Origin of the sequence: Piscibacillus halophilus (assembly GCF_900110685.1) — a bacterium.
GTDB classification, from domain to species: Bacteria; Bacillota; Bacilli; order Bacillales; family Alkalibacillaceae; genus Piscibacillus; species Piscibacillus halophilus.
This window is the reverse complement of record NZ_FOES01000001.1, coordinates 1-57671: the sequence shown is the minus strand read 5'-3', so window position 1 is coordinate 57671 and position 57671 is coordinate 1. Positions and strand designations below refer to the sequence as shown.

Here is a 57671-nt window from a genome sequence, read left to right as displayed (position 1 = left end):
AATTACGACGGTTTCTCCATCACAGATCGCATCTACTTCTAATTCAATCCCTGTTAAGTAACGATCAATTAACACTGGTTTATCTTGGTGAACTTCAACAGCATATTTCATATAGTGTTTTAAATCACTTTCGTCATAAACAATTTCCATTGCTCGACCACCAAGAACATAAGAAGGTCGGACTAATACTGGAAAGCCCAATTCTTTTGCTTGCTCAATAGCTTCTTGTTCGCTTGTCGCGATTCGAGCATTTGGTCTTGGGACATTTAACTTTTCAAGCATTTGCTCAAATTGGTCTCGGTCTTCAGCTATGTCAATCGATTGTTTAGTGGTACCTAAAATCGGAACCCCATACTTCTCTAATCCATCGACTAATGAAATGGGCGTTTGCCCACCGAATTGAACAATGACACCTTCTGGTTTTTCTAAGTCAATCACATTGAGGACATCTTCCAATGTTAACGGTTCGAAATATAGTTTATCTGAGATTTGAAAATCAGTTGATACTGTCTCTGGATTATTGTTCATAATAATCGCTTCATAACCCGCTTCTCTAAGTGCTAGCACTGAGTGGACAGTAGCATAGTCAAACTCAATTCCTTGACCAATTCGGATTGGACCAGATCCGATGACTAATATTTTCCTTCTATTGGTAACTTGTGACTCATTTTCTTCTTCATAGGTGCTGTAAAAGTATGGTGTTTCCGATGTGAATTCAGCTGCACACGTATCTACCATTTTGTAAACTGGACATAAATCGTTCATAACTCTAAATGACCGAACATCTTCTTCTGCTGTGTTCCATAACCTTGCGATTGTCTCATCCATGAACCCTTTTTGTTTTGCTTCTTTCATTAGTTCTAAATCCCAATGATTTTTTTCTAATTGATGTTCTAACTGAATTAAACCTTGTAATTTATATAAGAAAAATAAATCAATTTCGGTGTAATGATGAATGTCTTCGAGTGTAAATCCTCTTCTAAAGGCTTCAGCTATTAGGAAAAGTCGTTCATCATCTGCAACTTTCAATCGTTTCATCAGGTTTTCCATTGATAACTTTTCAACTTTAGGTAAGTACAAGTCATTCGTACAAATTTCTAATGAACGTACAGATTTAAGTAATGATTCTTCTAACGTTCTTCCTATTCCCATCACTTCTCCTGTTGCCTTCATTTGAGTCCCTAATGTTCGATTTGCTGCGTGAAATTTATCAAATGGCCAGCGTGGAATTTTAGTGACCACATAATCAAGAGCTGGTTCAAAATGAGAATAAGTGGAACCTGTTACAGGGTTAATCATTTCATCTAACGTTAATCCGACAGCTATTTTGGCTGCAATCCGTGCAATCGGATACCCAGTAGCTTTAGATGCAAGGGCTGACGAACGACTCACTCTTGGGTTAACTTCAATCACATAATAATTAAAGCTGTTAGGATCTAGTGCTAGTTGGACATTACATCCACCTTCGATTTTAAGCGCACGGATAATGTTAAGGGATACATTTCTTAACATTTGATATTCATAATCACTTAATGTTTGCGAAGGGGCTACAACCATTGAATCGCCTGTATGAATACCGACTGGATCAATATTTTCCATGTTACAAACCACAATGGCATGGTCTTCTCCATCTCGCATAACTTCATATTCAATTTCTTTATATCCTGCAATGCTTTTTTCGATTAAGCATTGGTTTACTGGTGACGCGTCTAATCCATTACGAACAATTTCTACTAATTCCTCTTCCGTCTCGCAGATTCCTCCTCCAGTCCCCCCCATAGTGTAAGCAGGACGCACAATGACTGGATAGCCTGTCGCATGAGCAAATTGCTTTGCTTCATCAACTGTTTGAACAATATCACTTTCCGGGACGGGTTCTCCTAATTCATACATGAGACTTCTAAACGATTCACGGTCTTCAGCTTGTTGAATTGCACTTAATTTCGTGCCAAGCAATTCAACACCATATTGTTCTAAAATGCCTCTTCGGTCTAATTCCATTGCCATATTCAAACCTGTTTGACCACCTAATGTTGGTAAGATAGCATCTGGCTTTTCTTTTCGTATTATTTTAGTTAAAAATTCAGGTGTTAATGGTTCCATATAAATTTGATCAGCCATGGTTTCATCCGTCATAATTGTGGCTGGGTTAGAGTTAGCTAAGATGACTTGATAGCCTTCATCTTTCAAAGCTTGACATGCTTGAGTACCAGCATAATCAAATTCCGCAGCCTGACCTATAATGATTGGACCTGAACCGATCACAAGAATTTTTTCGATGTCTGTACGTTTAGGCATGAGTAACCCCTCCTGTTACTTTCTGTAAAAATTGATCAAATAATTGGTTCGAGTCTTGTGGACCTGGTGAGCTTTCAGGGTGATACTGAACTGAAAAAACATCATAAAGTTCATGCTCCAACCCTTCTACAGTGTCATCATTTAATGCAATTTGAGTCATTTTTAAACTCGTTTGAGCTAATGATTCTTGAGTAACGGCATATCCATGATTTTGAGATGTCATCCAAACTTCACCTGTTCGCAAATCTTTGACTGGATGATTATTCCCTCTATGACCGAACTTCATCTTATGTGTATCAGCACCACAAGCAAGAGCTATAAGCTGGTGGCCAAGACATATTCCAAAAATAGGTACTTTCCCGATTAAACCTTTAACTAATTCAATACCTACTGTCACATCTTTCGGGTCTCCTGGACCATTCGATAACATGACGCCATCAGGTTTTAACTGTAGGACTTCTTCAGCTGAAGTATTATAAGGTACGACTGTGATATGACAATGTCTTTGAGTAAACTCTCTTAAAATTCCATGTTTCATACCAAAATCAACTAGTACAATTCGTTCGCTTTTTCCTGGAACAACGTATGGCTTAACCGTTGAAACCCTTTGGACTTGATCACGCTTAAACGTAAAATCGTTTAAACGTGCTTTAATTGCTTCTAAGTCCTCAATTGATTCCACCATGACACCTTTCATCGTTCCTTGTTCACGTATCTTTTTTACAAGTCGTCTCGTATCAATATTCGCTATTCCAGGAATTTCTTTCTGTTTTAAAAAACTGTCTAAAGACCATTCTTTTCGGAAGTTTGATGGAAATTCTGCATACTCTTTTACAATAAAACCTGAGATGGATGGTTGAATAGTTTCAAAGTCATCTCGGTTAATGCCGTAATTTCCGATTAACGGATAGGTCATGACCACAAACTGATCACAATAGGATGGATCAGAAATGGTTTCCTGATAACCTGTCATGCCAGTATTGAACACGACTTCACCGAATTTTTCAGTTATAGGTGCTCCAAATGCTTTACCTTCAAACCAAGAACCATCTTCTAGGATTAAATAGCGTTTAGACATGAGCCTCTTCCTTTCTCCAAATTATTTTTCCTTCAACTAATGTCATCGTTGGAATCCCCTGAACATTCCATTGGTTAAACGGTGTGTTACGACCTTTTGAGGCAAACTCAGACGAATCAATAGTTTGCTGTTGATCTAAATCGACTAATACTAAGTCAGCAACTGAACCGACCTTCATCGTTCCATAAGGTAAATTAAAGATTTGTGAAGGTTTAATGGTGATCCAATCAACTAATTGCTGTAATGTAAATGTGTTGTTTTTAACAAAATGTGTATACAGTAAAGGAAATGCCGTTTCTAAGCCAACGATTCCAAATGGAGAGTTTAGAAACCCATTGGATTTTTCTTGTTCCGTATGAGGAGCATGATCGGTAGCGATACAATCAAGCGTACCGTCTAATAATCCTTCAATAAGAGCTTGACGATCGTCTTTTGAACGTAACGGAGGATTCATTTTATAATTCGCATCATCAGATGGAATATCATCTTCACATAATAATAAATGGTGAGGAGAGACCTCAGCTGTAACAGGAATGCCAGCACGTTTTGCATCTCGAATCACGCGAACGGATTCTTTTGTACTCACATGACATACGTGATAATGACAACCTGTTGCTTCAGCAAGTAGAACGTCACGAGCAATATGTACAGACTCGCTAACAGAAGGGATACCTGGAAGGTTTAACTCAATACTTTTCTGACCATCGTGCATCACACCATCATAGACTAGTGTGTTTTCTTCACAATGCGCTACAATTGAAGCACCTGCTTTCTTAGCTCGCTTCATAGCGTCTAACATCATATTCGCAGATTGAACACCTACTCCATCATCTGTAAAAGCAAAAGCTCCTTGATCTTTTAATGTGTCAATATCAACTAATGCATAACCCTCTTGGGATTTAGTAATCGCAACATAAGGAAGAACTCTAACGTGAGCTGTTTCTTCAATACGATTTAAAACTTCCTTTAAAGATTCTTCTGAATCAGGAACAGGATTAGTATTAGGCATTGAACAAACTGTTGTAAAACCACCTCTTGCCGCAGCTAATGTTCCAGTTTCTATTGTTTCTTTTGCCTCCCCACCTGGCTCGCGAAGATGAATGTGAACATCTACAAAACCAGGAAATAGGTATTGGCCTTTTGCTTCAACAACTTTAACATTAGGTTTGCTGAGGTTAGTTCCAATTGCTTTAATTTTTCCACATTCAATTAAAACATCGACTAATCCTTGTTCTAGTACATGGGCATTTTTAATAAGTAAGTTCATAGGATTTTCCTCCTTTAGTTGTGTATGTGTTAATAATGGCTTGCCTAATCGCAACCCCATTAGTCATTTGCTTAAAAATACGAGAGCGATCACACTCAATTAATGAGGAATCAATTTCAACGCCACGATTAACTGGTGCTGGATGCATAATGATACTATCTTTTTTCATCCGTTTTTCTCGATCTACGGTAAGACCATATTTTGTTAAATAGTCGTTGACATCTGCTTGTTGTTTATGACGTTCTTTTTGAACTCTTAAAAGCATTAACACATCAGCCTCTTCAACCGCTTCATCCATATGGATATAATCAACTGATAGACTTGGGTCTTGCCATTCCGATTGAGAAACCATTTTCACATGAGCGCCTAGTCTCATTAGGGCTTGAGCGTTCGACCGGGCTACTCGGCTGTGTAAAATATCTCCACAGATGACCACGTTTAACCCTTCAAATCGGTTAAACTCCTGCCTGATTGTAAACAAGTCTAGTAAACTTTGCGTAGGGTGCTCTCCTGTTCCATCACCTGCATTAATAATAGGGATTGATATATTAGAAAGTTCTTCGTAATAGCGTTCCTGACCATGTCTGATGACTACCAAATCAGCCCCGATTGCTTCGATCGTTTTAACTGTGTCATACAGTGATTCGCCCTTCGTGACACTTGATGTTTCAGGTGTGAATGATAAGAGACTCACACCTGAATTAATACAAGCCTTCTCGAAGCTCAACTTTGTGCGCGTCGATGGTTCATAAAACAACAAAGCTGCTGTTTTATTTAGCGATCGGATAGTTCTTTGTTCTTGAATGTGCTGCGCATCGTCTAGAATTCTATAAATCTCATCTTTCGATAAATCATTAATAGAGAAAAAATGATTCACAAATATTCCTCCTTATTAGCTTGCTTGTCGATTCTTTTTATCTACTTCAAACATGCGATCATCACCTTTAGAAGCCTCTTCTCTACCAGGTAGAATTAAGTTTAAGATGACCCCGACAATGGCTGATAAAGCCATTCCAGAAACTTGTAGATCAAAATCCGGAAGTTGAACCTCAATGTACATCCCGCCAATCCCAATGACTAAAATAACGGAGGCAATGATTAAATTGCGGTTTTTCCCAAGGTCAACGTGATTGTCTATTAACATTCTTAATCCACTTGAAGCAATAATCCCGAATAGTAGGATGGACACTCCACCCATAACGGGTGTTGGAATTGACTCAATGATGACCGCAATGATATCAATAAAACCGAAGAAGATCGCTAATACTGCTGCTCCTCCGATGACAAACACACTAAACACTCTTGTAATTGCAAGAACCCCTATGTTCTCGCCATAAGTCGTATTTGGTGGCCCACCTAACATAGAAGCAATCACAGTTGCAATTCCATCCCCTAAGATAGACCTGTGTAAACCTGGTTTTTTAATGAAGTTTTGGCTCGTAACTTTTGATAAAACCATCTGATCACCAATATGTTCTGTAATCGTCACTAAGGCGATTGGAACCATAATTCCGACAATGGACCAGCTTATTACGCTAAATGGTGAAAAATCTACAAATGGTATTAAGAAATCTGGTTTCGTGAAAACAGCTGCGAAAAACTCTCCCATGCTACTAGCGTTCATCAGTTCATTCCAGCTAGCTTTAATCGATGAAGTGTCGACAATGCCAGCAAATAAGGCAATTAGGTATCCACCAACAATACCTAGTAAAATCGGGATGATTTTCCAAAATCCTTTAAAGAAAATGGATGCGATGATGGTAATCGATAATGTTATTAGTGCAACTCCGATAAACGTTAAACTGTAGTTCCCATCTGCATCATTCATCGCCATGTCAATAGCTGTTGGTGCTAACCCTAAACCAATGACCATAATAACGGGCCCCACAACAACTGGAGGTAAAATGTTAAGCAACCAATTCACTCCAACTAATCGGATCAATAAAGCCACGATTCCGTATACAACACCGACTAAAAATGCCCCTACCATGGCTCCTGCTAAACTCTCAACCTGAGTTGCCACGACTATCGGTGTAATGAAGGCAAAGCTTGATCCCAAGTAAGCCGGTATTTGACCTCTAGTGATTAACAAGTAGGCTAATGTTCCGAGTCCACTCGTAATCAACGCTACACTCGGAGACATTTCCGTTAAAAATGGTACTAATATCGTCGCACCGAACATCGCAAATAAATGCTGTAAACTTAAAATTATCCACTTATTCCATTTCGGTACATCTCTAACATCTAAAACTTTATCAGTTGAATTCATTTGATCTCCCCCTAAATGGTTTTTCGTCCATAAAAAAACCTCTTTACGAAAGGTCGCAAAGAGGTACACCTGTACATACTACTCTCGGTAATATCATACAAGTCACGTTCACAACCTTCCTAGCCTCTCTGGACTATACTTAAAGGTTTTCTATATTTAGTTATTCATAAATACTCACTTGATCAACTTCGTCGGATTCCTCTAGCTGGACTTTGATGACTTCGTCCTGTGAGGTTGGAATGTTTTTGCCGACATAATCGGCTCGTATCGGTAATTCACGGTGGCCACGATCCACTAACACAACTAACTGGATTATCTTTGGTCTCCCGATATCCATTATCGCATCCATCGCTGCTCGAACTGTTCGTCCCGTGTATAGCACGTCATCGACTAGAATGACATTTTTTCCAGCGATGTTTTGTGGAATGTTACGTTGGTTTACCGTTGCCTCATTTACCGTTTCGCGATTAGATAAATCGTCTCGATATAGCGAGATATCCAATTCCCCAGTTTCAATCGTGACATTTTCGATTTGTTCAATATTTTTTTGAATTCGTTTGGCAAGTGGCAAGCCACGAGTTTTAATCCCAACTAGTATTAAATCGTCTGTTCCTTTGTTTCGTTCAATAATTTCGTGGGATATCCGCTTTATGGCTCGTGCTATAGCTGCTTCATCTAGAAGTTGTGTTTTTTCCTTCATGACATCCCTTCCCTCCTCATTCATACAAAAAGCCCTCTTTTGCACACAAGGTGACAAAAGAGGGCTTTGGATATACGAATCCCTACTAACCGTTCAAATCGTCACCTTGTTAGCCTCTCTGGACTATGCTTAAAGGTTTTTATTCTAATTATTCATTTTAAAGCTTTCATGAAAAATGTCAATAGATTTTTGCCACATTCTCTAGTGTTTCTTGAAAAATTTCTGGTGGTTCAGAGGTAAATGTCATTTGTTCTCCTGTCATCGGATGAGTGAATGACAACTTTCTAGCGTGTAAGGCTTGTCCTTGAACATTTAATGTTTTACGTCGCCCATACTTTGGATCTCCTACTAAGGGATGGTCAATATATTGAAAATGTACCCTAATTTGATGTGTACGGCCCGTTTCTAAATCGCAATAGACATGAGTAAATTTCTCAAACCGATCTACGACCGAAAAGTGAGTGATAGCTGGTTTTCCACTTTCAACAATTGCCATCTTTTGACGATCATTTGGGTCCCGACCAATAGGGGCATCGATGGTTGCTTTATCATGTTCAATAACACCATGAACAATGGCTTCATACTGACGGTTGACCTCTTTATTCGCTAATTGTTCTGAAAGTAGTTCGTGGGCTTTATCGTGCTTAGCCACTAGAAGTAAACCACTCGTATCTTTATCAATTCGATGAACAATCCCTGGGCGATGAACGCCATTAATTCCCGATAAATCATTACAATGATAAAGTAGAGCATGGACTAGCGTACCTGTACGGTGTCCATGTGACGGGTGTACTACCATTCCCTTCTCCTTATTAACAACAAGTAAATGTTCATCTTCATATTTAATGTCTAAAGGAATATTCTCAGGCTCAATTTCAAGCTCCTGAACTTCTGGTTCTTCCCATTCGATTTGGTCTTCAAGTTGACACTTATAGTTACTCTTAACTGATTCTCCGTTAACGTATACATAGCCATCCTTGATCCAAGACTGAACCTGGTTTCTCGAAGCTTCTTTGTTTAAGTCTGTTAACACTTTATCAATTCGCTTATTTTGATATTCTTTTGTTACAACAAAATGCTGTTTACTCATTGACTTTCTTTCCTTTATTCTTCATTTCATCAATTAACATGATGATAATGACTAAAATCACACCTACCGTTAGGGCTGAATCGGCAATATTAAAAATTGGGAAATCATATCCAAAAATATTTAGATCAATAAAATCAATCACTTCTTGTAAAAAGATTCGGTCTATAAAGTTACCGATTGCTCCTCCTAAAATAAAAGCAAAGCCAACCATTAGCCATGGATAACTATCTTTATATAGTTGCATGTAATAAATAATGACTCCTATCACGATCAACGTGACAAGATAAAATAACCACATCTGCCCTTCTAAAATACCCCAAGCTGCACCTGAGTTACGATGAGAAGTAATCCAAAAAAAGCCTGGAATCACTTGTACAGATTCAAATAACTGCATTGAATTGGCGACTGTCCATTTAGTTACTTGGTCAAAAATAATTATAAGTAGTGTTATGATATAGTATTTCACTTTGCTACCTCCATTAATAGCTATCCTATAGAATTTTACCATAAAATCTTAAATTAGACGATTAACAAGAAAAAACGTTTCCGGTCTAAAGTCGGAAACGTCCATTTTCTATTTGAGCATAAAAACATTATGTTTTAAGGGTTTGTTTATTAATATTGAAAATTTGATCGGAAATGTTTTAAAGGTCTTAGAATTAATTTTTGATAGGTTTTTCTATTATAAGTGTTTTTTGGGAAACTTCTTCTAACCTACCATCATCCATTTCAAATATACGATCCCCATATTCAATAACATCATAATCATGAGTCACAAATAAGATTGTTCGCCCTTCTTCTTGCAATTGCTTTAATATTTGTAACACTTCATCCCTTGTGGATCGATCTAAATTCCCTGTTGGTTCATCACAAACGAAAATATCAGGATTGTTAAGTAATGCTCTTGCAATTGCTACACGTTGTTGTTCACCACCTGACAATTGATTAGGTAATGCATCTTGTCGATGTTCTATATTCAGCTGTTCCATTAATTCTTCTGCGCGTTTTAACAATATCGATTCATTTTGATATGGTAATTCCGGCAACATCACATTTTGCTTAGCTGTATAAGCAGGAAATAGCTGATAATCTTGATAAATATACCCAATGTGTTGTCTACGGAATTCACGTCGGTCTTCTTCAGATTTTGAATGAATGGGTAAATCACCTATGTTTATTATTGAACCACGATCAGCGGACATTATTCCACTTAAACATTTAAGGAGTGTTGTTTTTCCTGAACCTGAACGTCCAATAATATTAACCCATTCTCCCTTATTCACTTTAAATGTCACTTGATCTAATACTTTCTTTTGTTCCACGTTTGATTCATAAGTTTTGGATAGATTCATTACATTAATATCCATCAAGATACCCCTCTCATCAAAATTTGTCTTAATCCCACTTTCAAAACAATTGTCAAGGCAAACAATATACTTAAGGTAACAATCAAATTAATACCTACGACTGTTAAATTCACTGGGAAAAAAACTACGACTGCTATGATCCCAATTATATTCCCCATAACTACAGAAGGACTCACCCATGATAAAGTTTCTTTTGTATAGGACCTTCTAATATCTTTATTTTGCCATCCCATTACCTTTAGAAATTCAATCTGTTCTTCACGTTCCTTCCACATTCGGTAAATGGATTCACTTAATGTGTATACTGTTAATAACACGACACTTAATAAAAGAATGATTTGTAGTTCATTAATTTGAAAATGAATATATTGCCCTAAATCTGTGACACTGATACGATTTGAAACAACTTGTTGTACGGTAAGCAAAAATGCAATAACTGAAGTGGAAAATAAAAGCTGTAAACTCGCTGCTTGTATATGTCTACGGTAATAATAAATATTCGCTATTAAAAATGATTGTCTAGGTTTATGTGTTTTATTATTTTTTTGCTTATACAAAACTGTAAAACTGGCATGTATGATCATAACTATAAAAATAGTGATACTCCATCCTATTAACATTAAAATATCAATTCCAAACGAAAGAAGTAATATTACTAATGATAGAACAACACTTAACACTATTTGAATTCCCCACTGTGCTCTATAAAATGTTTGAATCGTTGATGGTTTCCATCCTATTAATCCTAATCTAATTTTATCTTCATATAACTCATGTTCCATTGTGCGAATTCGCGCTACGAATGATAATAGTGCTACTAGTATAAAAGATATTGAAATAACAATTGAGAATACATTCCAACTATTAATTATTGATTCTGCTGCTCCCAATGTTGTCCAAGGCATCACAACCATGCCAATTCCTTCAACTTGAACATCAATATTTTGGTGTGAAGCCCCAGCCACAATATCAACATGAAGTCCCATCTCTTCAATTTCTTCAGCTACGTGCTGAATTTTCTGAGAGGCTTCTTCCGTATAACCAGATAATCCAGCTACTTTGACACGAATAGCATCTATTGGTGCTTCACCCTTAAACTCGTCCGCCCAGTCGATTGAAATCAGCCCATTGGCTGGTAAAGATAAAAAACTTCCTGGGTGATGAGTCGGTTTCAGTTGTTCTCCTGTTTCTTTTAGGTGTCCATATTGATAGTGATAAATACCCATCGGACTAGCAGCTAAGGAATCAACATACTCTCCCACAGTAACAGTGTCAACTTGAAATAGATTCAATAAATCACTATTATCACCATTCACATCATATTCTTGAAACTGAACTTGTTCCAAGTCACGATGAATAGGTATTTCCCCTTCATAGTCCAATAGTTCTATAGATAAACCATTCTGCGTCTTTTGATATTTAGGTGATAATGATTTGTATATAACATTTTGAGATAAGTATCCAGAAGACCTTCCCGCTTCTCCATGCTCGTCTATGTCATACTCAGATTCCATAACAATATTATAATCATCATCAATCATATACCATTCTTGTTCAAAAGGACTAAGATGCTCAAAAAAATTAATGATATGTACTTGCTCATCGGTTTCTTCAATGGTGTCTAAAGCTTCCTTGACTTCATCTCGCTCTTCAACATGTTCCCCTCTAAGTTCAGCATAATACTCTAAATCACTTAAGCTTTGATTTGGTGACAAATCAACAGCCTGTTTCAAATCGTTAATTTCTTGATGAGTAATGTCTAATCTCTCTATTAAAACTTCAGTTGTAATAGGTGTCGACGATTCTGCTATATCAATGAGTGGTATTAACTGACTTTCTTCAGGGAATGTCTGAACGTTGTTAATGTTTTTATTTAATATAGAAAAATCTATTCCTGTTAATTCCTTCTCTTCTTGTGGATCAATAGCTATTACTGGATGATATGAGGAGGGAATTTCGAAGTTTGCATTATCAAATTCTCCAAATATATTCATTAATTCTATAGGATAAAAATAATCATAAACTACCTCATTATCCTTGAACAAATAAGCAGTCTGTTGATTAATCAAATAAGTATTAACACCATCTGTTGTTTTGTAACTAACGGTATACCGATTGGACCCTTCTTCCTTTGGTAATTGATACATCTGATCAATCTTAGTAAAAAATCCTAAAGATGCAACGGGTGCAGCGGTTTCAATTCGTGGGTCTTTTTTGATGTTTTCCCATTGTTCATATGTAATTCCACCATTACCAACACCTAGATAATTCTCCTCAACCACACCGAGTTCTCTTTCAATTTCTGATTGACTTGCACGAACAAGTAAATCGTAATCACCTCTGGAAAAATCGGTTATATCAGCATTAACCTGCTCATGACCTTCCCATACCATCTTAAAAGCCGTTGGACTTAAAGTGAAGATCACAATTAACATGAGAATCATGACAATTATTGACTTTTTATTATTTATAATATGTTGTACGTGAAGTGAAAACATTTTATCCCACCTTGTTATAAAACAAAGGTTACACCTAGTGCAACCTTTGTTTTATTCTTATTAACGAACCCATGTAACTGTTGCGTAATCATGATCCATGCCATAATCGTAAATAGCCCTAGCTGTTACATTAAAGTTTTTTAAACTTCCACTAGGGTTATAACGATGACTAAAACTGTGTGAACTACTGTATGAAGTATATTCCAGAGACTTAGAGCCGTCACCTGGATTTAAAGTATAAGTGATAGGCATACTCCCATTATTATGTGATGCATAAACAGTCCAATTAGCTCGTTCCGCTCCTTGGACTCTCTGACTAGTAGGTGTTACAGATACCACTATTGAATTTATGTGATTTTCTTCTATTTCCTCACCACTTACTTGAGAATTACTTTCCTCAGCAATAATAATGACTGAAAAAGTAACCATAAATGTAATAACTAAAACAGTAATTAGACTAACTTTTTTTATTTAATAGCCTCCTATTCTTATTTTTTGTTTGTGTCTCACTTAGATGAATAGTTTACGCCTCCTCTCTCTAAATTTTTTTAATATTCAAATTTTAACATTTTATTTATTTTTGTAAAATATTTACTTGGGATTTTCTGAAAAATATGTTGATATGTACTTGGTAATGGAATGAACACGATGTGATACTTACAAAATTCCGTCTCACACGACTTTTTAAATAATTTGACCATATAAAAACACCCCAAAGGTTAGACTTTTACTCTAACTTTGGGGTGAACTGAACTACTTAATTATATTCTAGGACTCCATCTTTTTATCTACCACATCTGCGCAACGTTCACATAAATCAGGGTGTTTTTCATCTTTTCCAACGGTATGTGATGCCACCCAGCAACGTTGACACTTTTCACCATCATGTTTTTCTACAGCTACTGAAACTCTGTCATATGATTTTGCTAAATCGTGACTCTGAGCTAAATTAACCTCTGATACGATTAAATACTGATGTAAATGTTTCATGGATTCTAATAAGTCCATGGTTGCTTCATCTTTTGGTACGATTGTTAATTTTGCTTCCAATGACTTACCAATGATTTTATCCGCACGTGCTTCTTCTAATGCTTTTAACACATCTTCACGGACTTCCATAAAGTCTTCCCATTTTCCTTTAATCGTTGCTTCATTTTTAACTTCTCTAGCTTCAGGCATATCTGTTAGTTGAACACTTTCTTCTTCAACCCCTGGGATATACTGCCAAACTTCCTCTGAAGTATGAGACAGAATTGGTGATAGTAGTTTGCTTAAACTTACAATCATGTCGTAATAAACCGTTTGAATACTACGACGACGGTGATCGTCTGCTTTTTCAATATATAGAATATCTTTTGCGAAATCTAAATAGAATGAACTTAAATCAACCGTACAGAAGTTGTTGATAGTATGATAAATCGTTGAATACTCATAATCATCATATGCTTTTCGTACCTTACAAATGGTTTCTTGTAAACGAATTAACATATACTGATCGACTTCTTCTAAATCTGCTTCTGGAACGGCATCTTTAGTCGGATCAAAATCGTGTAAGTTGCCAAGTAAGAAACGGAATGTGTTACGAATCTTACGGTAGACCTCTGCCACTTGTTTTAAAATATTGTCTGATACACGTACGTCAGCTGAGTAATCTGTACTTGCTACCCAAAGACGTAAAATGTCGGCTCCTAATTGCTTCATAATCTTAGAAGGAACCATCACATTGCCAAGAGATTTACTCATCTTACGACCTTCACCATCTAAAGTAAATCCGTGACTTAAAATACCTTTATAAGGTGCTTTACCTGTTACAGCCACTGAAGTTGTTAACGAAGAGTTAAACCAACCACGATACTGATCTGACCCTTCTAAATATAAATCGGCTGGACGGTCTAAATCATCACGTTCAACTAATACTCCTTGATGTGTCGAACCTGAGTCAAACCAAACATCCATGATATCCGTTTCTTTTGTAAACTTTCCATTCGGGCTTGATGGATGAGTGAATCCTTCTGGTAATAAATCTTTAGCCTCGCGTTCAAACCAAACATTTGAACCGTGTTCTCTAAATAAGTTGGCTACGTGTTCGATCGTTTCTTCATTGATAATTGGCTCACCGTTTTCTCCATAGAATACTGGAATTGGTACACCCCACACACGTTGACGTGAAATACACCAATCTTCACGATCCTTCACCATGTTGTGCATGCGGATTTCACCCCAATGAGGGTGCCAATTCACGTTTTTGATGGCTTCAAGCAAGTCTTCACGGAAATCTTTAACAGAAGCAAACCACTGTGATGTAGCACGGAAAATCGTTGGCTTTTTCGTACGCCAGTCATGTGGGTAAGAGTGAGTGATGAATTCAAGCTTTAATAATGCTCCTACTTCATCTAATTTTTGCGTGATTTCTTTGTTTGCTTTGTCATAAAACTGGCCTTCAAATCCTGGTGCTTCTTCTGTAAAGACACCTTTTTCATCTACAGGGCAAAGAACATCTAAATCATATTGTTTTCCAATCCAGAAGTCATCTTCACCATGACCTGGTGCCGTGTGAACACAACCCGTACCAGATTCAGTTGTAACGTGTTCACCTAGAATGACTAGTGAATCACGATCGTAGAATGGGTGTTTTGCAACGACGCGCTCTAAATCTTGACCTTTTAGAGATTTAACAACTGTTGGGTTTTCCCATTCAAGCTTCTGAGTGACTTCTTCTAATAAGTCATGTGCAATGACATATTTAGAACCACTTGCTTCTACTACTGCATATTCCAATTCAGGATGAACAGCAATAGCTAAGTTAGCAGGAATCGTCCAAGGAGTTGTCGTCCAGATTACGATTTTTTCATCGCCATCTAATACACCATTTCCATCCGTTACATCAAAAGCGACATAAATAGAAGGTGAACGTTTATCCTGATATTCAATTTCCGCTTCAGCTAACGCTGATTCAGAAGATGGCGACCAATAAACCGGCTTCTTACCTTTATAGATATAGCCACGTTTTGCCATCTCACCAAATACTTTAATTTGCTGAGCCTCAAATTCAGGTTTTAAAGTAATATATGGGTTATCCCAGTCACCACGAACACCTAATTGTTTAAATTGTTCACGCTGACGATCGATTTGATCAAGTGCATATTCTTCACATAGTTTTCTGAATTCAGTAATACTTAGTTCTTTACGTTTAATTTTTTTCTTCTTTGTAAGGGCGACTTCAATTGGAAGCCCGTGTGTATCCCATCCAGGTACGTATGGAGCATGGTAACCGGACATCGATTTATAACGTACAATAAAATCTTTTAGAATTTTATTGAGCGCATGCCCCATGTGTAGGTCACCATTTGCATATGGAGGACCATCGTGTAGCACAAATAATGGTCGACCTTTAGTGCGTTCTTGTACTTTTTCATAAATATTTTCTTCTTCCCAACGTTTCTGCATTTCAGGTTCGCGCTTCGGTAAGTTACCACGCATTGGGAAGTCTGTTTGCGGCATTAAGAGCGTTTCTTTATAACTCATGCAAATCCTCCTTAATATTGATAAGATCGTAAATAGTCCAATATCATTCTTGACGAAAAAATGAAGAGATAAAAAAAGAGTTTTCTCATCCCACATAGGGACGAGAAAACTCGCGGTACCACCCTGATTGAATAACCGATATTGATTATTCCACTCAACATTCTTAACGTGAATGAACCGTCCTTTTCTACTTCGTTCAAAAAGGAACTCCGGGATGATCTTCCTTAAGGTATCGTTACTAGGCTCGCACCAACCCTAGCTCGCTTAAACGCATAACTCTTAAGTACTGTTCCCATCTACGTTTTTAAATCATTTTTAATATTATTATACGATATGAAATTATATGGAAAAATGCGAATTTCGTCAAGAAAAATTATTCAGAAGTTGAATATTCATCAATTCGCTGTTCATCATCTTCTTCCGACTCTAACTGAAATAAGTCTTCCCAGTCATCATTATCAATGATATCTAATTGAGCTTCGACTAACATTTTCAATCTTGTACGGAACACTTTAGCTTGTTTCTTAAGCTCTTCAATTTCCATCGAAACTGTACGTGATTTTGCTAATGCTTCATTCACGATGCGATCTGCGTTCTTCTCAGCTTCTTTAATGATTAATTTTGCTTCCTTATTAGCGTTGTTTTTCACTTCATCAGCTGTTTCCTGAGCGACTAATATCGAACGATTTAACGTTTCTTCAATGTTGTTAAAATGACTATTCTTTTCCTCTAGTTCCTTTACTCTATCTTCTAATGACTTTTTCTCACGAATGACCTTTTCAAAATCTTTAATCACTTGATCTAAAAACTCATTTACTTCGTCTTCATCATAACCACGAAAACCTCTAGTAAATTCCTTGTTATGGATATCTAATGGCGTTAATCCCATTCTTATTGCCCCCTTATTGTACTCATACGTCGGTAGATTACTGTTCTATATTCGACAACAACTATTTAATTCCTTCAATATTTTACTTTAATTTTGCTATACGAATAAGATACTTTTGTTTTTTAGTTTCGCCCAAAATATCGATGACTTTACTTCTTCCCTTTTTCCTTAGTGAAATTAAATCTCCAGGCTCAACAGTAAAAGCAGGATCTTGGACAACACGGTAATTGACCTTCACAGCTTCTTTGTTTATAAAATCTTGAGCTTTTTGTCGGGACATCTGATAAATTTCTTTTAATACAACATCTAGTCTAGTAGATGATACCGTAGTATCTTTTTCGTCCCATTTATGTTTCGGCTCAATAATTTGCGTAAAGGGAACTTCTTTTAACGAAATCGATGTATGTTTGATTTTCGTTAACTGCATCTGTACGAAAACTGCAATGTCTCGATCTAAAATAATCTGAAATATACCATCCTCGACTATTAAATCTCCAATTTTCTTGCGTTGAATCCCTAAAGACATTAACGTCCCTAATACATCTCTGTGACTTAATGATACAAATTTTTGATGATAAGACCCTTCTAATACAGTTAAATCAAATTGATCTTGTCCAACCTCTTCGTAAAAAGGAGCTAAAATGGCTTGTTTACGTTCAGCTTGGTCATAACCGCCAAAAAAACGAAGTTGAAGATCACTTTGCTTACCAATAATAGACTGAAATATCGTTTGTTCGCGAGGGTCTAAGAAGTCTGTTACCACTCTTTTATATTGTACTTCAACTTGCTCTTTCCAATCTAAGGCTTGATCGATAAAAGCTTGTTCTTCTTGTCTAAAATGTTGATAGATGTCCATAATTACCCTCACTACTTATATCGGTTATAATAATTGAATTTAAAATAAAATATTATAGAACAATACTCGAGCGCCTTGTGCTGCAAGGTTTAATACAATAATAGCTACAATTGGGGAAATATCGATCATACCTAATGGCGGTATTATTTTTCTAAATGGTTCTAAAAAAGGTTCACAAATTTTGCCTAACATTTGGCCAATTGACGAATCTCTCGCGCCTGGGAACCAAGACATTAAAATATAAGCAATTAACGCAAATGAATAAATTTCTAAACCAAGAATAATAATATTGGCTAAGTACATCATCATACTATTTACCTACTTTCCATTAAATTGTTCTTCTTCATCAAATAGTTGGCTAATATTTCCTGATATATTAACGTGTTCTGGTGTACATAGAAAAGTTTGTTGACCTAATTTCTGAATATTTCCGTTTAGTGCATAGACGGTGCCGCTTAAGAAATCTACGACTCTACGCCCTGTTTGAGGATCTAAACGTTGTAGATTCACCACAATAGATTGACGCTTCTTTAAATGGTTAGCCAACTCCTGAGCTTCATTATATTCGGTTGGTTCACATAATACCATTTTGGCGTCTTGCTGGATCGATTTAAGACTAACAATGTTGTCTTTTTGCTTCTGTGAAGTATGTTCTTGCTCATTACTCGGCTCTTGTTCTCTTTGTTGACGAACAGGTTCTTCCGTTTCATCATACTCCTCAAATTCAAAAAATGATTTAATTTTATCTTTCAAACTCATGGTTGAACCTCCTCTTATTTACTCTTGTTGCCTACTAAACTTGAACCAATTCTTATATGAGTCGCCCCTTCTTCAATCGCGATCTCAAAATCATGACTCATTCCCATTGATAAATATGTACAAGGTGCGTATTCAAGTTGTCGATCACGCACTTCATCTCTTAAATGACGCAGCTTCTTAAAGCAAGAACGAATTGTATCTTGATCCTCTATTAAAGGGGCCATGGTCATCAAACCAACAACCTCAACATTTTCATACTGACTTAATTGGTCTATAAAAGACTGTAATTCATCAGGATCTAAACCATGTTTTGATTCTTCACCACTCGTATTAACTTGTACAAAACATGGAATCTTTCGTTTAGATCGTTTATTAATTTCCTTAGCTAAGGAAAGACGATCCAAGGAATGAATGTAATCGACTTCTTCTATAATATTTTTTACTTTTCTTGACTGTAATGTACCAATAAAATGCCACTTTACTTGATTTCCAATAGCATGATATTTTTTTTGAAAGCCCTCAAGGCGATTTTCTCCAAGATTTTTAATTCCTGTATCAACAGCTTTTTGGGCTGTTTCAATTGAAACATATTTCGTTATTGCAATCATTTGAATGTCATCGGCTTGACGCCCCGAACGCTGACAAGCCTGAATAATTCGCTTCATGATTTTTTCATAGTTCTCCTGAATCGACATAAATATCCCCTCTTGTACGTCTAGTGGTTTATGTTAAATATATAAAAGCCATCATACGTCCTGTTTTACCTTTGTCGCGTCTATAAGAATATAGCCACTCTTCATCCTCATAAGTACAATAATTCGTAATATAAATATCATCATGGTTAAGATCATTGTCGACTAAATATAGAAAATTTAGTCGTTTTAAATCCAATAAATAATGTCCTTCTGTTGTAGGGGTTAAAACCTCATTATGGTATTTAGGTGGAATATGGTCAACTACACGTTGATCCACCTCATAATTCTTTTTAGAAATGCAAGGTCCAATCACGACCTCCATTTCAGCTGGTTTAATACCTTTTTCACCAAAACGCTGGATCATCTTAGGGCCAATTTCTTGAACCGTTCCTTTCCAACCAGCATGCGCCACCCCTATCCATTTAGAATTTTTTGATTTAAACAATAGCGGAACACAATCAGCATAAAAAGCTGTCAGAACATCTCCCTTTACATTGGTGATCATACCATCTGCATTTTCTTTTGGGTCATGATGTATATACTGTTGGTCATCATAAGGTTCAGATAAATCAACTATTTGGTCACTATTAACTTGATTCAATGACTTCCATTGATCTAAATTAGTATCAATTAGCTCACTAAAGCGTTGTCTATTTTTTAATACATGCTCTTTTTGGTCATGAACGTGGATACCTAAATTCATGGAGTCAAATGGCGGTTCACTAAAGCCACCTTTTCTCGTTGAAAAACCTGCACGGACCCCGGATTCTTTCCAAGGGGAAACTTCTAGTAATTGATGTTTAGATAATTCCAATATTTCCATGATATCGCTCCTTATATTACTCCCATTTTATCATAGTTTAAGCCAATTTTCTTCTATATTTCGGACTCTATTTGTCTTCTGGAAGGTACACGAACTAATATAACATCTTCGCCAATGGTGTCGATATGTGACCAACGTATTAATAATTCCTCATCTTGACCAAATAAACCAAACAATTTACTTCGTGTTGTTACGACCAATGCTAATACGACGCCAACTGTCACGTCAATTTCTAAGTCATTGACAAAGCCTATTTTTTCACCGTTTTCAACATTAATGATATCCTTCGTTTGTAACTCTGATAACAACATCATAATCCCCCCTTTGTCATACATATATGAAATAACATAAAAAAATAGCCCCTGAAATTCAGGGACTACCTTGATTGAATATTAATTTTCTAAAACATTTTTATTCATTTCTTTAATTGCTGATTTCTCTAAACGGGAAACTTGAGCTTGTGAGATTCCGATCTCTTCAGCTACTTCCATTTGAGTTTTCCCTTCAAAGAAGCGTTGATTAATAATCAATTTTTCTCGATCATTTAACCCTTTAATACCTTCACGGATCGCCAAATCATTAATCCAAGACGAATCCTTTTGTTTTTCATCTTTAAGCTGATCCATGACAAAAATCGGATCACTACCATCGTTATAAATTGGTTCAAATAACGAAACAGGATCTTGAATTGCATCTAACGCAAAAACAACATCTTCCTGAGGTACATCCATCTCACGTGCTATTTCTTGTGTCGTTGGTTCCGTAGAAGTTTTACTCATTAGTTGCTCTTTAACTTGTAACGCCTTATAAGCAATATCTCTTAATGATCTTGACACTCTTATAGGGTTGTTATCTCTTAAATATCTTCTAATTTCACCAATAATCATTGGTACTGCATAGGTGGAGAATTTAACATTTTGTCCAAGGTCAAAATTATCGATTGATTTCATTAACCCAATACATCCTACTTGGAACAAATCATCGACATTTTCTCCACGATGATTAAATCGTTTAATGACACTTAAAACGAGTCTTAGGTTTCCGTTCACTAATTCTTCCCTAGCTTGTACTTCTCCAGATTGCATTCTTCTAAATAGGTCTCGCATCTCTTCGTTCGTTAAGACTGGTAGCTTCGATGTATCGACACCGCATATTTCAACTTTATGTCTTGACATATATGCCCCTCCCGCATGGAGATGATGTTCAGTTTAAAGTGTCTCCATAACGGAAGTTTTTATGCGGCATCTATTATTTTCAAAATATTATACTCGGTTAATACAATTTCGCGAAAAGGGAAGCATACAGGAAAGATAAGGTTTTTAAACCATTTTATTAAATTCTTTTTTTAACCTTCTTATAATTTTTTTCTCTAAGCGAGAAATATAAGATTGTGATATTCCTAATTGTTCTGCAACATCTTTTTGAGTTTGTTCTTTATGGCCGCTAAGACCAAATCGCATTTCCATGATTTGTTTTTCTCGACCTGTTAATTTTGATAAAGCTGATTTTAATAAATTTTTATCAACAGATAAGTCCAAGTCTTTCGTAATGATATTTTCATCGGTTCCTAAAACATCTGATAATAATAACTCATTACCATCCCAATCTACATTTAGAGGTTCATCAAAAGAAATCTCAGTTTTACGTTTATTATTCCTTCTTAAGTACATTAGTATTTCATTTTCTATACATCTAGATGCATATGTCGCTAATTTAATATTTTTCTCTGGGTTAAATGTATTGACGGCCTTAATCAGTCCAATTGAGCCAATACTAATTAAATCTTCAATATGGATGCCTGTATTCTCAAATTTTTTTGCGATATAGACGACCAACCGTAAGTTATGTTCAATTAATTTAGATTTAGCTCTGTCATCACCTTCAACTACACGATCAAGCATTTCTTTTTCTTCTTCTTTGGATAACGGTGGAGGTAATGCCTCGCTTCCTCCAATATAATAAACCTCATCTGCCTTGCCTCTTAATTTTAATACGATTGATAAAAAGAAAAATTTTATTCGGTACCATACTCGCTTCATTAGATTACTCCTTTCACATGTTGAACCTTAGTATTTTTAGATTGAAATAGTAATGGGTGTAGTAAGCAGTTATAAGACATGCTATTTGAGAATTCTCCAAAGTGAATTCCAACATAAACTCGTTTAGAAGAATGAATAAAGTCATTCACTCTGATGGATATTTGATTTACTTGAAATACAGGGATATACCCAATATCACCTCCTGCTTTTTTTAATGGGATATATTCAAATGGATTTTCGTAATCAGGTTCATGAAAAGGCTTAGATTTTAATTGTTCAACCTTCTCTTGACCAAACAATGATTTAGCAATGATTTCATCAATCAGCATAATGGGCTTATTCGTTAGTGGATGGGTGAGTTGGTTGCCTGTATCATAGAAACCTTTCAAATAGTACTTGTTTTGCACATCAATGTGCACAGCTACATCATAAATTTGTTCGTGTTTTAACTTAATAACGGATAAATTTTGCAAACGATCTTTGGTGAAATAAATAAAGATTGGGAAAAAGATTAGTACGAATATCCAACTAACCATGTTTCCATATGCAACTTGATTTAACCAGGGCAGATTAATTTGTTGAGACTGTAAGAAATAATGTAATCCAAATAATCCACCTCCAATGGAAAAATTGATAAAGTAAAAACTAAAAAAATAAACTACAAATCGTCGAATCGAGTGAAAAGGAAATGCAATTAATATAATCCCGATTGAATAGGCTAACTTAACTAGTGGCCAATTAAGCCAGTCCAAACTTGGAACAAATGACAAAGGTACAATTAAAGAAGCGTATAAACTAGCAAATAATAACCTTAAGTGAGAAAAAGGTTGGCGGATGGCCCATGCAACTACGAGCAATACTAACCAATCAAATATAAAATTGAGTATCCAGATTAAATCTAAATAGATTTGCACGGCATTCATCCCTAGTTAAATTAGTTTTCTGTTTTTTGCAATTAATGATCAAGTTCTATTTATATAAAAGTATAAAAAAGAGAGCCGAAAAATCATGTCAATTTTTCGGCTCTTTTCTCATCTAATTTTGATACCTTTTGTCTAATCTGAATCACAGCGATTTGTTATATATTTCATATTCAAGTGCGAGTCCTCCCTCCCGGATAGAAAACAAAAATACAGAAAAAAGGATAGCTATATCAAAAAACCCCTGAAGATTTATCATCTTCAAGGGTTAAGTATTCTTATCGATCGCGATTTCGATTTCTTAAGAATGTTGGAATGTCTAATGTATCTTCTTCAAATGAAGGTTTACGTCTAGGCGCTTCCTGTCTAGGTTGTTGTTGCTGCTGTGATTGTCCTCCTCCAATTGGTGAAGGGTTTTGTGTTGGCTTTTGTTGGAAGCTTGGATTTTGATTGTATTCTTCCTTCTTATTCTCATCGAAGCCAGTCGCAATAACCGTAACCACGATTTCATCTTTTAGATTTTCATTAATGACGGAACCGAAAATCACGTTAACTTCTTGGTCAGCTGCTGAAGTAACAATTTCTGCTGCTTCTTGTACTTCAAAGAGACTTAAATTAGCTCCACCTGAGATGTTCATTAAAACACCATGAGCGCCATCTATAGATGTTTCTAATAATGGAGAGGAAATAGCTTTTTTAGCAGCTTCAGTTGCTCGGCTTTCGCCTGTCGCAACACCGATCCCCATTAAAGCAGAGCCTTTATCTGCCATAATCGTTTTGACGTCAGCGAAGTCGACGTTAATTAATCCAGGTACGGCAATTAAATCAGAAATACCTTGTACACCTTGACGCAATACGTTGTCCGCTTCACGGAAAGCTTCTAACATAGGTGTGTTTTTATCGACGATTTCTAATAATCGATCATTTGGAATCACAATAAGTGTATCTACGTTGGCTTTAAGTGATTCAACACCACTTGTCGCCTGTGTAGAACGTTTACGACCTTCGAACAAGAATGGACGGGTCACTACTCCAACTGTTAAAGCATTTAATTCTTTAGCAATCTGAGCAATAACCGGGGCAGCACCTGTTCCAGTTCCGCCTCCCATACCAGCGGTAACGAAAACCATATCAGCACCAGCTAACGCCTCTTCGATTAACTCTTTACTTTCTTCTGCAGCTTTCTTACCGACTTCTGGGTTCGCACCTGCCCCGAGTCCTCTAGTTAATTTCTCACCAATTTGAAGTTTGGTTTCAGCTTTTGATAGATTAAGAGCTTGCGCATCTGTGTTCACCGCGATAAATTCTACATTTTGTACTCCATGTTCAATCATTCGGTTAACAGCGTTACTCCCACCGCCGCCACAACCGATTACTTTTATTTTAGCTAATTGATCTACATTTGATTCGAAATCTAACATCTTTGTTCCTCCTATTGTTTCAAAATTACATTCAGTGACTTTTTGTGAAGGAATCACTCATATCAATCGAAAAAGTAGTTTTGAAGTCGTTTTACTATACTGTCTTTATTCTTACTTCTTGTCTTTTCAGGTTCTTTCTTCTCTTTCTTTTCAACTTTAATAGATTTAGATGGTTTGGTTGGTTTAGTTGGTTTAGTTGGTTTCGGATTCGTTTCTTGTTCTTCAATTTTAACTCCGGTAACATATTCTTTACCTTGTATTTTCGCATTACGATAAGCAAATTGCAAGGTTCCTAAACCAACTGTAAAGTGTGGTTCTCGAACACCTATATGAGTTGGAACTGAAATTCTAACATTGGATTGAAAAATGTCTCTAGCGAGTAAATCCACGCCAGGAAGACTCATAACTCCACCTGTTAGTACATAGCCACCAGGTAAATCACGATATCCCATTCTTCGAAACTCTTGCATAACAAAATGATAAATTTCAGCCAACCTAGCTTCAATAATTTCTGTTATTTGAACCTGACTAAAGGTTTGTTGGTCATTGCTACCAATCGTTGTCACAGAAAAAGTGTTTTCTTCCAAAGCTTCCTTTAAGTAAGCATGTCCATATTCCTGCTTAATGATTTCAGCTTCTTCAGTCGTTGTTTTCAACCCTATAGAAAGGTCTTTTGTAATATTGTCTCCACCAAGTGGAATCACTGAAGTTTGTACTAAATTCCCATCCGCGAAAACTGAAATCGTTGTACTTCCAGCCCCAATATTAACTAATCCAACACCTAAATTTTTCTCATCTCTTGATAGAGCAACATCACCAGATGCTAGTGGTTGTAGACAAATATCTTGAACCTCTAATCCTGCTCTTTCAACACATTTTAAAATGTTATGTAAGTTAGTTCGACCACACGTGATTAAAGTACCTTGCATCTCTAATCGAACGCCAATCATTCCTCTTGGGTCTGTAATTTCATCTTGTCCATCGACTATAAACTGTTTAGGATAAACATCAACGATTTCTCTTTCTGGAGGAATCGACATGACTTGTGAAGCTTCAATAACTCGTTCAATGTCTTCATCAGATATTTCACGGGTTTCACTTGATACTGCAACGACCCCATGGCAGTCTTGCAAATCAATATGACTACCATTAATACTTACAATGACACGATGGATTTCCATATCCACCATACGTTCTGCTTGATCAACTGCATTTTGTATAGAATGAACGGTTTGATCAATATCTACAATTGCACCTTTTTTCATTCCTTTTGATTCAGCAACTCCAACCCCAATAACATTCATCGTATCTTTGGAAACTTCTCCGATTATTACTTTGACTTTGGAAGTACCGATATCTAGACTGACTAATATTTCACTACGATTCAACATTTGCACCTCCGACTAAGGCTCATAACATGTTCTATTCCTTATTCTTTAATTCCATATTTATTAGATAATACCTTCTAGAAACTTCAAAAAAATAACAAGCCTTCAATTAAACTACTTATTCCTCTTCAGATGCTTCTAACTCAACTTCATCGTTTGAGTTATATGGCTGAAAATATGCACCAACATCGATATAAAGAATCCCCTCCATATCAGATGTCACTTGTTGTGCAATGGAAGGATACAATTTCATTTTATCCTTGAAATTATGAATGGATGCGATGACTTCATGTCCATCAGTAGTAAACATCCTAATTTGATCTTTGTTCGTATCCTCAGGTTCCCAATAAATTTCTGAAATCAATTGGACAACCGCCGAATCTAATTCAGCCAACTGTTGAGTCAAACGGGTTAAAGGTTCTTGTTCAGAAAAACCATATAATACCGGTGCATCTCCTTTAGGAACCTTTAATTCAGTATCATCCAATACTTTACCATTCTCTAAAATTGGTTTAAATAGATTGCTAGATTTAACATAACCTACTCGACTATACTCTTCAACTGATATAGTCACTTGATTATACCAACTTCGATTAACAGTCACGTCACTAATTTCTTGATGATTTTCAATTTTTTCTACAACTGCTTCTTGATCAATGGACCAAAATGATTGGTCACGTGATAATTCACTTAATTCTATAATTTCCTCTGTATCAACTACTCTGTTGTTTTCTACATTTACAGAATAAATATGACTAAGCGGTGACTGTAAATAAACAATCACGAGGATTAAAAGCAAAATTAACGTTAAATATGTAATAAACCGTCTATTTGCTTTTTTCTTTCTTAGTTGTTTTAGTTGAGGAATTCGATCTTCAATCGAAACTACTTTTTTTTCAGCCATTCAAAAAGTTTCCCCTTAATAAATAGATTCTATTTCATTATTATAGCATAATTCGACGGTTTAAAAATAAGGTATTTTTGCTTAATTTAAAGAATTTCAACCTCTGTAACCATATCGATATCATAATTTTCTTTCACTTGCTCTTTAATGAGTTGAATCAAAGCCATGACATCATGGTAGGAAGCGTCACCATCATTCACAATAAAATTTCCATGCATTTCAGAGATCTTAGCCCCTCCTATTTGATGCCCTTTAAGGCCCAATTCTTCTACTAATTGTCCAGCATGGTTTGGTAGAGGGTTTCTAAAAATACTTCCAGCACATGGATAATCCCATGGTTGTGTTTCTCGACGATAATCTTTATGCTTATTCATTTCAGCTAAGATTTCTTTTTTATTTCCTTTTTGCAACTGAAAGACAGCTTCTAAACAATACCCTTTTCGTTCATTTTGTAAAACAGATTTTCGATAATCAAATTTCATATCTTCATTTGATAACCACTCAGTCGTTCCATCTTCAAATAAAATATGGGCTTTGACTAATATTTTGGAAATATCGGAGCCGTGTGCGCCAGCATTCATAAAAACAGCTCCTCCAACACTACCAGGAATACCTCCAGCGAATTCAAAGCCGCTAAGTTCGTCACGACTAATAATAGCAGCTAATCGGACTAATGGGTATCCGCCACCAACTAGTATTTGGTCCTCATTAACTACTAGGTGATCAAGGCCTTTTCCGAATTGAATGACGGCACCCCGAATCCCTTCATCTGGAATTAATAAATTAGATCCACGCCCTATAACTCTAACAGGTATATCATGCTCTCTTAAAATCTCTAAAGTATCATGTAGTGCTTCAATTGAATTAGGGCGAATAAACAAATCAGCTGGACCGCCGATTTTTATTGTCGTATGTTTTTTCAATGGTTCATTTAATGTTACTTTTCCTACGGATTTATTGTTTAATTTATCTACTATATGTTGCATTTTAACCATCCTTTAAACTCATTCTATTTTAAGGGTCAGTTTTACTTTATTGTCGCATAACGACTGATATTTAACAATATACCAAATGATACTAATGTTAAAGTTAATGACGATCCTCCATAACTTAATAAAGGTAATGTAATACCAGTGACTGGAATAAGTCCAATGACAACACTAATATTAATCATAACCTGAACCATGATCATGGATGTAATACCAAACGCCACCAGTGATGCTGATAGGTCTTGTGAATGAACAGCAATTAAAATCCCTCGCCACACGATGACAAAGAATAGGAATAAAATGAAGGATCCACCTATTAGACCAAGCTCTTCAGCCATGACGGAAAAAATGAAGTCAGTCTGGGGTTCAGGTAAATAGAAATACTTCTGCATACTATTCCCAAATCCCATACCCATTAAACCTCCAGGGCCAATTGCATATAGGGATTGAATAATTTGAAACCCGTCACCCAAAGGATCTTCCCAAGGATCTAAAAACGCTTGAATCCGACTTATCCTATAAGGTGCAGATATAATGAGTCCCGCTAAAGCCACTAAACCCATTACAGCTAAACCAATGAAATGACTGATCTTCGCTCCTGCAATAAACAAAAGTAGCATTCCAGTTAAAACCAACACTAATCCAGTTCCTAAATCTGGTTGTAACATAATTAAGCCAAATGGGAACACGATTAGACCTAACATAGGAAAAAAACCTTTAAATAGAAAAGGTAAATCGTGTTGTCTGGTAGGAAGTATTTTAGCAAACAATAGGATTAACCCTAGTTTCATAAACTCACTCGGTTGGATACTAAACGCTCCTACACCTATCCAGCTATTAGCTCCTCCACGAACCATTCCGATACCAGGAATGAATAAAGCGACCAATAATAATATACAAACTATATAAATGGTAACCGCCATATTAACCCATTTAAAATATGGGATTTTGACCATAACCCATATTCCAATCAGACCTACAATGGCAAACAATACCTGACGCTTTAAATAAAAAAAGGCATCCCCAAATTTATATTCAGACCACACGGAAGATGCACTATAAACCATGAGTACACCAATCAATAACAAAATGAGAATAGCTGCTAACAAAACATAATCCATCTGGGATTCCGATTTTTTATTCACAAAAAAACACCCCTACTCCTTTATTGAAGTCGGGGCTATTGGTAGACAAGCCCCTATTACAGCTTATGCACCAATTGAATAAACATGTCTCCACGTTCTTCAAATGATTTAAATTGATCCCAGCTAGCACAAGCAGGGGAAAATAAAATGACGTCTCCCTCTTGACTAACTTCATAAGCTTTAATAGTTGCTTCTTCAAGACTGTCTACCGTTTGAATAGATTTATATTGATTTCGCTCGCCAGCTTCCTTGATTTTTGATGCTGACTGACCATATGCAATACAAGTTTTAACGTGCTCAAAAGCTTGTATTAACTCATCAAACTCATTTCCTCGGTCAAGTCCACCGGCTATTAAAATAATCGGTTGTTTAAAAGCTTGTATAGCTTTAAGTGTAGCCGAAATATTTGTAGCTTTTGAGTCATTGTATACGAACCTGTCATGAATCTTATTTACATATTGAAGTCGATGTTTTACACCTGTAAATGCTTTTAATACCGATTGTATAGTGTTATTCGGTATATTAAACTGCTTAGCAATCGCAATACCAACTAATATATTTTCTAAGTTATGATCACCTGGTAACGCGATCTCGTCTCGATAAACAATTAGCTCATCGTTGTGATATACCTGTTGATGGTCAACATATAAACCATCTTTATTTTTACCTGATACTGAAAAAGGAAGTAAATTTGCTTTTGAATCTTGTACTTTATTAACTAACCATTCATCATCAGCGTTATATATTAACATATCATTTTCATTCTGATACTTTGTAATATTCAACTTAGAGCCAACATAATCATCCATTGTCTTATGGTAGTCTAAATGAGCTTCTGTAATATTGATGAGTACTCCAATGTCCGGCTTAAATTTCTCAATTGCCTTAAGTTGAAACGAAGACAACTCCATGACAACCGGCTGAGCTTCTTTTTGTTCACGAGCAACGTTTGTAGCCACTTTACCAATATTTCCTGCAATTAAAGGATCTAAACCGCCTGCTCTTAATAACTCATATGTTAAAGTGGTTGTCGTTGTCTTACCATTTGATCCCGTAATGGCTATAATAGGACCATCTATTAAATAGAAAGATAATTCCACTTCAGTAATAATTGGAATATCTCTATTTAAAGCTTCTTCAACAATCTCATGGCTATAAGGTATTCCTGGGTTTTTAACAACCAAATCTACATCATCTAATACCGATTGTGGATGACTACCTGTCACAACTTCAATGCCTAATTGGTCAAATCTTTGAGCCACTTCGTTGTTTTCAATTGGAGTTAAATCATTAATTCTAAACGATACATTACTATCGTAAAGCAATTGGGCAGCCGCTTCACCACTTCTGGCTAAGCCCAACACTAAAACCTTTTCATATGGAAAATTGTCCAACGTTTTCACTACATCCACACCTCAATAAATAAGCCTAATACAGCACAGATTAACCCGACGAACCAGAACGTTACAACAACACGCCATTCTGACCAACCTGATAGTTCATAATGGTGATGCAATGGGCTCATCTTAAATATTCTTTTACCGCCTGTCAGCTTAAAGTATACGACTTGAATCATAACGGATAACGTTTCAATGACAAATACTCCACCAATGACTACAAGAAGAATCTCAAGCTTCATGAGTATCGCAACCATGGCTAGAATAGCACCGATTGAGAGTGACCCTGTATCTCCCATAAATACCTTAGCTGGGTGACTGTTAAATACTAAAAATCCTAATAGAGCACCGACAACGGCTAAAGAAAACACGGTGATTTCCGGTTCAACATGATGGTAAGTACCTATAATAGCAAAAGCTGCAAAAGCAATAGAAGCTGTTCCTGCGACTAACCCATCTAGTCCATCGGTTAAGTTAACAGCATTAGATGCTCCAACCAACATGACTAATAAGAAAATACTATAGAACCATCCAAACTCTATTGAAAAATCCGTTCCAGGTATTGTAACTGTCGTATCATAACCTTGGTTATGTAAGACAATATATACCACTACTGCAATAAAGAGTTGAAACAACATCTTTTGCTTAGAGGTAAGACCTAGATTACGTTTTTTTATGATTTTAATAAAGTCATCTAAAAATCCTATTAATCCGTAACCAACTAAAACAAATAATAAGATCAAGAACTCACTAGTAAAACCTGTTCCTTCGTATTTCCATATCACAAATAACGATGTAAAAATAATGGATAAAATAATTAGAATTCCACCCATTGTGGGTGTTCCAGATTTAGATTGGTGCGATTGAGGTCCTTCTTCTCTGATACTTTGGCCGAACTTTAATCTCTTTAAGAAAGGGATTAAAACTGGGGATATTAGTACAGAGAATAGAAATGCTATTGCGATTGTGATGAGTAACACCGATTGTGGTAACATAGATTTCCCTTCCCTTCTTATACCCTTAAATTAACTCATTTACGATTTCTTCTAATTTTATGCCTCTAGATGCTTTGAACAAAATAACTGTTTCAGAATCTAATTGTTCTTTTAGAAATTCAGTGAGCGCAGACTTATCGTCAAAGTGCTGATAGGTACCTTCGAACGTATCGTTTAAGCCTTCTAATATAAAACGACTATCTGCACCAATCGTTAATACTTGATCAATAGAAGAATCAATCGATTCTCCAACTCTTCTATGGTCTCCTTCTGAATACTCACCTAATTCTAAGATATCACCTAGAACCACAATTTTATTATTATAATTCATATGCTTTAAGACATCAATGGAAGCTATCATAGATGTCGCAGAAGCATTATATGCATCATTTATAATCGTTGCACCATTAATGGCTCTGATTTGTTCAAAACGCATTGAAGGCAACTGTAGTTGTTTTAATTGATTCTTTATTTTAGATAGATCAATCTCTAATTCTTCACATAAAGCATAGGCAAAAGTAGAATTTTTAGCTTGGTGTTTACCTAATAGTGGAATCTCTACATTTTGCCCCTTGATTGTAAATTCAGTATAATCATTCCATTGTCTGACATCTCGAATAACATAGTCCAAGTTTTCAGAAAAGCCACAAGTCAATTCTTTATAAGGACGTGATCCTCCCGCAATAAGTGGTTCATCACCATCATAAATCAGGACACTATTTTGTGAAAAACCAGCTGTAATTTCTAATTTAGCTTTTGCGATCCCCTCACGACTTCCAAGGTACTCAATATGGGATTCACCTATATTCGTAATAATGCCATAATCTGGCTGTACAATATGAGACAATCGTTCAATTTCACCAAATCCACTCATACCCATTTCAGCCACTAAGACTTCACAGTTGGGTTCCATGCTTAAAACAGTCAAAGGAAGACCAATATGATTGTTCAAGTTCCCCTTGGTCTTCCATACAATATATTTAGTAGCTAAACAACTAGCCACAATTTCTTTAGTTGTAGTTTTTCCATTTGAACCAGTTATACCAACGACAATCGGGTCAACGAGGTGGCGATACCTATTAGCTAGAGTCTGCAAAGCTTCAATTGTATCCTCCACGTAAAAAACCGGGAACCCTTCTGGAACATCATTTAATTCTTCTCGACTTGATAAAATTGCAACCGCGCCATTTTCAATAGCTTGTGGGATAAAGTCATGTGCATCAAAGTTTTCTCCAATTATTGGAACAAATAAACCATGGTTGACCTTTTCACGACTATCCCTATATATTTCATGTATTTCTTGATTAATGAAATCTGTATGATTTGGGAAGATTTCTGCTAAAAAGTTCAAGTCAAATTTCTTCATGTGCTTTGGGACTCCTTCATTCTTTCTTCAATGTATGTCTTTGCAATTTCACGATCGTCAAAGTGATGGCGTGCACCATTAACTTCTTGATAGGTTTCATGACCTTTTCCAGCAATTAAGATAATGTCACCTTCTTTAGCAGTCCAAATGGCTTCCTTAATTGCTTCTTTACGGTCAATGATGACTTTAAACTCATCACCCTTAAGATGACCTGTCATATCCTTCAAAATATGCTTAGGATCTTCTGTTCTTGGGTTATCTGAAGTAAATAACGATAATTGGCTATATTTAATTGAAGCATCTGCCATTTTCGGCCTTTTAGAACGATCACGGTCACCACCACAACCAACAACTGTAATAATCCGGTTCTCTTTAATTTCATTTAAGGTTTGTAAAACATTTTCTAATGAATCCGGTGTATGAGCGTAATCTACAATAACGGAATAAGGTTGACCTACGTCGACATTTTCCAGACGCCCTGGTACTCCATTAATATTGCGTAATGCTTTTTGAATAATCTCACTAGAAATTCGGTATTGGTAAGCGACTGAAATAGCCGCTAAAATATTATAAATATTAAACTTTCCTGTAAGTCTAGATTCGACTTTGAATTGCTCATTAGGAGTAAGAACTTCAAACGAAGTCGAATCAGCTTGTAAATCTAAGTTCTTCGCTTTAATATAAGCATCATCGGTTAACCCATATGGAATAAACGGGAATGGAGATGCTTTCGACATCACTTCAGAATAATGATCATCGGCATTAATGACAGCTATTTTGTTTTGAGTGTAATCATTCCCTAATTGAGCAAATAATAGTGATTTTGCATAAGCATAATCATTCATATTTAGATGATAATCTAAATGATCTTGAGTAAGGTTCGTAAATACGACTGTATCGAATTGAACCCCATGGACTCTTCCCTGATGTAAAGCGTGAGAGGATGCTTCCATAATAACGGTATCAACGCCTTGTTCTTTCATCAGGTGTAAATGTTTATGCAAAAATAAACTATCCGGAGTGGTATTATTTAATGGGTAAGTCTTATCCCCTATCTTCATATCAATAGTGCCAATAATAGCTGTGTTTTGGTTGTTTTCTTTAAAGATCCCATCAAGTAAGTACGTAGTAGTTGTTTTACCATTTGTGCCTGTAATCCCAACAATGTTTAAGGACTTGCTAGGTGTACCGTAAAAGCGATCGGCTAAAACAGCTAATGCCTTAACAGTACTCGGTACATAAATCACAGGCAGGGTTGTATCAACCGTGTCTTCAGCCACTATTGCACAGGCCCCATTTTCTTCAGCATCTTTAACAAATTGATGTCCGTCTACTTGTGTTCCTTTTATACATACAAATAATGAGTTGTTTTCAACTTTTCTAGAATCCATTTCTATGTTTTTAACGTCAACATTTTCTAATCTCTCGTCTGCGTCTGTTTTATAGATGTTTAGACTTTCTACTAGTTCATGTAAATGCATGGTATCTCCTACCTTTAGTATTAATGAATTACAACAATATTATAGCAAACTTATGCTTATATAACGATGAAAGTTTTGAATTAATCGGATTCTCCTAGATAAACTCGGATGGTTGATCCTGATTCTACTTTTTCACCCGGCTCTGGAGATTGAGATATAATAGTGTCTCCCTCACCATGAACATCAAGTCTTAGGTCATATAAGAAGTTTCTTATGTCATTTACTTCTTCCCCTACTAAACCAGGAACCTCTACTAGTGGTGGTTCTGTCCATTGATATTCTTTTTCAAGCCCACCATCACGTTTTTCAACACCTTTAACACTTAAAACATCTGCAAGGACTTTTCCACCTATTGGACTTGAAACAACACCACCGAATTGGACTGTATTTTTAGGGTTATCAACGGCGATATACACTAAGTATTGTGGATCATCTGCAGGTGCAAACCCAATAAATGATACGATATGGTTGTTTTCTAGATAACGACCATTTGGGCCTACTTTCTGTGCAGTACCAGTCTTTCCTCCGACCCGATATCCATCTAAATAAGCTCCACGTCCTGTACCTTTAGCGACCACCGTTTCTAACGCACGACGTACTTCACTAGATGCCTCTTCACCAATAACCCGCTTTTTAAGTGTGGGTTCACGTGATTCAGTTTCTTCACCCGTAACAGGGTCAATTAACCCTTTCACAACATAAGGTTCGTACAAATACCCGCCATTGATCGCTGCTGCAACAGCTGTAATTTGTTGAATAGGGGTTACGGATACACCTTGACCAAATGCAGAAGTTGCTACCTCTACAGGACCGATTTGATCTTCACTAAATAATATTCCTTTACTTTCACCTTGCAAATCAATACCCGTCTTTTCACCAAAACCAAACTCTCGAATGTATGAAAATAGTTTTTCTTCACCTAACATTTGACCGAGATTGACAAAACCTGGGTTACAAGAGTTTTGAACAACTTCTAGATAAGACTGGCTACCGTGTCCACCGCTATGCCAACAACGAATTCTAGCCCCTGCTACTTTGACATGGCCAGAATCGTAGTATGTATCTTTGTCTAAATCAATCAGATTTTCTTCTAAGGCTGATGCTAGCGTAACAATTTTAAATGTTGAACCTGGTTCATACGTGCTGAACACTGGTAAATTTCGATTATAAACTTCGGGAGACACCGATTGATATTCAGATGGATGGAAAGTCGGCCTACTAGACATCGCAAGAATTTCACCATTGTTTGGATCCATGACAATGGCTAGTGCTCCATCAGGGTCATACTTGGCTTCAGCGATATCTAATTCTCTTTCGACAATCGATTGAATTTCAGCATCTATCGTCAATGATAAGTGCTGTCCATCTTCAGGTGGACTATATCGATTAGATAATTGGTTAAGACGTCTTCCTTTAGCATCTGAGAAAAATGACAAAGCACCTGAATCGCCACTTAGTTGATCATCATAGCTAGCCTCTAGTCCCATTAAACCTTGATTATCAATTCCGGTAAACCCTAATACATGAGCTAGCTGTTCATCATGAGGATAGGATCGCTTAGAGTCTTGAGCTAAATAAACCCCTGGCTCATTTAACATACGTATTTCGGTTGCTTGTTCTTCCGTTAACTTACGTCCTTCTGGATGAATAATTTCCACTGATGCAACTTTTGTTAAATGCTCCAGAGCTTTTTCCTCCGAAATAGGTATAATATCCGCCAGCTTCTTTGCGACATCTTCTGGATTTTCAATTTGCCTTGGCACAACCGCTAAGGTTGGAGCCAATTGATTGTCCACTAAAACTTCTCCATTACGATCTAATATTTTACCTCGCTCAGCATATAGAGGGATATCACGACTCCATAGCTCTTCTGCTTTTTCTAATATTTCTGCACTAGAAATCAATTGGACATACGCCAACCTTCCAACCATGATTAAAAAATATAGTGCAATCAATAAAAAAACAGCGATCAAACGTTTTTTCACAGTAATAGCAGCAATTCGTCTCAATGTTTCATTCTCCTTTACACCTATGCTTGTATTAAAACTATGAAAAAACGTATCTATTTAGACCACTGTTTCTACAAATACTATATTATTGTTCGCCTTCTACTTCTTCTCCTTCTTCTATTTCTTCATTCTCTGACTCTTCATCATCTTCTTCGTTAGAATCTGATTTAGAGCTGAGCTCAACTACCAATTTACTTTCATCTGATATTGAGCTACCAGCCGAAATATTTTGTTTCGTTACGAATCCTTCACCCATAAAGTCCAATTCCATATCAACTAATTCAACTAAGGAAAATACATCTCTTAACGTCCAATTTGTTAAATCTGGCATCGTTAGCTCACCATTTGTTTCTAAAATAATACGTTTGTTTGGGTATACAGATTCATTTTCTTTCGGTAAAGAATCTACTATTTGATCGCCATTACCAAGGACTGTAACATTAAACCCTTGTTCCTCTAGTTCATTCACGACCGTATCTGTATTTCTATCATATAATTGATTTAATTTGATAGGTTCTATTGTATCTTCATTTGATTGATCTGGCTCAATTTCTAAATAATGTAAACTATTCTCCATCACCGTTTTATAAATATATGAGGTTGTTTGTGAACCATAGTAACTATATTCTACTTCTGGCTCTTCCACTGCTACATACATCATTAATTTAGGGTCATCTTTTGGTGCCATACCTATAAACGAATACACATATTCGCCAACACCAGTTTTATACCCTCCACTAGGATCAGGAATTTGTGCGGTTCCTGTTTTACCAAACGAGGTGAAATTATCTAATTTAAAGGGACCGCCAGTACCGTCTTCTGATGTAATAACCGTTTCTAAAATATCTTTCACCTGATTGGCCGTATCTTCAGAAATTGGTTCTCCCACAACTTCTGGCTCAGCTTTATAAAGGGTTTTATTACCATTGATATCACTAATCCTAGACGTAATATATGGTTTCATCATTTTTCCGCCATTAGCAAGGGCAGTCGCCCCTTTCATAATTTGAATAGGGGTAAACGTAGAACCTTGTCCAATCGCTGTATTAATTTGATCTCTAGGATAAGTATATGTTATTTGTCCTACCCTTTCGCCTTCTAGATCAATTTCGGTCGGCTGATCAAGTTGAAAAGCTGAAATATACTCTAAATATTTCTCAGGCTTAAGCTGTTCCCACAATATTTTAGCAAAGCCAACATTAGATGAGTGCTGAACAGCTTGATTATATGTGATTTCTCCCCAGCCTTCTCCGTTGTTGTGGTCACTAATGTAGCTGCGATTTTCATTAATCCGCCATCTTCCAGATTCAAAGGTAGCATCTCCATTGTAAACCCCTTCTTCAATTGCCGCAGAAAGAGTGAAGATTTTCATCGTCGAACCTGGTTCAAATGGGGTTGAGATGGCATCATTATACCAATTTTCGATTTCATCTCTTGTATTCGGGTCAAATGATGGGCGGTTACTCATCGCTAATACTTCACCAGTTTTAGGATTCATCACAATCGCAACCATTCTTTTTGGGTTATATTCCTCTTGTACCGTAGTCATCGTATCTTCTAAGAATGTCTGTATTTTTTGATCGATTGTCAAAAATACGTCATGGCCATGCTCTGGAGATTGGACGTGTTCATCAGCATTTAGAAGCTTGAACCCATACTTATCTCTCTGTGAACGTATGAAACCATCCTTTCCACCTAAATGTTCATCATACATTTGTTCAATTCCATAAGCACCCACTGTTTCATATTTTGTCTTATCTTCATTTAATCGATCTTCAGTAAACCCAATTACATGAGATGCAAAAGCTCCGTTCGGATAATAACGCTCTGTATCTTGTTCAAAATAAATTCCCGTTAAATCAAGCTCCTCTATTTCTTCTTTCTGTTCTTTAGACAACCCATTACCGAATCGACCAAATTCAACCTGAAAGGATCCTTCTTCTTTTCCTTCTTCTAAAATATCTATTATTTGCTGTTCTTCCATTCCAATAATAGGTGCCAATGAGCTAGCAGTTTTTTGAATATCTTTTACATGAAGATCCACTGAAGAATTTTGTGAATACTCTTCACTTAAAACAGCATACATATTATAAACGGTTTTATTTCCTGCTAATACCATTCCCGTTTGATCGTAAATTTCACCACGTTCAGCTTCTAATACGCTACTTGTGTTACGAAATTTTTCTGCATAATCAAGTAAATCGACCGATTGTACTTCTCCAGTAATCTGGATGTAAGCAAAACGGCCGATTAAAAACAAGAAAATTAAAGAAAAAATAGATATAATTAAAAATGACATAACATTTTTATAGTTTAAGTTTGTCATAGTCTTAACACCCTTAATTAGTTTGCGATGCCTGCTTCACATTTGCATTTTTAATCGTTAAACCATGTTTTTCAGCTTCAGCTAAAATTCGACTTGGTTTACTCATTTCCTTAACTTCAGCATGTAAAGCATTATTCTCTGTCTTTACTTGTTCAATATTCGAGTTTACTTTTTGCAAATCACGGTTAACCGAATCAACATTTGAAGAATACTGAACGACGAAAATCATCGAAATGGCAATGATAACTAAGCCGGAGGTATATAATAACTTCTCACCTTTTGTAAACCATGCTTTCTTAACAAAACGTTGTTTCTTAGGACTTGGTGTTTGTTGCGTTTTCCTTTCAGGTATCATTGAATACTTTCTAATTTCTTCAGCAGCCATCTGTTATTGCCTCCTTCGATTAATAGAATATTGTTCTTCCCATTCTTTTACCTTCTCAACAATTCTTAACTTCGCTGATCTTGAACGTCGATTTTCCTCGAGCTCTGATTCACTAGGTATAATGGGTTTTCTTGTAATTAATTTAAACGGGGGTTCTACTTCCTCCGGTAATACCGGAATGTCCTTTGGAATAGGTGGACTAGAACTCCATTTTTTCATAGACTGTTTACAAATCCGATCTTCTAATGAGTGAAAGGTTATGACAGCAATACGTCCACCAATTGCTACTTTTCTTGCAGCTTGTTCTAACGCTTTTTCAAAGACATTTAGTTCATCATTAACCGCAATCCGAATAGCTTGGAACACTCTTTTTGCTGGATGTCCACCTTTCCTTCTTGCAAATGCTGGAATTCCTTCTTTTATTAGATCAACTAATTCATACGTCGTTTCAATTGGTTTATTTTCTCTCGCTTTTTCAATCTTTCTTGCGATCTGTTTGAAAAACTTCTCTTCCCCATATCGCGAAAAAATTCTTACCAAATCTTCAAATGCCCACTCATTAACTACTTGATAAGCACTTAACGAGCTGTCTTGATTCATTCGCATATCCAAAGGAGCATCATGTTGATAACTGAAACCTCTTTCCGCTTCATCTAACTGAGGCGAGGACACTCCTAAATCAAAAATAATTCCATCAACTTCATTAACACCAAGTTGATCAAGTTCCTCCTCTAAATGAGCAAAATTCTCATGAACTAAAGTGATTCGATCTTGGTATTCTGACAGAACTTCTTCTGCATATTGGATGGCTTTCAAATCTTGATCGAAGGCAATGAGCCTTCCATCAGATGAAAGTTTTTTTACAATATTTTTAGAATGACCTGCCCCACCAAGTGTACAGTCCACATATATTCCATTCTCTTTGATGTTTAAACCTTCTATTGCTTCTTTATTGAGTACACTGTAGTGATCGAACATTTAGGCACCTCTTTAACTTAAATATCGAAATCCATTAAGTTCTCTGCAATATCGGCAAACGACTCTTCGGACTCCTCTACATAGTCTGTCCATTTTTCTTTAGCCCATAATTCAATACGATTAGACACCCCGATCACAATACATTCCTTATCTAGATCGGCATATTTTCTAAGTGGCGAAGGAATGTTTATACGTCCTTGTTTGTCTATGTCGCACTCAACTGCTCCTGAAAAGAAGAACCGAGTAAATGCACGGGCATCTTTTTTTGTTAATGGTAATTTCTTTAATTTTTCTTCTAGAATTCGCCATTCTTCTTGTGGGTATGCAAATAAACAATTGTCTAATCCACGAGTTAAGACAAAAGATTCTCCAAGCCCTTCCCTGAACTTGGCAGGTACAATGATTCTTCCTTTGGAATCTATATTATGTTGAAATTCACCCATGAACATAGACTTCGCCCCACTTTTAATTTAGTTTACCACATTCCCCCACTTTCTACCACTTCATTTTTAAATTTTTTTAGTAAAAATTAAAAAAGCATATCCAGAATTGATCTGGATATGCTTTAAACCGCGAATTTAAGAGGTATTTGGTTATCGGATTTTGTAGTGGGGGATGGTGGTGGATGAGTGGTTAAAGTTCTACCACTAAATGGTCTTGTTCCCACCTGGGTGGAACCTCTAACAACTTCTTGGGTAAATCCAACCCATATTCATTCATGAAATAGACGATATTCCACACTCTTTCTTGCAAGCTGTGATGAGGATAATAATAGGCATTTAATTCCTCAAGTTGTGAAATAGTATGTTGATGTTTCCGCTTTACCTCTTTCATCATTTTCTTCTCTAGTTTTTTTAACTCAGATTGAATCAATTTCAAATTGGACTGCGCAAATTCACCAAGGTCAACTTGAATTTCAGAAGCCAGATCTTGTAATGGTTGGTGAATCAATTCAATATCTTGTTCAACCTGTTCTACCACATCTTCAATCGGTGAAGATGTCTGGCGTTTTAACCAATTAATTTTATAACGATTAGTTCCTTCAGTCATTACTTGTTCAAATGGTAATCCAAAACGTTTTAACCATTGTTGATGTTTAGAGTCTAACAATGTAATCGTTAGACGCGGCGTAATGATTGGAAACTGCAAATTTAATGTTTCAAAAGCTGGCTTTAAAGTAGACCAGTATGCAATCTCTCCGGGTCCACCAATAAAGGATAGTACCGGGAATACCATCTCCTGCATGATCGGGCGTGTTACAACATTGTTACTAAATTGATCTGGTTTCTTTTGAATTTCTTCAACTAATTCCTCATGAGTAAAGGAAACTTGCTCATCCTTTGATACCCATCGTCCATCTTCCACCTCTAGTAAAAGGCGTTCACCGTTCATATGATAAAATAAATGCCCATCTTCTGTCGTTGCATCTAAATTTATCGAATAAGACTTTGAATCAAGCTCTTTAAGTTGATTAACAACGGATTGAGCGATAGCAGGTTGATGTTCAACTAATTGAATAAAATAATCTTTCTCTAAACATCGAATATCTGGGTGATCCGAATCAACTAATACTAACCCCTCATGAGCGAACATTTGGTGAATCATTTTTGCAAAGAAATCTACATACGAATCACCATGTTGAATAGCGTTAATAATTGATTGATATAGGTGTTTAGTATGTTCTGTTTCTTTAAAAGTTGAAAATAATTGGTTTACCCATGATTTAATTTCTTCTACATCGATTATTCGCTTTGATACTGGTTTTTTATCAAGAGATTCAGATTTCACCTTATATTTTTTTAGCCTTTGATCCTTCATCGCAAATATATGATTAATCTCTTCAAAATCGTGGTCTTCTCCAGCTATCCAAAAAACAGGTATGACCGGCTTCCCTAAATGTTCTTGTTGTTCCTTAGCCTGAAGGATAATAGACACAATTTTATGAATGGTATAAAGTGGACCAGTTAAAAGGCCGGCTTGCTGACCGCCAATTACCACAACCGATTCAGGATTTCTTATTTGTTCTATATGATCTTTTACTTGTTCAGTTAACCCCCATTTTTGATTTTGTGATATTAACACATCAGCTAATTTATCTCTTTGATATGTTTGATGCATTAAGTATTCATAACGCTTTTTAAAGCTCCTCAATTGATACGGATCATAATGAAAATGAGTAAAAATACTTTCGCTTCGGTTTCGATAATCTTTTATTAAAGATGATTGCTTTTTTAATTCGATCGGTTGACAATTCATATTAATACCTTCCTTTGACGATCTCGCATGATAATTCCGTTTGTTATTGTAACGAATTACGATTGAATTTTCACATCATATGTTTTGAAATTAATATGTCATATAAATTCCAATAGGTAATAACACGATATAACTAATGGCTAACAATATAAATCCAGCTCTCCAAACTACTCGAAAAGCCATCCTAAAATTCACATCTATTTCATTACGCCATTGAATCGTTATAACAATAATCATCGCCACCATATACATAACCAAGAACCATATTAAAAAAGAATAATCAAATATTAAAAACAAAAGAGCATTGACGGCCAATATAAAAAATAAGCTTGACCAATCTGCTGCTAATTTGGTTGAACGAGTCGCTTGATTTGTAATTTTCTTTGAGATGTAAAAAATCACAAAAAATGTGGCGTATGGAACGGTAGCTAACAAGGCAATTAATGTGGCGAAATAATCCATAACTAACTCCTTTGCAATCGATTCATTTCTTTTGCTTTAATGCATTGGTACATAAAGTGTTGTAAAAGTACATCATGTTTTGAGTGTTTGACGATATAACCATTGATATAGTCAATCTCAGTTAAACGATGTTGTTGTAGATCTACTAACATTGAGGAGTAGTTTTCTTGGGTGTTTTCTGCAACGGTATGAACTAATTCCCAGCATCGTTCTTCATTAAGTGAGAATGCTTTGGCTGCTTCACTAGTTAATTGTTTGGCCATACTCTTCAAATACGAGTTTTTTAAAATTTCACCATTAGGAATTTCAAATAAAGCCGTAAGCGGGTTAATTACACTATTTACCACCAACTTTTCTTGAATGGTAGAAAAGATATCTTGATCATAATAAACTGGAAAACTTTCATCATCTAGTTGTTGTTGGATGATTTCTGCACTCTTACTGCCTTGATCAGAACCAATACGAATTTGCCCCAGTCCATTAAGTCTTATTTGATAATCATTTATTTTAGTAACCCCATGTTGGCACACGCCGAAAAATAAAACATGATTTAGACCATTAACTTTTTCAACATGGCCTAAACCATTTTGTATGAATAAAATATGAGTCGAATCTAAATTTTGTATGTAAGGTAATAAAGAATCCATTTGAGTTTGTTTGACGCATATGATTAAAAGATCATGCATCTTCAACTCAGAAATGATTTTAACATCTATTTCATATTTATGGTCATCTAATAAAATCCCTTGTCGTACAATTTCATTTTGCTGTTCCGTTCTTCTAACATAACCTGTTACACGATGTCTTTTTGACAATTGAGAAGCTATGAACAACCCAACTGACCCTAATCCGATAACTCCTATATCCATGGAATATCACTCACTTAGTCCTTTTCTTTTATTTTATCAGAAAATAGACCTATGAAAATCGAATTGCTTCAGATTTATTATATTGCTTTCATTTTCAATCATTTCATTTTATATTATAATGAGATTAGCAAGATTAAGGGGGCTTATAGACATGTCAGGCGAGGTAGAACGTTTACTGATTAATTTTAAAACACTTGAAGAATTTAAAAAGTTTAAAGAGTACGGTATCCAAGAACTATCTATGCTAGAAGATTTGCAACATAATATGATTGAAAACAATAGCGAATCCCCGTTCTTCGGAATTTATTATGGTAATTCTTTAGTTGCTCGAATGAGCTTATACCAAGTAGATAAAAAATATGATTACTACTTTGATCCAAAACAAGACTATCTAGAACTTTGGAAATTAGAAGTTCTTGAGAACTACCGTCATAAAGGATTTGGTAAAAAGTTAGTCGAATTCGCTAAAAGTTATGGATTACCAATTAAAACAAATGCAAGAATAAACTCTCAAGGTTTTTGGGAGAAAATGGGCTTCCAACCAGCTACTTATGAAATGGAACGTGATTTTGGAGAAAACCCATTTATTTGGATGCCACAAGGCGTAGACGAAAAACAAAATGAACAATAAACCTTAAAAACGCTCTTCCATCTATTTTAAAGATGGAAGAGCGTTTTTATTTACTCTGGGCATTCTTTCTAACTTCACTGACCTTCTCATATATTTCATCTATGATTTGTTCATACTGTTCAAGCTGTTGTTTCAATTGTAGTTGTTCGGAGCTTACCTGATACTGTTCTTTAGCACCTTCTTGATTATAATAGACACCTTTGATTTGCTCTAATTGATTGATAACTTCATCAAATGCCTTTAATCGAGGATAGCTTAAAGATACACTTGTGGAATCATTTAATTTCTTTCGACTTTGTTTCGCTAAATCTATCGCTTGTCGATATTGCTTTCTCAAGTTAGCATTCCACCTAAAACCGCAAGCCTGAGGCGTTCTAGATAAACGCTCTCCAACTTCTTCAAAAGCTTTCATTTGTGTTTTACCTTCTCGTATATAACGTAATACTGTCTCAGCTAAAAGTAAATCTTCGTCTTTCGTCCATGCATCCTGCCTCGTTGACATCACTATACACCCCTTAACTCTATTAACTTTAATATTACTCTATGCAACTCATTAAGGGGTTAGAAGGATTTACAAATTATTTTTTGGATAAAAATTGCTGAACAGCCTGTTTATGTTCATTTGAAACCCATAAGCGACTGCATGCTCTAACTTCATCATCCATTTGTTGTTTTAGTTGATCTAAATCTATGTATTTTAGTCGTTGACTTTTCCATAGTCTCATTTGATCTGCACTACGATTTAGATAAGGTTCTAACAATTTATTATCTGATGATATACTTCTATCATTCACAATTTTTTGAACAAACCCCATTTTCAAAAGTTCATCCGACTTTTTTAAATCGGCTTCTATTAACCACTGGAAGGCTAATTGTGTATCAATCCTTCTATAAAGAAGCGTTCCTCCACCCCAGCCAGTAGAAATTCCTAATTTACCTTGTATAAACCCAAAATTCTCTTCAGGTACTGCGAAACGGAAGTCACAAGCAGATGCAATCTCTAGTCCACCCCCTCTTGCCAAGCCATTTAACCAAGCAATAGTTGGTACAGGTAAAGTAGCTATTTTGTATAGAATTTCTTGCATTGGTTTCAATGTTTGATAAGCTTCTTCCTCTTCCAAATCCCCGTGGAAATCATTTAAATCACCACCAGAACAGAAGGCTTTATTTCCACTTCCCGTTACAATCAAAAATTTCATCTCATGTGTTTGTTCAATTTCATTTATTTGCTCAATTAGTTCATGAATCATGGTTTTAGATACAGCATTTAATTTATGAGGTCGATTTAATGTTAATACCGCAAACTGTTCAGGGTAAACCTTTAATAAACTATCTCCCATAGTTTCCTCTCCCTTAAAATCTATAACTGAGGTTATATAAAAAAAGATGCCTCAATGATGAGACATCTCTTTCTTACTTCTCTTCAACAACCTCTTTACCATCATAGTGGCCACATGATTTACATACGTGGTGAGGTTTAGTATATTCACCGCAATTTGAACATTCTACCATGTTTGGTAAATGTAATTTCTTATGCGTACGACGTTGGCGCTTCACTTTTTTAGAAGTTCTTCTCTTTGGTACTGCCATGTGTTACACCTCCCTTTAAGTGATCCCATATATCAAAAGTGGGATTCCTTGAACATTAATCATTTTTGTCATTAAAGAAGTTTTTTAATGAAGATAAACGAGGATCTACCTTTTCTTTTCCCTCTTCTTCATGTTTTGCTTTTAATTCTTCATGTTCATCTTCCTGAAGAAGATCCCAACCGCTTCCTTCAGAAACGATATTGTCGATCGTTGCCTCATCACTATAAACTCTAATTGGAACTTCCAATAAAATATTTTCCTTGATATAAGGCAGTAAGTCAAGCACTTCTTGATTAATAAAATGAATATCTTCATTATTTTTCGCTTCATACTCAACTGTTGTAAATCGATCAACTGCTTGAACATCAAATTGGTATGGAACATCTACTAACGTTCGTGCACAAGGTAAGGTCATCGTACCTTTAACCGTGTAGCGAAACGTAAATGATTCACCTTGCACGGTCGCTTCACCTTTTACCTTTACATCTGTAATGTTCCGAATATCATTGTCCATACTTTCTAATTCATCTACATTTACTGTATCTTCAAAATCATATGGAGCTTCTCTTTTAATTTTTTGTAAGGAAAATTTCATAATATCACCTCAAGGCAACAAGAGTTATTGTAAAAGGAAATGAACCTTTTGTCAATATTTTTTCTTAACACCACAGTTTTTAGTCAAGTTTATCTTGATTTTATATGTTAATCATTCTAAATTAGAGTTAGTACAATAATTAGGCGGTGTTATACATGAAGGCATGTGGTTTAATAGTTGAATATAATCCCTTTCATAATGGACATGTCTATCACGTTGAACAATCTAAGGAACGCACCAACGCTGATGTGATGGTCGCAGTTATGAGTGGCTCTTTTTTACAGCGCGGTGAGCCAGCCATTATCGATAAATTCCATCGTACAAAAGCGGCGTTACAACACGGAGTCGATATTGTTTTAGAACTACCGTTTGTTTATGCTGTCCAATATTCTGACTTATTCGCAAGGGGTGCTATTTTAACACTATCACAATTAAATGTCGACTATGTTTGTTTTGGGAGTGAGGCAGGGAATATCACACCTTTCTTAGAAGGTTACGATCATTACTTAAAGCATAAACCATATTTCCAGCAACAGCTACACCAATTTTTAAGTGAAGGCTTGTCTTTCCCACAGGCTAGTAAAAATGCTTACCAGACCATTGATTTAGCTTCTGGAGAAATTGATCTTGGACAACCAAATAACATATTGGGCTTTAGTTATGTCAAAGCCATTAAAGAACTACAAACCTCCATCAAACCCGAAACGATTAAGCGAACTAAAAGTGGATATCATGATGAACAGATTGAGCATGAGATAGCGAGTGCTACAAGTATTCGTAAAGAGTTATTAACCCAGGGTACTATGTCTAATAACATACAAAATGCTTTACCTTATGCCACGGCACAACAAATTAAGAAATATAAAGAAGATTATCACTCCTGGCATGAATGGGAAATTTATTTCCCATTTTTACAGCTCCTAATACAAACCAAAACACATGAGGAATTAAGAAATATTCATGGTGTTATAGAAGGGTTAGAGTATCGATTAAAAAGCACGGTACAAGAAGCTGGTAGTTTCCATCATTGGATGACCCTTCTAAAAACGAAAAGATACACCTGGACAAGACTGCAACGTATGTTCGTCCATTTATTAACTAATACAACTCATGAACAATTAGAGCCTTACAAAGCTCTAACCGAACCACCTTACCTTCGAATACTGGGAATGAATCAAAACGGACGGCAATATATTCAATCTGTTAAAAAGGAAATGGATGTGCCACTCATTTCAAATATTCAAGAGTTAAATCACCCAATGCTTCAATTAGAAGAAAAAGCGACAGACGCTTATTACAGTCCATTATCTCCAAAATTCAAACAACAACTAAAAAAACAAGAGCTTCGTGGACCTATTATGATATAAAGAAAAGAAATGCCTTATGAAAATGGCATTTCTTTTTTAATTTCCTTAAATGAATAATTAAAAACATCTCATGATTTGTGTTCCAAATTATTTAAGTAATCCAATGCGTCTTGGAATGTATCAACTGGAACGATCTCCATGTCTGTTCCAATCTCTTCTGCCGTTTGTTTTGCAATTTCATAATTCGAACCTTCTATTCCACCTTCATTTGGCGCAAAAAATACCTCTGCTCCATCACGATCAGCTGCTACTACTTTTTTATCGATCCCACCGATTCGATATACTTTTCCATCATAATCTATTTCTCCTGTACCTGCGACTTGATAACCTTTTGTAATATCTTCAGATGTTAACTGATCATAAATTTCTAATGACATCATTAAACCGGCACTTGGTCCTCCTATACTTCCACTATTAAAATGAACATCTGGGTTCACTTCAACTTCTCGGTCTGTCACTAAAGAAACTCCCATTCCAACTCGATCAGGTTCATCAGGGAAGGTATCTAATTCAAATGAGACATTTTGTTCTTGATCCTCTCGAATAACTGTCAATTCTATTTCATCACCCTTCGTATAAGATGATGTCAAATCCATAACTTCTTGAGAGGACGTCACACTTTGACCGTTCATCTCAATAATTTGATCTCCTGGCATCAAGTGTCCTTCTGCAGGCATTCCATCCACAACAGCCATAATATAAACACCTTGATAATCAATCGTTATATCTTTATCGGCCGCTTCATAAGCCACAACTGTTGCCGCTTCTTGTGATGACTCCATAAAATGAAGCTGCGTATTCATATACTCTTCTTGACTAATACCCTCAGGCCTGACTTGCTCTAAATCATATATTTGATAATGAGGGCGAATTTTAGCCCACAAATAATAAATAGGGGTTGCTTGACCACCACGAACCGTCACTAAATGAAGCTCTCCTTCACTGTCAAATCGTTGATCTACTTCAACAACTTCATCCAAAGCATAAATACCACCAGGTTGGTATATATAATAATCTAATTTATAGCTTGATAAAAAAAGAACTGCCACTATTATGATTGAATATAACAATAATTGTTTTTTATTTATTTTCATGAAGATCCTTCCAATCCTTTATAGCTTTGTTTATTGACTGAATATGCTTCTTAGCTTCTTCCTCCCCTTTTTGAATTATTTCTCCAATTTGAGTATAGTTTCTAGAACTATATGAATAAACTTCTGGACGCATGACAATATCCGCATCCACCATGCGATAGTTTGTAATTTCATTTTGCATGATATCAATGCTCTGCATAATGATATCGTAAATAGAATGAACATCTGTGTTTTCTTCAAATTTTGAACAATCCACTGCAATCACAAGATCGGCCCCCATATCTTTAACCACTGATACCGGAATTCGATCTATGACGCCACCATCAACTAACAAACGGTCATCTACTTTTTCAGGGACAAATATTCCAGGAATCGAAATACTCGCTCTTACGGCAGATGCAGCATCTCCTTTTTGAAAGATTATTTTTTCACCACTATAAATATCAGTCGTGACAACGGAAACAGGAATTTTAAAGTCCTCTAATTTTTTATTATAAGTAAACATTTTTATGTAAGATTTAATCCTTTCCCCTTGGATTAAACCCATTTTAGGAACCATGATATCCATAAAATATTTTCTTTTAAATGTTAAAGCCAATTGATACATTTGATCAATGGATTGTCCTGCTCCATAAAAGGCCCCTACTAAAGCCCCCATACTACTTCCAGCAATATAATCAATTGGAATTTTATTTTCTTCAAGGATTTTGATGACACCTAAATGCGAAAATCCTCGTGCCCCACCAGAACCTAATGCTAATCCAATTTTTGGTCGGCTCATATGCCTCTCTCCTGTCAAAAATAATCTCTTCTATGCATATATACTCGACCATTCCGCGTATAGTGTATAAGACGTAACCTGTTTCATTATTCATTATATTTTACTATGCAATGGTCTATTCGTACAGCCAGGAAAGCTATAGGAGGAATCCCTGTGTTAAATAAAATAAGAACCATTTTTTACACTGTTAGTACTATATTTTTAGCAGTCGCTATTATTATCTTTCCTGATGAATCGCTAGAAGCGTCTATTAGAGGACTGAAGCTATGGTTTGAAATCGTATTCCCTTCCTTGCTTCCCTTTTTTATTATAGCAGAATTATTGCTAGCATTCGGGATTGTAAAAGTTATAGGGATGATCTTAGAACCATTAATGAGACCACTATTTAATATTCCTGGCTCTGGGGGAGTCGTCCTTGGCATGGGACTAGCTAGCGGGTATCCTTCAGGTGCTAAAATATCATCTAGACTTCGTCAAGAGGGTGTCTTAACTCAAATTGAAGCCGAACGTCTAGTATCATTTACGAATGCCTCTAATCCTTTATTTATTTTTGGAGCTATATCAATCGGATTTTTTCATGACCCTAAAACTGGCTTATTACTAGCCATTAGTCATTATGTAGGCGCGATATTAGTTGGGCTTTGTATGAGATTTTATAAGTACCGAGAAACCCAAACCGAAAAACAAACCAATGATCAACGTGAATCATTTATTAGACGTGCATGGAATACCCTTCACCACGAACGTTTAAAAAAGAATGAACCACTTGGGCAGGTTCTTGGACGAGCCGTTTCTTCTTCCATTCAAACATTAGTAACCATTGGTGGATTCATCATATTATTCTCAGTGATGAATAAATTATTGTTTTTAACTGGAATTACTAACAATATAAGTATATTGTTAGGACAAGTATTGGATTGGTTTAACATTCATGAAGGTTTATCGTTACCTTTTATTACAGGTTTATTTGAAATAACATTAGGAGCTCAAATGATTTCCCAAACGGACAACGCATCATTACTCATTCAACTTGTATTTGTCAGCGCCGTTCTTGCATTTAATGGATTTTCGATACAAGCTCAAGTAGCCAGCATATTAGCTTCCACAGATATTAGATTTGCACCTTACTTTTTTGCACGACTACTACACATAGTATTTTCAGTATGGTTAACGATTATATTATTTAAACCACTATACTTAAATCGAAATGCGTTTTCACCTTATGACATCACGGTTGATTCAGAAGGTCAGACTATACATCACTATTTTTGGTTCGATTTGTGGAATTGGTTAGATCAATATGGTTATTTAATATCATTAGCCGCTTTAGCCATTGGCTGCACGATTATTTATTCAAGATTAAGAAGACCGTGAAATAAGCTTCTTAATTCAGTATATAAACTATCTTTATACAAAAACCAGCTCTATCAGTCATAGTAATTTGACTATTAGAGCTGGAACTTATTATAAATCACTTACTTGTATTTTTCTTTTAACGCGTTTGCAACAACTTCCGGTACTAAATCTGAAACGTCAGATTGATACTTAGCCGCTTCTTTAACGATACTAGAACTTAAGAAAGAATATTGATTGTTTGTCATCATAAAAAATGTTTCAATATTTTCATCTAACTTACGGTTCATCGATGTAATCTGCATTTCATATTCAAAATCACTCACCGCACGGAGGCCACGTAAAATCACATCCACATTTTTCTTCTGTGCATAGTCAACTAATAAACCTTGACTAACATCACAAGACACATTTGGAAGATCTTTTGTAGCTTCCCTAATGAGTTCTAAACGTTCTTCCACTGAGAAAAGTGGTGATTTAGAACGGTTATTGAAAACTGCAACAATGACATGGTCGAAGATCTTAGCCCCTCTACGAATAATATCTAAATGACCATATGTAATTGGATCGAAACTCCCTGGACAAATCGCTGTTTTTGGCATATGTATCCCCCTCATTTATCAAATCGATAGATAGTAATTTGCGTCAATGAACCGTAATCTTCTTGCCTTAACATTGTATAACTTTCGAAAGAATCTGGCAATTGCTCTTCCGATGCGTGCTCACAAACGACGATGCATCGATCTTCTAATACACCATGTTCAGATAATGCTGATAATAGTTTATCAAATGAAGCTTTTCTATACGGTGGGTCTAAAAATATATAGTTATAAACTTTATTTCGTTTCCCTGCAGCCTTTATTGCACGAAAAGCATCATTACGATAGACTTCACTTCTACTCTGTAAATTTAGTGACTGAATATTATGTTTGATCGTTTGAATAGCGTGATATTGATGGTCAACAAACGTCACGTGCTCCATCCCACGACTCATAGCTTCTATTCCTAAATTACCACTACCTGCAAACAAATCTAATGCTAGTCCACCATCGAAAAAGGGTCCTATCATTTGAAATAAAGCCTCTTTCACTTTATCAGTGGTCGGTCTCGTTTTCTGATTAGGAACAGCTAATATAGGATGCCCTTTAAATTCCCCTGCTATAACTCTCATTTTCATCACCAACTTTTTTATTTTTTAGATGTATATATTTCACTCCTCTGGTAATAATAACTGCTAGAACGGAACTAAGAGGAATCCGTTCGACTCGGAGAAAGTCTTATCATTCCCCATAAGACCTTCTTCCGGTTTCTCCTCTCCCTTTTTGTACTCTCTCTGTTGAATGACGGAGAGTTGTGGCTTTTCTTTAATCAATAGATTAAAGAAAAGCCACTTTTTTTGGTTACTTTTATTATTCTTTTAAATATATATTTAAATACAACCATAACTCCTCAAAAATTCATATTTCGAGTTTAGTCGACTTTATTTTATCAAAAGGTTATAAAAGTGACTATGTTAATTCACAAAATAATTAAAACATGCTACATTAAAAAAAGTGAGTCGAGGAGGTAAAAATATGACACAGCGTTTTATAAAACTTGGAGATGGTTATGGGGACGTTTATGAGTTAATAACATTAGTCGAATCAATGCCTGAACGCGTACATCAATTATTAGCATTCCACACCATTAAAAATGACGAAGAAAAGACTTCTATTGCTGCTGTATTTAATCCGACGGAAAAAGGGAATTTTCAACCCATATATATTTGCCTAGAAGGCATCCCAAAGCCCGAAGGAAACACTTCAAATGTAAGATATGACGCCTTTAAAGAACTCAGCGAACAAATAAATAAGCCGATCATTGAATTAGTCGTTCCACCTTCTGATACATATCATGAACTCGAACTATACTATCAGCAATTAATCGCAGTTTTAAGGTTAAATCATATTATCCGCTCTTAAACTGAAAATCTATTCTTAAATACAAAAAAACTGAAGCCTGGCTAAAAGGCTTCAGTTTTTTAGTAAATACTTCTGACTTCATATTCTTTTTCTTCTACTTCACCCTTCTTTTGATATGCGGTATCAATGAAAGGTTTATAAGAAAAATCAACTTTTCTTACAAAATTCAACCTTCTGATTTGTTCCATAATATCTTCAATATCATCTTGGTTGACGTATAAAAGGATGTATTTTTGCTTTCTAGAAGCATAAATTAAATGGCCATACCTTCGAAGGCGTTTGACATATTTATGATGTTTCACCCAAACGACTAAACCTTGGCGTTTTGTTATCATATTTATTACCTCATTTCTTACGAGATTAAGAGGCCTGGCAACCGCAAGAGCCGCCACTTCCGCAACCACAACCAGATCCTGTATCTTTTAGAGCTATGCCATCTCTAGGTGCTTTAATATTTGGGCTGATAGCATTTGCCACAATCTCAGAAACATCATCTAATAAACCTTGAAGCTGAGTTTCAGATTGTTTATAAATCGCTACTGTCTCATGCATATCTAAATCACGCTTCTGTTCTCTAATTTCTTTCATAATTTTGCTATAATCAGGATGATAACGGCCAAAGCGTTGTACATCCTCATAATGTTCTTTCATTTTAGCAAAATCATCCATCAGTTTTCGAGCTTCTGAATCCTGGTATAAATCTTGTTTTCTTTTCGTGTATATGTGAAAGTCCTCTGACTGCTTAATCATTTTGCCTAACTTTTCTGCATGCTCAAGTGCATCAATTACTTCCATATTAGCGAGCATATACTCACCTCCATATTTTTATCTTATCAAAATGAAGGTGAGATTACCAATACTGAATTTACATGTTAAAAGAAGCGTTTTCTTTGGTTATACTGTTGATAAGGGTCATGATGTCCCCTCTTTTGAAGAAATCCTTGGACTTGATCAATGGTCTTGGATAAATTATTAACCTGTTTTTCAAATTGGTCAAAATCAATCTTTGATACCATGTCCAATAAGTTCGAGAATTTTCCAGAACCAGATTCAGAGTCTTTGTGATCATCTTGTGGTGTAATTAGTTCATACTTTTCCCATAACGGATCTTTTTCTCCATGTTTATACCATATATCGAAAAGTTCTTGCCAGCTATATTTACCACGACGGACATCATCAACCAGCCCTTGCCTAGATTGAACGAACTTCTTGAATTCACGAACTTCTTCAGGTAAATCTAAACGATTCATAATTCATCACCCTTTCTTACTTTATGAACTGCTATAATATTATAAGTAGAAATGGGTTATTGTGTTCATCATTCTAGAAATCCAATTAATATTTGACTAAAATGTTACACATTACCGATATTTACTTTTAAATAATTGATAAATTCACGGTTTCATAATATGATGAATTTAATGAAACTTATTGTAGAGGTGAATGAAATGAAATTAGAAAACAATGAAATTAAAGACACTGTATTAGACTTACAACCACTAACATATATCATGGAAAGAAATGGTTTTGTTTTAGCTGGTCAATGGGATTATGAACGCGTCACGTACGATTTAAAAGTGAATTCCCCAGAAAAAAATATTACTTATTACATCCGAGTAAGTGGTTATGCCGTTGAAGGAGATGTTGACTCAGGAAAAGCAGTCATCAAACTACTCACTCCACTATTAGGTAAGCACCACTACCCTCACGGCGTAGAATACGGTGAAGAAGAAGGTTTCCCTCAAAATATTATCGATAAAGCAGATCGCGTACTTTCTAATGTCGACAATCAATTAAAACAATTTATCGAAGAAGAGGCTAATTAGGAAAAACATATTAAGGACTCAGCTAATATAGCTGAGTCCTTATATGACGATTTTAAGTACGAAAGGGGACTAGGTTTAATTGTTCAAAAATATTACTAAAAGACAATGGACGATTGCTCTATATATCTTACTACTTTTGTTACTAGCCTACTTTATCTTACCAATTTCAGTCCCACTTATTTTAGCTTTTCTTACGGCTTTGTTCTTAAACCCTTTAGTGCGGTTTAACACTAGACGGTTTCGAATTTCTAGGAAGCTTTCAGTTACAATTGTTTTTCTAGTGTTTATATTAATCTTAGCGACAATTGGTACATACACCACGACAAAAGTGGTAGGTCAAGTCATTAAGATCACAGAAAATATCCCTGCTTACATAAACGATCTTGAATCTGAATTAGTGGAATTTCAAACTAAACTGGATGCCTTTACTGAAGAATGGCCTGATGAATTTATTAAATCTGTTGAAAAGCGTATTACTGAAAATTTAACTGCTTATGGGCAAACATTACAAGAATACAATTACGTCGAAAGTATCACCCAACTCTTCATGAAGATTCCGGACTTTCTCATCAGTTTACTAGTTTATTTAATTGCTTTATTTTTATTTATGCTAGATTTACCTAACTTAAGAGATAAGTTTTACGGAATGATGACTGAACAAACTAAAGAAAAATTCAAATTCATGAACGCACGTTTGTCATATGTGTTACTTGGTTTTCTTAAAGCACAGTTTCTAGTTAGTATAATCATTTTCACAGTTTCTTTAATAGGTCTATTACTTATTACACCTGAAGTTGCTTTGATCATGTCAATCATTATATGGTTGGTTGATTTAATCCCGATCATTGGGTCCATCATTATTCTTGGACCTTGGTCATTGTATATGCTTATTACAGGTGACGTAGTTTTAGGAACTAAGTTGGCCATTCTTGCCATTATATTACTAGCAATCAGACGTACGATTGAACCTAAAGTAATGGGACACCATATCGGTTTATCCCCTCTACCAACTTTAATTGCCATGTTCTTAGGATTACAGTTAATTGGATTTTTAGGGTTCTTCTTAGGTCCACTTGTCGTCATCCTGTTTAATTCAGCTAAAGAAGCTGGAATTATAAAATGGAATCTAAAAATATAAGAAAAGCGTTCTGACATTTTGTCAGAACGCTTTTTTTATCCAAAGATAGCTTGGAATAAATTTTGCCCATGCTCTCCTTCGTATAAAACATATAGGAGCAAGTAAACCGCAACACCTGTAATGGCTGTAAAAAACCAGATAACACTAGTAATAGGTCCAATTTTTCGGTGCTTAGAAATATTTCGTTTAAATGCTAAAATCAACGTTACGATTCCAAACACACCACCAGTTGTAGCTAAAAAGATATGGAAAATCAAAAAGATTGTATAATATATTTTCATATCTTCCGGACCGCCAAAACTAGTGTTTCCAATAAAAATCGTACGTGACATATACAAAATAAAGAACGATAGTGCAAAAACAGCACCTGTAATCATGACATATTTATGCTGTTTTCGTTTGTTTTGAGCAATTAAAATCCATCCAATTGCAATAAAAATTGCACTAATCACAATAAATGATGTACTAATCGTCGGTAAAAGTGGCAAATTCATTTTCCTCAACCTCTTTCATAATTCGGCGTTAAATTTTGCTGTGATGGTAATGGGTCAATCCCGCGATTTTCTTTTCTAAACCAATTATAGAAAACTCGAGCTAATACTGCACCATAAATTAATTCTTGTAATACCTTCATGATGATTCCTGCTGCTTGTTGGTCATATACTAACGGCATATTTAAAAATAATTGAGGTCCACCAAGAGTCATATTTTGCAATACATCGATTGGAACACATAGTGCCATAGCTTGCATAAAGGCGTCAGGTTCCGAATAAGTCGCATACAATGGTGCATCTGCGAAGATAATTAACGCACAAGCTGGCGTAATTAATATTCCGCTTCCAAAAATGTAGAAAATTTTATATAAAGGTTTAATATATTCTTGTTCTTCAAGTGGTGTGATTAATGGCCACCAGAAACAAAAAGCTGCAAAGAATATAAATAACGTGACAGACCAATGAACTAAATTATCCGTTTTTGAAAAATCTAAAATCGCTGGTATATGATATAGAGAGAATGTTGCATTAAAGAAAAGTACAGCGATTAATGGCTTCGTTAACAAGTTTAATATTTGTTTAATTACAGGAGTCTTGAAGATTTTCCTCCACCATTCCTGTGGTAATCCCTTAATGATAAGGATCGGGATTATTAAATAGAACACAGCCATTTGGACCATGTGTGCCATTAATACGATGTGTGATAATAAGTACAATGGTGATCCTTTAACAATATAAAATAGGATTAAAGCGATGTATACATAAAATTTTTGTTTTCGTGTCGGTCCTTCTTTTAATCCAGCTTTATGTTTTAAAGGTCCTGTAAATAAGTAAAATAGTAAACCTAGAATAAGTGTTATGAAAATAATTTCAGGACTCCAGAGTGCCCGAAATCCAAATATTTGTATTTTATCCCACATGAATATCACCTCGAAGGTTCTCGTCTATCACCAATTAGTATACAACAATCTAAACGTTAACACGACTAAATCCCTTATCGTTAATAAAATTGTTGAAATTAACGCAAATAAAAAAGCCAGCTTTTGAGCGGAACTATACCCCCCCAGTTAGTGGACTAATTAAAAAAGTTCCTAACTGGGGTTTTGTTATGTTGATTATCTCTCATTGTTATAATGAAATTAGTCATAACTAGGACGATTTATCAAAAGAATTTTATGATCTGCCGCAGTGGAAATACACTTCGCTTTCCACTGGCACGGCTTCAACTTCCCAAAGTTCACTAACGTTCACTTTGGGTGATTTTCAGCTCGTGCTGTTCCCGTAGGAGTCTCGTGTATTTCTACTGCTGGTAAGGATTAACGATAAAGAGGTGTTTAAACATGAGTAATACAATTTTTAATGCTAAACAAATGGACCTACTTGAACAAAACCCAAAC

General features: G+C 35.7%; 58 protein-coding genes and 1 other annotated feature (1 of these 59 running past the window's edge). Of the genes, 6 read left to right on the top strand and 52 right to left on the bottom strand.

What is annotated here, in order from left to right:
* The 39 genes from carB to BMY57_RS00100 all read right to left on the bottom strand — a co-directional run.
* Window positions 1-2298, bottom strand: partial view of a carbamoyl-phosphate synthase large subunit gene (gene carB, locus BMY57_RS00290; RefSeq protein WP_091772012.1) — the 5' portion only. It extends 903 nt beyond the left edge of the window; the window shows 2298 of its 3201 coding nt (coding positions 1-2298); its start codon is at window positions 2296-2298; its stop codon lies beyond the left edge, outside the window.
* A complete protein-coding gene (locus tag BMY57_RS00285) occupies window positions 2291-3376 on the bottom strand; it encodes a carbamoyl phosphate synthase small subunit (RefSeq protein ID WP_091772011.1) in 1086 nt (361 codons plus the stop codon). The genes carB and BMY57_RS00285 overlap by 8 nt, the downstream gene beginning before the upstream one ends.
* On the bottom strand, window positions 3369-4643 hold the full coding sequence (pyrC, locus tag BMY57_RS00280) for a dihydroorotase (RefSeq protein WP_091772010.1): 1275 nt from the start codon (window positions 4641-4643) through the stop codon (window positions 3369-3371). The genes BMY57_RS00285 and pyrC overlap by 8 nt, the downstream gene beginning before the upstream one ends.
* Complete coding sequence (locus BMY57_RS00275) at window positions 4627-5520, bottom strand: aspartate carbamoyltransferase catalytic subunit (RefSeq protein ID WP_091772009.1); 894 nt, start codon at window positions 5518-5520, stop codon at window positions 4627-4629. Before BMY57_RS00275 ends, pyrC begins: the two co-directional genes overlap by 17 nt.
* A 15-nt stretch (window positions 5521-5535) precedes the next feature.
* The gene (locus BMY57_RS00270; protein ID WP_091772008.1) at window positions 5536-6912 is read right to left on the bottom strand and encodes a uracil-xanthine permease family protein; all 1377 of its coding nucleotides are present in this window, start codon (window positions 6910-6912) and stop codon (window positions 5536-5538) included.
* Window positions 6913-7072: 160 nt separating this feature from the next.
* Complete coding sequence (gene pyrR, locus BMY57_RS00265; RefSeq protein WP_091772193.1) at window positions 7073-7612, bottom strand: bifunctional pyr operon transcriptional regulator/uracil phosphoribosyltransferase PyrR; 540 nt, start codon at window positions 7610-7612, stop codon at window positions 7073-7075.
* 178 nt (window positions 7613-7790) lie between these two features.
* On the bottom strand, window positions 7791-8702 hold the full coding sequence (locus BMY57_RS00260) for an RluA family pseudouridine synthase (protein WP_091772007.1): 912 nt from the start codon (window positions 8700-8702) through the stop codon (window positions 7791-7793).
* Window positions 8695-9210 carry a signal peptidase II gene (gene lspA / locus BMY57_RS00255; RefSeq protein ID WP_091772006.1) on the bottom strand — a complete coding sequence of 172 codons (516 nt, stop codon included), beginning with the start codon at window positions 9208-9210 and terminating at the stop codon, window positions 8695-8697. Before lspA ends, BMY57_RS00260 begins: the two co-directional genes overlap by 8 nt.
* Window positions 9211-9361: 151 nt before the next feature.
* Window positions 9362-10069, bottom strand: coding sequence for an ABC transporter ATP-binding protein (locus tag BMY57_RS00250; protein ID WP_091772005.1), 708 nt, complete (start codon window positions 10067-10069; stop codon window positions 9362-9364).
* Window positions 10069-12567, bottom strand: coding sequence for an FtsX-like permease family protein (locus BMY57_RS00245; RefSeq protein WP_091772004.1), 2499 nt, complete (start codon window positions 12565-12567; stop codon window positions 10069-10071). The genes BMY57_RS00250 and BMY57_RS00245 overlap by 1 nt, the downstream gene beginning before the upstream one ends.
* 60 nt (window positions 12568-12627) lie before the next feature.
* A complete protein-coding gene (locus tag BMY57_RS00240) occupies window positions 12628-12996 on the bottom strand; it encodes a hypothetical protein (RefSeq protein ID WP_091772003.1) in 369 nt (122 codons plus the stop codon).
* A gap of 339 nt (window positions 12997-13335) precedes the next feature.
* Window positions 13336-16092: an isoleucine--tRNA ligase gene (gene ileS / locus BMY57_RS00235; RefSeq protein ID WP_091772002.1), complete on the bottom strand. Its 2757-nt coding sequence runs from the start codon at window positions 16090-16092 to the stop codon at window positions 13336-13338.
* Between the two features lie 93 nt (window positions 16093-16185).
* Window positions 16186-16400, bottom strand: a binding site (T-box leader).
* Window positions 16401-16465: 65 nt separating this feature from the next.
* Window positions 16466-16981 carry a DivIVA domain-containing protein gene (locus tag BMY57_RS00230; RefSeq protein ID WP_091772001.1) on the bottom strand — a complete coding sequence of 172 codons (516 nt, stop codon included), beginning with the start codon at window positions 16979-16981 and terminating at the stop codon, window positions 16466-16468.
* An 82-nt stretch (window positions 16982-17063) separates the two neighbouring features.
* The gene (locus tag BMY57_RS00225; RefSeq protein WP_091772000.1) at window positions 17064-17837 is read right to left on the bottom strand and encodes a YlmH family RNA-binding protein; all 774 of its coding nucleotides are present in this window, start codon (window positions 17835-17837) and stop codon (window positions 17064-17066) included.
* Between the two features lie 39 nt (window positions 17838-17876).
* Window positions 17877-18143 carry a YggT family protein gene (locus tag BMY57_RS00220; RefSeq protein WP_091772192.1) on the bottom strand — a complete coding sequence of 89 codons (267 nt, stop codon included), beginning with the start codon at window positions 18141-18143 and terminating at the stop codon, window positions 17877-17879.
* 12 nt (window positions 18144-18155) lie between these two features.
* Window positions 18156-18596: a cell division protein SepF gene (locus BMY57_RS00215; RefSeq protein WP_091771999.1), complete on the bottom strand. Its 441-nt coding sequence runs from the start codon at window positions 18594-18596 to the stop codon at window positions 18156-18158.
* Between the two features lie 14 nt (window positions 18597-18610).
* Window positions 18611-19291, bottom strand: a complete 681-nt coding sequence (locus BMY57_RS00210) for a YggS family pyridoxal phosphate-dependent enzyme (protein WP_091771998.1) — start codon at window positions 19289-19291, stop codon at window positions 18611-18613.
* A gap of 28 nt (window positions 19292-19319) precedes the next feature.
* Complete coding sequence (gene pgeF / locus BMY57_RS00205; RefSeq protein WP_091771997.1) at window positions 19320-20114, bottom strand: peptidoglycan editing factor PgeF; 795 nt, start codon at window positions 20112-20114, stop codon at window positions 19320-19322.
* Window positions 20115-20167: 53 nt separating this feature from the next.
* Window positions 20168-20425: a YlmC/YmxH family sporulation protein gene (locus BMY57_RS00200; protein WP_091771996.1), complete on the bottom strand. Its 258-nt coding sequence runs from the start codon at window positions 20423-20425 to the stop codon at window positions 20168-20170.
* Between the two features lie 81 nt (window positions 20426-20506).
* Window positions 20507-21289: an RNA polymerase sporulation sigma factor SigG gene (gene sigG / locus BMY57_RS00195; RefSeq protein ID WP_091771995.1), complete on the bottom strand. Its 783-nt coding sequence runs from the start codon at window positions 21287-21289 to the stop codon at window positions 20507-20509.
* A 144-nt stretch (window positions 21290-21433) separates the two neighbouring features.
* A complete protein-coding gene (sigE, locus tag BMY57_RS00190) occupies window positions 21434-22153 on the bottom strand; it encodes an RNA polymerase sporulation sigma factor SigE (protein ID WP_091771994.1) in 720 nt (239 codons plus the stop codon).
* The gene (gene spoIIGA / locus BMY57_RS00185) at window positions 22153-23067 is read right to left on the bottom strand and encodes a sigma-E processing peptidase SpoIIGA (RefSeq protein ID WP_177176299.1); all 915 of its coding nucleotides are present in this window, start codon (window positions 23065-23067) and stop codon (window positions 22153-22155) included. Before spoIIGA ends, sigE begins: the two co-directional genes overlap by 1 nt.
* A 284-nt stretch (window positions 23068-23351) precedes the next feature.
* Entirely contained in the window at window positions 23352-24494 is a 1143-nt protein-coding gene (gene ftsZ / locus BMY57_RS00180; protein ID WP_091771992.1) for a cell division protein FtsZ, read from the bottom strand.
* Between the two features lie 62 nt (window positions 24495-24556).
* On the bottom strand, window positions 24557-25882 hold the full coding sequence (ftsA, locus tag BMY57_RS00175; protein WP_091771991.1) for a cell division protein FtsA: 1326 nt from the start codon (window positions 25880-25882) through the stop codon (window positions 24557-24559).
* A gap of 118 nt (window positions 25883-26000) precedes the next feature.
* Window positions 26001-26786: a cell division protein FtsQ/DivIB gene (locus BMY57_RS00170; protein ID WP_091771990.1), complete on the bottom strand. Its 786-nt coding sequence runs from the start codon at window positions 26784-26786 to the stop codon at window positions 26001-26003.
* Between the two features lie 86 nt (window positions 26787-26872).
* Complete coding sequence (murB, locus tag BMY57_RS00165) at window positions 26873-27772, bottom strand: UDP-N-acetylmuramate dehydrogenase (RefSeq protein ID WP_091771989.1); 900 nt, start codon at window positions 27770-27772, stop codon at window positions 26873-26875.
* 41 nt (window positions 27773-27813) lie between these two features.
* Window positions 27814-28896, bottom strand: coding sequence for a stage V sporulation protein E (gene spoVE / locus BMY57_RS00160; RefSeq protein WP_091772191.1), 1083 nt, complete (start codon window positions 28894-28896; stop codon window positions 27814-27816).
* An 80-nt stretch (window positions 28897-28976) separates the two neighbouring features.
* Window positions 28977-30323, bottom strand: a complete 1347-nt coding sequence (gene murD / locus BMY57_RS00155; RefSeq protein ID WP_091771988.1) for a UDP-N-acetylmuramoyl-L-alanine--D-glutamate ligase — start codon at window positions 30321-30323, stop codon at window positions 28977-28979.
* Window positions 30323-31312 (bottom strand): phospho-N-acetylmuramoyl-pentapeptide-transferase, encoded by a 990-nt coding sequence (gene mraY, locus BMY57_RS00150; RefSeq protein ID WP_091771987.1) that lies wholly within the window; start codon window positions 31310-31312, stop codon window positions 30323-30325. Before mraY ends, murD begins: the two co-directional genes overlap by 1 nt.
* A gap of 25 nt (window positions 31313-31337) precedes the next feature.
* The gene (locus BMY57_RS00145; protein ID WP_091771986.1) at window positions 31338-32678 is read right to left on the bottom strand and encodes a UDP-N-acetylmuramoyl-tripeptide--D-alanyl-D-alanine ligase; all 1341 of its coding nucleotides are present in this window, start codon (window positions 32676-32678) and stop codon (window positions 31338-31340) included.
* Window positions 32675-34159 (bottom strand): UDP-N-acetylmuramoyl-L-alanyl-D-glutamate--2,6-diaminopimelate ligase, encoded by a 1485-nt coding sequence (locus BMY57_RS00140; RefSeq protein WP_091771985.1) that lies wholly within the window; start codon window positions 34157-34159, stop codon window positions 32675-32677. The genes BMY57_RS00145 and BMY57_RS00140 overlap by 4 nt, the downstream gene beginning before the upstream one ends.
* A gap of 80 nt (window positions 34160-34239) precedes the next feature.
* Window positions 34240-36168 carry a stage V sporulation protein D gene (locus tag BMY57_RS00135; RefSeq protein WP_091771984.1) on the bottom strand — a complete coding sequence of 643 codons (1929 nt, stop codon included), beginning with the start codon at window positions 36166-36168 and terminating at the stop codon, window positions 34240-34242.
* 85 nt (window positions 36169-36253) lie between these two features.
* Window positions 36254-38494, bottom strand: coding sequence for a penicillin-binding protein (locus BMY57_RS00130; protein ID WP_091771983.1), 2241 nt, complete (start codon window positions 38492-38494; stop codon window positions 36254-36256).
* 13 nt (window positions 38495-38507) lie between these two features.
* The gene (gene ftsL, locus BMY57_RS00125) at window positions 38508-38879 is read right to left on the bottom strand and encodes a cell division protein FtsL (protein WP_091771982.1); all 372 of its coding nucleotides are present in this window, start codon (window positions 38877-38879) and stop codon (window positions 38508-38510) included.
* A gap of 3 nt (window positions 38880-38882) precedes the next feature.
* The gene (rsmH, locus tag BMY57_RS00120) at window positions 38883-39857 is read right to left on the bottom strand and encodes a 16S rRNA (cytosine(1402)-N(4))-methyltransferase RsmH (RefSeq protein WP_091771981.1); all 975 of its coding nucleotides are present in this window, start codon (window positions 39855-39857) and stop codon (window positions 38883-38885) included.
* 17 nt (window positions 39858-39874) lie between these two features.
* Window positions 39875-40306: a division/cell wall cluster transcriptional repressor MraZ gene (gene mraZ, locus BMY57_RS00115; RefSeq protein WP_091771980.1), complete on the bottom strand. Its 432-nt coding sequence runs from the start codon at window positions 40304-40306 to the stop codon at window positions 39875-39877.
* A 184-nt stretch (window positions 40307-40490) separates the two neighbouring features.
* Complete coding sequence (gene bshC / locus BMY57_RS00110; RefSeq protein WP_091771979.1) at window positions 40491-42113, bottom strand: bacillithiol biosynthesis cysteine-adding enzyme BshC; 1623 nt, start codon at window positions 42111-42113, stop codon at window positions 40491-40493.
* Between the two features lie 90 nt (window positions 42114-42203).
* On the bottom strand, window positions 42204-42575 hold the full coding sequence (locus BMY57_RS00105; protein ID WP_091771978.1) for a DUF3397 domain-containing protein: 372 nt from the start codon (window positions 42573-42575) through the stop codon (window positions 42204-42206).
* A gap of 2 nt (window positions 42576-42577) precedes the next feature.
* On the bottom strand, window positions 42578-43444 hold the full coding sequence (locus BMY57_RS00100; protein WP_091771977.1) for a 2-dehydropantoate 2-reductase: 867 nt from the start codon (window positions 43442-43444) through the stop codon (window positions 42578-42580).
* Window positions 43445-43595: 151 nt separating this feature from the next.
* Here BMY57_RS00100 and BMY57_RS00095 point away from each other — a divergent pair, with 151 nt between their 5' ends.
* Entirely contained in the window at window positions 43596-44075 is a 480-nt protein-coding gene (locus tag BMY57_RS00095) for an N-acetyltransferase (RefSeq protein WP_091771976.1), read from the top strand.
* A 46-nt stretch (window positions 44076-44121) separates the two neighbouring features.
* Here BMY57_RS00095 and BMY57_RS00090 read toward each other — a convergent pair whose 3' ends face one another.
* From BMY57_RS00090 to BMY57_RS00075, 4 genes are all read right to left on the bottom strand, one after another.
* Window positions 44122-44577, bottom strand: coding sequence for an RsfA family transcriptional regulator (locus tag BMY57_RS00090; protein ID WP_277673783.1), 456 nt, complete (start codon window positions 44575-44577; stop codon window positions 44122-44124).
* 76 nt (window positions 44578-44653) lie between these two features.
* Window positions 44654-45415 carry an enoyl-CoA hydratase/isomerase family protein gene (locus BMY57_RS00085; protein WP_091771974.1) on the bottom strand — a complete coding sequence of 254 codons (762 nt, stop codon included), beginning with the start codon at window positions 45413-45415 and terminating at the stop codon, window positions 44654-44656.
* A 73-nt stretch (window positions 45416-45488) separates the two neighbouring features.
* Window positions 45489-45665 (bottom strand): 50S ribosomal protein L32, encoded by a 177-nt coding sequence (gene rpmF, locus BMY57_RS00080; protein ID WP_091771973.1) that lies wholly within the window; start codon window positions 45663-45665, stop codon window positions 45489-45491.
* 55 nt (window positions 45666-45720) lie between these two features.
* The gene (locus BMY57_RS00075; protein WP_091771972.1) at window positions 45721-46260 is read right to left on the bottom strand and encodes a YceD family protein; all 540 of its coding nucleotides are present in this window, start codon (window positions 46258-46260) and stop codon (window positions 45721-45723) included.
* A gap of 155 nt (window positions 46261-46415) precedes the next feature.
* Between BMY57_RS00075 and BMY57_RS00070 the strand changes: the two genes are divergently transcribed.
* Entirely contained in the window at window positions 46416-47627 is a 1212-nt protein-coding gene (locus tag BMY57_RS00070) for a nucleotidyltransferase (protein WP_091771971.1), read from the top strand.
* Between the two features lie 68 nt (window positions 47628-47695).
* Here BMY57_RS00070 and BMY57_RS00065 read toward each other — a convergent pair whose 3' ends face one another.
* Both BMY57_RS00065 and BMY57_RS00060 read right to left on the bottom strand, forming a co-directional pair.
* Entirely contained in the window at window positions 47696-48721 is a 1026-nt protein-coding gene (locus tag BMY57_RS00065; RefSeq protein WP_091771970.1) for a SepM family pheromone-processing serine protease, read from the bottom strand.
* Window positions 48708-49502 carry a patatin-like phospholipase family protein gene (locus BMY57_RS00060; RefSeq protein WP_091771969.1) on the bottom strand — a complete coding sequence of 265 codons (795 nt, stop codon included), beginning with the start codon at window positions 49500-49502 and terminating at the stop codon, window positions 48708-48710. The genes BMY57_RS00065 and BMY57_RS00060 overlap by 14 nt, the downstream gene beginning before the upstream one ends.
* Before the next feature lie 153 nt (window positions 49503-49655).
* On the opposite strand from BMY57_RS00060, the gene spoVV reads away from it, so the two are divergent.
* On the top strand, window positions 49656-50876 hold the full coding sequence (spoVV, locus tag BMY57_RS00055) for a dipicolinic acid transporter SpoVV (RefSeq protein ID WP_091771968.1): 1221 nt from the start codon (window positions 49656-49658) through the stop codon (window positions 50874-50876).
* 101 nt (window positions 50877-50977) lie between these two features.
* Here the strand turns inward: spoVV and coaD are convergent, their stop codons facing one another.
* The gene (gene coaD / locus BMY57_RS00050; RefSeq protein ID WP_091771967.1) at window positions 50978-51457 is read right to left on the bottom strand and encodes a pantetheine-phosphate adenylyltransferase; all 480 of its coding nucleotides are present in this window, start codon (window positions 51455-51457) and stop codon (window positions 50978-50980) included.
* Window positions 51458-51468: 11 nt separating this feature from the next.
* Window positions 51469-52032: a 16S rRNA (guanine(966)-N(2))-methyltransferase RsmD gene (gene rsmD / locus BMY57_RS00045; RefSeq protein ID WP_256205209.1), complete on the bottom strand. Its 564-nt coding sequence runs from the start codon at window positions 52030-52032 to the stop codon at window positions 51469-51471.
* A 397-nt stretch (window positions 52033-52429) separates the two neighbouring features.
* On the opposite strand from rsmD, the gene BMY57_RS00040 reads away from it, so the two are divergent.
* On the top strand, window positions 52430-52816 hold the full coding sequence (locus tag BMY57_RS00040) for a DUF7147 family protein (RefSeq protein WP_091771966.1): 387 nt from the start codon (window positions 52430-52432) through the stop codon (window positions 52814-52816).
* 59 nt (window positions 52817-52875) lie between these two features.
* Here BMY57_RS00040 and BMY57_RS00035 read toward each other — a convergent pair whose 3' ends face one another.
* The 3 genes from BMY57_RS00035 to ylbD form a co-directional block, all read right to left on the bottom strand.
* Entirely contained in the window at window positions 52876-53151 is a 276-nt protein-coding gene (locus tag BMY57_RS00035; protein WP_091771965.1) for a YlbG family protein, read from the bottom strand.
* 25 nt (window positions 53152-53176) lie between these two features.
* Window positions 53177-53623, bottom strand: coding sequence for a YlbF/YmcA family competence regulator (locus tag BMY57_RS00030; protein ID WP_091771964.1), 447 nt, complete (start codon window positions 53621-53623; stop codon window positions 53177-53179).
* Between the two features lie 65 nt (window positions 53624-53688).
* Complete coding sequence (ylbD, locus tag BMY57_RS00025) at window positions 53689-54066, bottom strand: spore coat protein YlbD (RefSeq protein WP_091771963.1); 378 nt, start codon at window positions 54064-54066, stop codon at window positions 53689-53691.
* Window positions 54067-54264: 198 nt separating this feature from the next.
* On the opposite strand from ylbD, the gene BMY57_RS00020 reads away from it, so the two are divergent.
* Together BMY57_RS00020 and ytvI are read left to right on the top strand one after the other, a co-directional pair.
* Complete coding sequence (locus BMY57_RS00020; RefSeq protein ID WP_091772189.1) at window positions 54265-54642, top strand: YugN family protein; 378 nt, start codon at window positions 54265-54267, stop codon at window positions 54640-54642.
* Between the two features lie 79 nt (window positions 54643-54721).
* Window positions 54722-55780, top strand: a complete 1059-nt coding sequence (gene ytvI, locus BMY57_RS00015; RefSeq protein WP_091771962.1) for a sporulation integral membrane protein YtvI — start codon at window positions 54722-54724, stop codon at window positions 55778-55780.
* 35 nt (window positions 55781-55815) lie between these two features.
* On the opposite strand, the gene BMY57_RS00010 is transcribed toward ytvI, so the two are convergent.
* Both BMY57_RS00010 and ctaG read right to left on the bottom strand, forming a co-directional pair.
* On the bottom strand, window positions 55816-56268 hold the full coding sequence (locus BMY57_RS00010; protein ID WP_091772188.1) for a DUF420 domain-containing protein: 453 nt from the start codon (window positions 56266-56268) through the stop codon (window positions 55816-55818).
* An 11-nt stretch (window positions 56269-56279) separates the two neighbouring features.
* Window positions 56280-57194, bottom strand: a complete 915-nt coding sequence (gene ctaG, locus BMY57_RS00005) for a cytochrome c oxidase assembly factor CtaG (protein ID WP_091771961.1) — start codon at window positions 57192-57194, stop codon at window positions 56280-56282.
* Between the last annotated feature and the right edge of the window lie 477 nt (window positions 57195-57671).

Bases quoted from the DNA above. Each gene is read 5' to 3' on its own strand.
- BMY57_RS00285 (WP_091772011.1), bottom strand. From the start codon at position 3,376: ATGTCTAAACGCTATTTAATCCTAGAAGATGGTTCTTGGTTTGAAGGT.
- pyrC (WP_091772010.1), bottom strand. From the start codon at position 4,643: ATGAACTTACTTATTAAAAATGCCCATGTACTAGAACAAGGATTAGTC.
- BMY57_RS00270 (WP_091772008.1), bottom strand. From the start codon at position 6,912: ATGAATTCAACTGATAAAGTTTTAGATGTTAGAGATGTACCGAAATGG.
- pyrR (WP_091772193.1), bottom strand. From the start codon at position 7,612: ATGAAGGAAAAAACACAACTTCTAGATGAAGCAGCTATAGCACGAGCC.
- BMY57_RS00260 (WP_091772007.1), bottom strand. From the start codon at position 8,702: ATGAGTAAACAGCATTTTGTTGTAACAAAAGAATATCAAAATAAGCGA.
- lspA (WP_091772006.1), bottom strand. From the start codon at position 9,210: ATGGTAAAATTCTATAGGATAGCTATTAATGGAGGTAGCAAAGTGAAA.
- BMY57_RS00250 (WP_091772005.1), bottom strand. From the start codon at position 10,069: ATGGATATTAATGTAATGAATCTATCCAAAACTTATGAATCAAACGTG.
- BMY57_RS00245 (WP_091772004.1), bottom strand. From the start codon at position 12,567: ATGTTTTCACTTCACGTACAACATATTATAAATAATAAAAAGTCAATA.
- BMY57_RS00240 (WP_091772003.1), bottom strand. From the start codon at position 12,996: ATGGTTACTTTTTCAGTCATTATTATTGCTGAGGAAAGTAATTCTCAA.
- ileS (WP_091772002.1), bottom strand. From the start codon at position 16,092: ATGAGTTATAAAGAAACGCTCTTAATGCCGCAAACAGACTTCCCAATG.
- BMY57_RS00230 (WP_091772001.1), bottom strand. From the start codon at position 16,981: ATGGGATTAACGCCATTAGATATCCATAACAAGGAATTTACTAGAGGT.
- BMY57_RS00225 (WP_091772000.1), bottom strand. From the start codon at position 17,837: ATGGACATCTATCAACATTTTAGACAAGAAGAACAAGCTTTTATCGAT.
- BMY57_RS00220 (WP_091772192.1), bottom strand. From the start codon at position 18,143: ATGATGTACTTAGCCAATATTATTATTCTTGGTTTAGAAATTTATTCA.
- BMY57_RS00215 (WP_091771999.1), bottom strand. From the start codon at position 18,596: ATGAGTTTGAAAGATAAAATTAAATCATTTTTTGAATTTGAGGAGTAT.
- BMY57_RS00210 (WP_091771998.1), bottom strand. From the start codon at position 19,291: ATGTCGATTCAGGAGAACTATGAAAAAATCATGAAGCGAATTATTCAG.
- pgeF (WP_091771997.1), bottom strand. From the start codon at position 20,114: ATGGAAATATTGGAATTATCTAAACATCAATTACTAGAAGTTTCCCCT.
- BMY57_RS00200 (WP_091771996.1), bottom strand. From the start codon at position 20,425: ATGTTGTTATCAGAGTTACAAACGAAGGATATCATTAATGTTGAAAAC.
- sigG (WP_091771995.1), bottom strand. From the start codon at position 21,289: ATGTCAAGACATAAAGTTGAAATATGCGGTGTCGATACATCGAAGCTA.
- sigE (WP_091771994.1), bottom strand. From the start codon at position 22,153: ATGAAGCGAGTATGGTACCGAATAAAATTTTTCTTTTTATCAATCGTA.
- ftsZ (WP_091771992.1), bottom strand. From the start codon at position 24,494: ATGTTAGATTTCGAATCAAATGTAGATCAATTAGCTAAAATAAAAGTA.
- BMY57_RS00170 (WP_091771990.1), bottom strand. From the start codon at position 26,786: ATGGCTGAAAAAAAAGTAGTTTCGATTGAAGATCGAATTCCTCAACTA.
- murB (WP_091771989.1), bottom strand. From the start codon at position 27,772: ATGCAACATATAGTAGATAAATTAAACAATAAATCCGTAGGAAAAGTA.
- spoVE (WP_091772191.1), bottom strand. From the start codon at position 28,896: ATGGATTATGTTTTGTTAGCAGCTATTCTCATTTTGTTATTGATTGGT.
- mraY (WP_091771987.1), bottom strand. From the start codon at position 31,312: ATGTTACCACAATCGGTGTTACTCATCACAATCGCAATAGCATTTCTA.
- BMY57_RS00145 (WP_091771986.1), bottom strand. From the start codon at position 32,678: ATGAAGAAATTTGACTTGAACTTTTTAGCAGAAATCTTCCCAAATCAT.
- BMY57_RS00140 (WP_091771985.1), bottom strand. From the start codon at position 34,159: ATGCATTTACATGAACTAGTAGAAAGTCTAAACATCTATAAAACAGAC.
- BMY57_RS00130 (WP_091771983.1), bottom strand. From the start codon at position 38,494: ATGACAAACTTAAACTATAAAAATGTTATGTCATTTTTAATTATATCT.
- ftsL (WP_091771982.1), bottom strand. From the start codon at position 38,879: ATGGCTGCTGAAGAAATTAGAAAGTATTCAATGATACCTGAAAGGAAA.
- rsmH (WP_091771981.1), bottom strand. From the start codon at position 39,857: ATGTTCGATCACTACAGTGTACTCAATAAAGAAGCAATAGAAGGTTTA.
- mraZ (WP_091771980.1), bottom strand. From the start codon at position 40,306: ATGTTCATGGGTGAATTTCAACATAATATAGATTCCAAAGGAAGAATC.
- bshC (WP_091771979.1), bottom strand. From the start codon at position 42,113: ATGAATTGTCAACCGATCGAATTAAAAAAGCAATCATCTTTAATAAAA.
- BMY57_RS00105 (WP_091771978.1), bottom strand. From the start codon at position 42,575: ATGGATTATTTCGCCACATTAATTGCCTTGTTAGCTACCGTTCCATAC.
- BMY57_RS00100 (WP_091771977.1), bottom strand. From the start codon at position 43,444: ATGGATATAGGAGTTATCGGATTAGGGTCAGTTGGGTTGTTCATAGCT.
- BMY57_RS00095 (WP_091771976.1), top strand. From the start codon at position 43,596: ATGTCAGGCGAGGTAGAACGTTTACTGATTAATTTTAAAACACTTGAA.
- BMY57_RS00090 (WP_277673783.1), bottom strand. From the start codon at position 44,577: ATGTCAACGAGGCAGGATGCATGGACGAAAGACGAAGATTTACTTTTA.
- BMY57_RS00085 (WP_091771974.1), bottom strand. From the start codon at position 45,415: ATGGGAGATAGTTTATTAAAGGTTTACCCTGAACAGTTTGCGGTATTA.
- rpmF (WP_091771973.1), bottom strand. From the start codon at position 45,665: ATGGCAGTACCAAAGAGAAGAACTTCTAAAAAAGTGAAGCGCCAACGT.
- BMY57_RS00075 (WP_091771972.1), bottom strand. From the start codon at position 46,260: ATGAAATTTTCCTTACAAAAAATTAAAAGAGAAGCTCCATATGATTTT.
- BMY57_RS00070 (WP_091771971.1), top strand. From the start codon at position 46,416: ATGAAGGCATGTGGTTTAATAGTTGAATATAATCCCTTTCATAATGGA.
- BMY57_RS00065 (WP_091771970.1), bottom strand. From the start codon at position 48,721: ATGAAAATAAATAAAAAACAATTATTGTTATATTCAATCATAATAGTG.
- BMY57_RS00060 (WP_091771969.1), bottom strand. From the start codon at position 49,502: ATGAGCCGACCAAAAATTGGATTAGCATTAGGTTCTGGTGGGGCACGA.
- coaD (WP_091771967.1), bottom strand. From the start codon at position 51,457: ATGCCAAAAACAGCGATTTGTCCAGGGAGTTTCGATCCAATTACATAT.
- rsmD (WP_256205209.1), bottom strand. From the start codon at position 52,032: ATGAAAATGAGAGTTATAGCAGGGGAATTTAAAGGGCATCCTATATTA.
- BMY57_RS00040 (WP_091771966.1), top strand. From the start codon at position 52,430: ATGACACAGCGTTTTATAAAACTTGGAGATGGTTATGGGGACGTTTAT.
- BMY57_RS00035 (WP_091771965.1), bottom strand. From the start codon at position 53,151: ATGATAACAAAACGCCAAGGTTTAGTCGTTTGGGTGAAACATCATAAA.
- BMY57_RS00030 (WP_091771964.1), bottom strand. From the start codon at position 53,623: ATGCTCGCTAATATGGAAGTAATTGATGCACTTGAGCATGCAGAAAAG.
- ylbD (WP_091771963.1), bottom strand. From the start codon at position 54,066: ATGAATCGTTTAGATTTACCTGAAGAAGTTCGTGAATTCAAGAAGTTC.
- BMY57_RS00020 (WP_091772189.1), top strand. From the start codon at position 54,265: ATGAAATTAGAAAACAATGAAATTAAAGACACTGTATTAGACTTACAA.
- ctaG (WP_091771961.1), bottom strand. From the start codon at position 57,194: ATGTGGGATAAAATACAAATATTTGGATTTCGGGCACTCTGGAGTCCT.